The sequence below is a fragment of the Campylobacter felis genome (genome assembly GCF_030250085.1).
Taxonomy (GTDB): domain Bacteria; phylum Campylobacterota; class Campylobacteria; order Campylobacterales; family Campylobacteraceae; genus Campylobacter_D; species Campylobacter_D upsaliensis.
Window position 1 is genome coordinate 1 of the sequence record NZ_JANURX010000012.1, and the last position, 42720, is coordinate 42720.

The 42720-nt window shown below is 34.0% G+C and carries 43 protein-coding genes and 1 pseudogene; 12 read left to right on the forward strand and 32 right to left on the reverse strand.

Annotated elements, in window-relative coordinates; all coding sequences use genetic code 11:
• From NYG92_RS06920 to rpmH, 13 genes are all read right to left on the reverse strand, one after another.
• On the reverse strand, nt 1-3081 hold a 3081-nt coding region (locus NYG92_RS06920), incomplete at its 3' end, for a hypothetical protein (RefSeq protein ID WP_289233937.1).
• A 147-nt stretch (nt 3082-3228) separates the two neighbouring features.
• Nucleotides 3229-4941, reverse strand: coding sequence for an AAA family ATPase (locus tag NYG92_RS06925; RefSeq protein ID WP_289233938.1), 1713 nt, complete (start codon nt 4939-4941; stop codon nt 3229-3231).
• A gap of 8 nt (nt 4942-4949) precedes the next feature.
• Nucleotides 4950-5420: a hypothetical protein gene (locus NYG92_RS06930; protein ID WP_289233939.1), complete on the reverse strand. Its 471-nt coding sequence runs from the start codon at nt 5418-5420 to the stop codon at nt 4950-4952.
• Complete coding sequence (locus tag NYG92_RS06935; RefSeq protein ID WP_027303680.1) at nt 5417-5908, reverse strand: YajQ family cyclic di-GMP-binding protein; 492 nt, start codon at nt 5906-5908, stop codon at nt 5417-5419. Before NYG92_RS06935 ends, NYG92_RS06930 begins: the two co-directional genes overlap by 4 nt.
• Nucleotides 5898-6830: a D-2-hydroxyacid dehydrogenase gene (locus NYG92_RS06940; RefSeq protein ID WP_270977628.1), complete on the reverse strand. Its 933-nt coding sequence runs from the start codon at nt 6828-6830 to the stop codon at nt 5898-5900. The genes NYG92_RS06935 and NYG92_RS06940 overlap by 11 nt, the downstream gene beginning before the upstream one ends.
• Before the next feature lie 9 nt (nt 6831-6839).
• Entirely contained in the window at nt 6840-7610 is a 771-nt protein-coding gene (locus NYG92_RS06945) for a molecular chaperone DjiA (RefSeq protein ID WP_289233940.1), read from the reverse strand.
• Nucleotides 7607-9787, reverse strand: coding sequence for a phosphoribosylformylglycinamidine synthase subunit PurL (gene purL, locus NYG92_RS06950; RefSeq protein ID WP_289233941.1), 2181 nt, complete (start codon nt 9785-9787; stop codon nt 7607-7609). The genes NYG92_RS06945 and purL overlap by 4 nt, the downstream gene beginning before the upstream one ends.
• A 10-nt stretch (nt 9788-9797) precedes the next feature.
• Nucleotides 9798-11126, reverse strand: a complete 1329-nt coding sequence (gene mnmE, locus NYG92_RS06955; RefSeq protein ID WP_289233942.1) for a tRNA uridine-5-carboxymethylaminomethyl(34) synthesis GTPase MnmE — start codon at nt 11124-11126, stop codon at nt 9798-9800.
• Nucleotides 11119-12000, reverse strand: a complete 882-nt coding sequence (locus NYG92_RS06960) for a Jag N-terminal domain-containing protein (protein ID WP_289233943.1) — start codon at nt 11998-12000, stop codon at nt 11119-11121. The genes mnmE and NYG92_RS06960 overlap by 8 nt, the downstream gene beginning before the upstream one ends.
• Nucleotides 11997-13610: a membrane protein insertase YidC gene (yidC, locus tag NYG92_RS06965; protein ID WP_289233944.1), complete on the reverse strand. Its 1614-nt coding sequence runs from the start codon at nt 13608-13610 to the stop codon at nt 11997-11999. The genes NYG92_RS06960 and yidC overlap by 4 nt, the downstream gene beginning before the upstream one ends.
• Nucleotides 13611-13955 (reverse strand): membrane protein insertion efficiency factor YidD, encoded by a 345-nt coding sequence (gene yidD / locus NYG92_RS06970; RefSeq protein WP_270977638.1) that lies wholly within the window; start codon nt 13953-13955, stop codon nt 13611-13613. It lies immediately after the preceding gene.
• Nucleotides 13943-14266, reverse strand: a complete 324-nt coding sequence (rnpA, locus tag NYG92_RS06975; protein WP_257405502.1) for a ribonuclease P protein component — start codon at nt 14264-14266, stop codon at nt 13943-13945. The genes yidD and rnpA overlap by 13 nt, the downstream gene beginning before the upstream one ends.
• Complete coding sequence (gene rpmH / locus NYG92_RS06980) at nt 14263-14397, reverse strand: 50S ribosomal protein L34 (protein WP_004277342.1); 135 nt, start codon at nt 14395-14397, stop codon at nt 14263-14265. The genes rnpA and rpmH overlap by 4 nt, the downstream gene beginning before the upstream one ends.
• Before the next feature lie 132 nt (nt 14398-14529).
• Between rpmH and NYG92_RS06985 the strand changes: the two genes are divergently transcribed.
• The 3 genes from NYG92_RS06985 to NYG92_RS06995 are packed head-to-tail and all read left to right on the forward strand — an operon-like array spanning nt 14530 to nt 16807.
• Nucleotides 14530-15009: a GNAT family N-acetyltransferase gene (locus tag NYG92_RS06985; protein WP_289233945.1), complete on the forward strand. Its 480-nt coding sequence runs from the start codon at nt 14530-14532 to the stop codon at nt 15007-15009.
• Complete coding sequence (locus NYG92_RS06990; protein WP_004275161.1) at nt 15006-15614, forward strand: uracil-DNA glycosylase family protein; 609 nt, start codon at nt 15006-15008, stop codon at nt 15612-15614. The genes NYG92_RS06985 and NYG92_RS06990 overlap by 4 nt, the downstream gene beginning before the upstream one ends.
• On the forward strand, nt 15611-16807 hold the full coding sequence (locus tag NYG92_RS06995; protein ID WP_289233946.1) for a hypothetical protein: 1197 nt from the start codon (nt 15611-15613) through the stop codon (nt 16805-16807). Before NYG92_RS06990 ends, NYG92_RS06995 begins: the two co-directional genes overlap by 4 nt.
• Here NYG92_RS06995 and NYG92_RS07000 read toward each other — a convergent pair.
• On the reverse strand, nt 16799-17173 hold the full coding sequence (locus NYG92_RS07000; protein ID WP_270977646.1) for a YbgC/FadM family acyl-CoA thioesterase: 375 nt from the start codon (nt 17171-17173) through the stop codon (nt 16799-16801). The genes NYG92_RS06995 and NYG92_RS07000 overlap by 9 nt on opposite strands.
• 113 nt (nt 17174-17286) lie before the next feature.
• Between NYG92_RS07000 and NYG92_RS07005 the strand changes: the two genes are divergently transcribed.
• From NYG92_RS07005 to NYG92_RS07025, 5 genes and pseudogenes are all read left to right on the forward strand, one after another.
• Nucleotides 17287-17982: an alpha-2,3-sialyltransferase gene (locus NYG92_RS07005; protein WP_289233947.1), complete on the forward strand. Its 696-nt coding sequence runs from the start codon at nt 17287-17289 to the stop codon at nt 17980-17982.
• Nucleotides 17983-18011: 29 nt separating this feature from the next.
• Nucleotides 18012-18167 (forward strand): alpha-2,3-sialyltransferase, encoded by a 156-nt coding sequence (locus tag NYG92_RS07010; RefSeq protein ID WP_004277348.1) that lies wholly within the window; start codon nt 18012-18014, stop codon nt 18165-18167.
• Entirely contained in the window at nt 18167-19207 is a 1041-nt protein-coding gene (locus NYG92_RS07015) for an N-acetylneuraminate synthase family protein (RefSeq protein ID WP_289233948.1), read from the forward strand. Before NYG92_RS07010 ends, NYG92_RS07015 begins: the two co-directional genes overlap by 1 nt.
• Nucleotides 19204-20326 (forward strand): annotated as a pseudogene (gene neuC / locus NYG92_RS07020) (UDP-N-acetylglucosamine 2-epimerase). Before NYG92_RS07015 ends, neuC begins: the two are co-directional and overlap by 4 nt.
• Nucleotides 20323-20994 (forward strand): acylneuraminate cytidylyltransferase family protein, encoded by a 672-nt coding sequence (locus NYG92_RS07025; protein ID WP_289233949.1) that lies wholly within the window; start codon nt 20323-20325, stop codon nt 20992-20994. Before neuC ends, NYG92_RS07025 begins: the two are co-directional and overlap by 4 nt.
• 42 nt (nt 20995-21036) lie before the next feature.
• Here the strand turns inward: NYG92_RS07025 and NYG92_RS07030 are convergent, their stop codons facing one another.
• Genes NYG92_RS07030 through NYG92_RS07050 form a run of 5 tightly spaced genes read right to left on the reverse strand, consistent with a single transcriptional unit; the run spans nt 21037 to nt 26555 of the window.
• Entirely contained in the window at nt 21037-23232 is a 2196-nt protein-coding gene (locus NYG92_RS07030) for an endonuclease MutS2 (RefSeq protein WP_289233962.1), read from the reverse strand.
• A complete protein-coding gene (locus tag NYG92_RS07035; protein ID WP_027303695.1) occupies nt 23225-23569 on the reverse strand; it encodes a hypothetical protein in 345 nt (114 codons plus the stop codon). The genes NYG92_RS07030 and NYG92_RS07035 overlap by 8 nt, the downstream gene beginning before the upstream one ends.
• Before the next feature lie 9 nt (nt 23570-23578).
• Entirely contained in the window at nt 23579-25663 is a 2085-nt protein-coding gene (locus NYG92_RS07040) for an AAA family ATPase (RefSeq protein ID WP_289233950.1), read from the reverse strand.
• A complete protein-coding gene (locus NYG92_RS07045) occupies nt 25660-25950 on the reverse strand; it encodes an ATP-dependent Clp protease adaptor ClpS (protein ID WP_027303697.1) in 291 nt (96 codons plus the stop codon). Before NYG92_RS07045 ends, NYG92_RS07040 begins: the two co-directional genes overlap by 4 nt.
• On the reverse strand, nt 25950-26555 hold the full coding sequence (locus tag NYG92_RS07050; protein ID WP_289233951.1) for a thioredoxin domain-containing protein: 606 nt from the start codon (nt 26553-26555) through the stop codon (nt 25950-25952). The genes NYG92_RS07045 and NYG92_RS07050 overlap by 1 nt, the downstream gene beginning before the upstream one ends.
• Before the next feature lie 221 nt (nt 26556-26776).
• Between NYG92_RS07050 and NYG92_RS07055 the strand changes: the two genes are divergently transcribed.
• Genes NYG92_RS07055 through NYG92_RS07065 form a run of 3 tightly spaced genes read left to right on the forward strand, consistent with a single transcriptional unit; the run spans nt 26777 to nt 27803 of the window.
• Entirely contained in the window at nt 26777-26968 is a 192-nt protein-coding gene (locus NYG92_RS07055; RefSeq protein ID WP_270977660.1) for a hypothetical protein, read from the forward strand.
• 11 nt (nt 26969-26979) lie between these two features.
• On the forward strand, nt 26980-27102 hold the full coding sequence (locus NYG92_RS07060) for a hypothetical protein (RefSeq protein ID WP_270977661.1): 123 nt from the start codon (nt 26980-26982) through the stop codon (nt 27100-27102).
• A gap of 35 nt (nt 27103-27137) precedes the next feature.
• Nucleotides 27138-27803, forward strand: a complete 666-nt coding sequence (locus NYG92_RS07065) for a hypothetical protein (protein ID WP_289233952.1) — start codon at nt 27138-27140, stop codon at nt 27801-27803.
• A gap of 66 nt (nt 27804-27869) precedes the next feature.
• On the opposite strand, the gene NYG92_RS07070 is transcribed toward NYG92_RS07065, so the two are convergent.
• The 12 genes from NYG92_RS07070 to NYG92_RS07125 all read right to left on the reverse strand — a co-directional run bounded on the left by NYG92_RS07070 (nt 27870) and on the right by NYG92_RS07125 (nt 41830).
• Nucleotides 27870-28895, reverse strand: a complete 1026-nt coding sequence (locus tag NYG92_RS07070) for a putative sulfate exporter family transporter (RefSeq protein ID WP_289233953.1) — start codon at nt 28893-28895, stop codon at nt 27870-27872.
• Nucleotides 28896-28905: 10 nt separating this feature from the next.
• A complete protein-coding gene (smpB, locus tag NYG92_RS07075) occupies nt 28906-29358 on the reverse strand; it encodes an SsrA-binding protein SmpB (protein WP_027303700.1) in 453 nt (150 codons plus the stop codon).
• On the reverse strand, nt 29355-30116 hold the full coding sequence (locus NYG92_RS07080; protein WP_289233954.1) for a 4-(cytidine 5'-diphospho)-2-C-methyl-D-erythritol kinase: 762 nt from the start codon (nt 30114-30116) through the stop codon (nt 29355-29357). The genes smpB and NYG92_RS07080 overlap by 4 nt, the downstream gene beginning before the upstream one ends.
• Nucleotides 30113-30340: a carbon storage regulator gene (locus NYG92_RS07085; protein WP_004275052.1), complete on the reverse strand. Its 228-nt coding sequence runs from the start codon at nt 30338-30340 to the stop codon at nt 30113-30115. The genes NYG92_RS07080 and NYG92_RS07085 overlap by 4 nt, the downstream gene beginning before the upstream one ends.
• On the reverse strand, nt 30334-31152 hold the full coding sequence (gene truB / locus NYG92_RS07090; protein ID WP_289233955.1) for a tRNA pseudouridine(55) synthase TruB: 819 nt from the start codon (nt 31150-31152) through the stop codon (nt 30334-30336). Before truB ends, NYG92_RS07085 begins: the two co-directional genes overlap by 7 nt.
• Nucleotides 31149-33182: an ATP-dependent helicase gene (locus NYG92_RS07095; protein WP_289233956.1), complete on the reverse strand. Its 2034-nt coding sequence runs from the start codon at nt 33180-33182 to the stop codon at nt 31149-31151. Before NYG92_RS07095 ends, truB begins: the two co-directional genes overlap by 4 nt.
• Nucleotides 33179-33610, reverse strand: a complete 432-nt coding sequence (locus NYG92_RS07100) for a hypothetical protein (RefSeq protein WP_270977672.1) — start codon at nt 33608-33610, stop codon at nt 33179-33181. Before NYG92_RS07100 ends, NYG92_RS07095 begins: the two co-directional genes overlap by 4 nt.
• Nucleotides 33604-35328, reverse strand: coding sequence for a M3 family oligoendopeptidase (locus tag NYG92_RS07105; protein ID WP_289233957.1), 1725 nt, complete (start codon nt 35326-35328; stop codon nt 33604-33606). The genes NYG92_RS07100 and NYG92_RS07105 overlap by 7 nt, the downstream gene beginning before the upstream one ends.
• Nucleotide 35329: 1 nt before the next feature.
• A complete protein-coding gene (locus NYG92_RS07110; RefSeq protein ID WP_027303706.1) occupies nt 35330-36214 on the reverse strand; it encodes an aspartate carbamoyltransferase catalytic subunit in 885 nt (294 codons plus the stop codon).
• Nucleotides 36215-36225: 11 nt separating this feature from the next.
• Entirely contained in the window at nt 36226-37440 is a 1215-nt protein-coding gene (sstT, locus tag NYG92_RS07115) for a serine/threonine transporter SstT (RefSeq protein ID WP_289233958.1), read from the reverse strand.
• Nucleotides 37441-37653: 213 nt separating this feature from the next.
• Nucleotides 37654-39984 (reverse strand): GmrSD restriction endonuclease domain-containing protein, encoded by a 2331-nt coding sequence (locus tag NYG92_RS07120; RefSeq protein ID WP_289233959.1) that lies wholly within the window; start codon nt 39982-39984, stop codon nt 37654-37656.
• 13 nt (nt 39985-39997) lie between these two features.
• Nucleotides 39998-41830: a DUF262 domain-containing protein gene (locus NYG92_RS07125; RefSeq protein ID WP_289233960.1), complete on the reverse strand. Its 1833-nt coding sequence runs from the start codon at nt 41828-41830 to the stop codon at nt 39998-40000.
• Nucleotides 41831-41990: 160 nt separating this feature from the next.
• Here NYG92_RS07125 and NYG92_RS07130 point away from each other — a divergent pair, with 160 nt between their 5' ends.
• Nucleotides 41991-42425 carry a hypothetical protein gene (locus NYG92_RS07130; RefSeq protein ID WP_027303710.1) on the forward strand — a complete coding sequence of 145 codons (435 nt, stop codon included), beginning with the start codon at nt 41991-41993 and terminating at the stop codon, nt 42423-42425.
• A gap of 57 nt (nt 42426-42482) precedes the next feature.
• On the opposite strand, the gene NYG92_RS07135 is transcribed toward NYG92_RS07130, so the two are convergent.
• On the reverse strand, nt 42483-42620 hold the full coding sequence (locus tag NYG92_RS07135) for a globin family protein (protein WP_289233961.1): 138 nt from the start codon (nt 42618-42620) through the stop codon (nt 42483-42485).
• Nucleotides 42621-42720: the final 100 nt, after the last annotated feature.

Below are 42720 nucleotides of genomic sequence, written 5' to 3' on the forward strand. Positions count from 1 at the left end.
AGATCTTATAATATTAGCTGAAGAGAAAATTCCACTATATCCTAAAGAAATATCAGAATCCTTAGTCAAGTCATAAGAAATTCCCCCTTGCACTACTCCATAAAGTCTAGCAATGTCAAGTTCAGCATTTAAGACATTGCTATCAAGATGTAAGGTTCCTTTTGCATCTTTATAGACATTAATAATCGTTCCTAGTGCCACAGCTGTTTTAAAACGATTAATCCAAGGAGTTTCATATTTTACCGTTGCTACTGCATCGATGAAATTAAAATTTTGAGAAAGATAATGCTCCCTTGTGCCTCCTAAGTGATTAAGAGTAAAAGGCTTAGAGTGCATACCTAGATAATTAAAGCCTATTTGAGGAGAGATTTTTGCATCATTTTTAAGATAATGACTTAGTCCCACTCTAGCATTAGCCCCGTATCCAAATACCTTTGCAGTAGAACTAACAGAGCCTATATAACCACGGTAAGCCTTAGTTACATCTCTTTTTATATAGTCAATCTTAGTGGTAAGATTCATAAAATAAGTTGTTAAATCATCTTCATAAAAGCTATTTTTATAAGTTAAACCTGCATAATAAGAATTTCCATCTATTTCTAATCTTTGTGCATTAACCTTTTGATCAACATTTTCAAAGCCTGTATAAATTCCTAAGACTCCATAATCATTTGGAAGTTGTCTTTGTGTAGCGATAAGCATACCTGAGGAATTTGATTTTAATGTCCCTGTCTCACTTCCTAAGTTTGCGCTAAAGTTTTGATAATAAGGAATCACAAAGCTATGGTTGTGAGAGTTTTCATCTCTGTGATGGGTGTGGAGTCGCTCTAACTGGCTTAAGCTTTTGCCATTAGCATTTGTTTCACCTTTTTTACCTGAAACAAAGACTTGAGTGGTGGCTTCTCTTAGCATCCTTGAGAGATTGACATTTCTTACTCTTTGAGAATAAATAATAGATTGTGCTAGGGTTCTACCACTTAGCTCATCTCTATTAATGATAGCTCTATAGCGACCCTTATCCCCGTAATTTTCAAAGGTATAAATGCCTGAAACAGAATAGAGTTTATTGATATTTACACCTTGACCATTATTGATTTTATCTCCTATCTTATTGCCGTTTTTATCTGCGATGAGGCTATAAGCATCATAGGTTTCATCTACATCTAAATTATGTGTGCTAACAAAAGCATTTTCTAAGCTAATGTTTGCATAATCTCCATCTACAAGTAAGGCATTGTTTTTTCTCTCTTCTTGTGTGGTATATTCTTCTTTATTAAAATACCAAATAGGGATATTAAGCTTACCATTTTTGTTATTTTCTATATGGACACCATTTGCTGTTTTACCTATCTCTCCTATGGTTTGAAAATCTTTTATCCCTTCAGTCCTTCTAAAGTCATTAACAACAGTTAAAGTTCCGCCGTCATTGATGATACCCTTTGTGATTGTGCCTTGATTGTGGATAGTTGCGGTGCCTTTATTTTCAATTTCATTGTTAATAGTGCCTGTGTTGTGGATAGTGGCGGTTGCACCAGTTGCGGCGTTTGTAACCTTATCAATCGTTCCTCCACTATTTGTTAAAGTGAGTGTTACTGTGCCATTATTTGTAATGACTTTCATAGTGCCTGAATTTGTGATATTTTCTACTTTTCCTTGCTGTTGTATAGTGATGTTTTGCATAGTGCCTGAATTTGTGATACTACTTAAAGTTCCATTATTAGTGATGTTTTTCATAGTTCCCTCATTATTAATCGCTTCTACGCTTCCACCACTATTAATAGTAATGTCATTACTTATCGTTCCGCCTTGCTTATTTTCAATTGTTCCTACTTTATTGCTTAAAGTTAAAGTGCTATTAAAAGTTCCAGAATTGCTGATTGTTCCTACTTTATTGCTTAAAGTTAAAGTGCTATTAAAAGTTCCAGCATTGCTGATTGTTCCTACTTCGCCTTTTAAATCAAGCGTTCCGCCCATCGTAGAATTTGCATTATTTGAAATGCCTCCTAGTTTGGAGTTTTGTTCTAGGGTGATTTGATTATTAAAATTTGCGCCGTTTTGATTAACGATATTGCCACTTACATTACTTGTTCCTGTGATGTTGATAGAACCTGTGCTAGCGTTAGTGCCTGAATTAACGATATTGCCACTTACATTACTTGTTCCTGTGATGCTGATAGGACCTGTGCTAGCGTTAGCGCCTGAATTGACGATATTGCCGCCTATGGTGGAATTTGTGATGTTTATGCCGTTATTAATTTTACTATTATTATTATTATTAATCCCTCCATTTACCGTGCTATCACTCACGCTAATGCTTCCCATAGTGCGGTTATTAGTGATACCACCATTAATAGTCCCGTTATTGATAGTTAAGGTTTGTATAGTGCCATTGTTATTATTTCTAATGCCATTATGGATAGTACCTCCTTGAACAGTGATAGTATTTATTCTTCCGTTTCGATTATTATGAACGCCACCTTGCACTTGTCCTTGGTTGATAGTTAAGGTTTGTATAGTGCCGTTATTATTTCTAACGCCTTGTTCGATTTTACCTCCGTTACTGACAGTGATAGTATTTATTTTTCCTCCTTGATTATTAATACCGCCATACTGAGCCCAGCCTGCAATGGTGCCTTCGATGTTTAAAGTCTCGATAGTTACATTAGGATTACGTATATACATAGTGCGCATGCGTCCTCCTTGTTTGATATCTATAGTTGTTATCTTAGTGCCTCCTTTGAAATGAAACCCTGCAACATTTCCGCTATTAATATCCACTTGATTTATAGTTGCGTTTTGTGTATCAAGCCAAGATTCTATAGAAGCTTTTTCTTGTATATCAAGTTTTTTAATGGTTGTGAAATATAGTCCTAGAGAAGCTTTAATACCGCTATAAGTGCCCGTATTTAAGTGGGAATTTACTATTAGTGTTTTGCCGTAATGATTATGATTTATGAACCTATTATTGTTAGCAATGGTAATAGTTTGGGCATTTAAATCTACTGTAAGGAAAATTAAAGAACTACAAGAAAATAAAGTAAAGCCTTTTAAAGCTGGAGTTACCCCCCCCCCCCCCCGCAAGAATAAGATGTTTTTTCATAACTAAATCCTTATCTAAATAAGATAAAAATAATTGTAATTATAAGGAAAAATTAACAAAAAGTAAAGAGAAATTTGAAAAATCGTTTTTTTTTTTTTTGTAAAATATGGAAAAATGGGAGTTGAAAACTAAAATCCTACAATTTTACTTTTATCAAAACTTCCCTCAAGCTCTTTTTGTATGCTTTCTAAAAAAGCTCTCATCGTAAAAATGCCGTCCTTTGAAATGGCTGTTTTTAGGGCTGTGTTTTTCACGACCATAAGAATTTGTGCGCCACTTAGCTCGTATTTAGCTAGAGTTTCAAGCTCAAAAGCCTCTTCAAAATCCGCATTTTTAGGCAAAAATTTCTCCCACATCTTAAGCCTGTCCTTAAAATCAGGCTTTTTAAATTCAATCTTTAAATCAAAACGCCTAGAAAAGGCACTATCAAGGCTTTCTAAAAAATTGGTCGTGGCGATTAAAACTCCGCTAAAACGCTCGATTTGCTCTAAGAAAATATTTTGCATTTGATTGTGCATTTTATCACTTCCACTGCCTCCCTCTATGCGTGTGCTTAAAAACTGGTCTGCCTCATTAAGCAGTAAAATGGGACTTTGCTTACAAGAATTGGCGATATTTTTATAAGTGTCAAAAATTTTTCGCACATTTTGTTCGCTCTCGCCTACCCATTTGCTTAAAATTTTAGAGCAATCAAAGCTTAAAACCGCCTTTTTCATAGCCTTAGCTACGCCAAATGCTGACATTGTTTTACCTGTGCCCGGGGGTCCGTAGAAAATAATCTTTGCTTCGATATTTTTAGAGCTTTTAATCCCCCATAAACTAAGCCTTTCAAGGACTTTTTTATCTTTTTGTTTTAGGATATTGCTTAAAAGCTCTTTGGTGTTTTCTGGCATTATGATGTCATTAATGTCAATATTTGGCTCGATGAGTTCGAAAATTTCTTGCTCTTTGACAAGGCTTTCAAGTTTTAGCTTTTGGTTTTGTTTGGTAGGGGAATTAATCACCCTTTCTAACACTTCATCGCTGATAAAAAAACTCTTAGAAAGCTCTCCAAAAGCGTTTAAATACTCATCATACTCGATTAAATTTAAAAGCTTAGAATCGTCCTCTAAAAGCTTTTTATTTTGACGCAGTTCAAGCTCGTTTTCGCTAATTAAATTTAGCAAAGCGTTTTGCTCTCTGGCGGCTGAGTTTTCGTGGCTTAGGGTGTATTCCTCCTTTAAGAGTGCTAGGAAGAGAATTTGCTCTTTAGCGTTTAGGGCGTGTTCTTTGAAAATCGCATTTAAGACATTATGAAATTTACTAAGTTTCAAGCACTCTTTAATATACTTTTCAAATTCTTTAATGTGGCTTTTAAGCACGGCATAATACTCGCTATGCCTTGCGAAAGAAAGCCTTTCATAAAACTCCACTTTTAAAAACTCGTCCCTTAAATACTCCAAATAAGCCCCATAAGCTTTAATTTTAGGCACTTTAAAGGAGGTTTTGCTATCAATAAAGTCTAAAAAATACTGACTAAGGCTTAGTTCGCTTTGTAATAAAACTAACTTAGAATTGCTTAATTTATTAGAATCGATATTTTTAAAAAAGCCCGAACCACTCGTTACAAAACCGCGTTTAATCAAGCCTTTTAAATCCTCTAAATAATCTAAATAAGCATAATCTTTCTCCCCAAAAAGTCCCACAAGTAAGCTAAAAGCACTCACGGAGGCACTGGCACAAACATAGCTTTTACAAAGCTCTTTCAAAATCAAGGCTTCATTTTTAGAGCATTGAAGTCTTTGATAAAGCTTGGTTTTTTCAATTTTAGGTTCGTTTAAAAATTCTTTAAGTTCAAGCATTATTTCCCCTAAAAACGGCTAATCATTATCCTAAGCCCTGAAATTTCATCTTTAAAACGCAGTTTTTCATCGCAAATTTCATAAAATATCACGCTATCTTTGCGGCGTAATTTCTGGCTAAAACCGCACGGCGTTTTTTCTAAATTTTCGCCCTCAAAAAGAGGCTTTAACTCTAAAATGTCGCGTAAAAAGTCCTCATAATAGGCGTTTTTTAGATATTTTTGATTAAATTCTTTTTTCGCATAACAAACGCCATTAAGACAAATTTTTTCTTTAAGATTAAGCTTAAAAAAGGGCTTGGCGAATTTATAAAGCTCTAAAGAAAGGACGGAGTTTTCACGCTTTAAAAAACCCGCCTCGTTAATCTTAAAGCTAGAAGAAGAGATGAAAACCTGTATACTTTGAGCCTTTTTATTTTCACTCTTTGTCGCACACGCACACAAAAATAAGGCACAAATAAAGCTAAGAAAATATTTCATTTTAAATTTTTAAAGCTAAGATTAAGCTCTAAATCAAGCTCTTTGACAAGCTTTATTACCGCTTGTAAATCGTCAATTTGCTTCGCACTCACGCGCACTTCCTCGCCTCTTATTTGAGAGCTTACCTTGAGTTTGCTATCCTTAATCGCCTTATTGATTTTTTTAGCGTTTTCGCTGTCTATGGCGTTATTAACCTTTAAATTTAGCTTAAAAACAGCCCCACTCTCACGGGATAGCTCCTTAATACCCTTAGGATTAATCCCTCTTTTGATAAGCTTTGAAATCACAATATCCTTTAAAACCTCAAGCTTTGCTTCACTCGAGCATAAAAGCTTAAAAACGCTTTCTTTTTCGCTAAATTCTAGCTCACTTTTCACGCCTTTTAAATCGTATCTGCTCTCAAGCTCTTTTTTAGCTTGCTCTAGGGCGTTTTTAAGCTCCCCACAATCAACCGCTCCGCTAATGTCAAAACTATGCTCACTTGCCATTTTCTACCCACTCCTTTAAATTTTCATAAACTTTTTGGATTAAAGTTGCTAAACTTTCCTTACTCGCCCAAGCAATGTGCGGGGTGATTAAAAGCTTATTTTTATTTTTCACGCTTAAAAGGGGGTGATTTTTAAGCATAGGCTCATTTTCTAAAACATCAAGCCCCACTCTAAAATTCTTTTCATCTAAAGCTTTTGCTAAATCTGCTTCATTGATAATGCCTCCACGCCCTACATTAATCAAAATCGCCTCATTTTTAAGCAAAATAAGCTCTTTGTAAGAAAGTAAATTTTTCGTTTTATCATTAAGCGGTGCGTGGATACTAATAATATCGCAAGTTTTTAAAAGCTCGTTAAGCTCTATTTTCTCATACTCTGCGTTATGATTTGCTCCGCTTGTAGAATAATAGCACACCCTAGCCCCAAAGGCACTTGAAATTCTAGCCACTTCTTTACCTATGGTCCCAAGTCCTATAATACCGTGTTTTTTACCGCTTAAATCACTTAGCATTTGTGTAAAATCGGTAAAAATTTCACTCTCGCACCACTTGCCCTTTTTTACCCAGTCATTATAAAAAATCGTTTGATTTAAAAAAGCAAAGATTAAGGCAAAGCTATGTTGAACGACACTTTTTGTCGAGTATCCTGCGACATTTTTAACGGTAATGCCACGCTTTTTAGCATACTCAAGGTCTATATTATTAAGCCCGGTTGCTGTTTCTAAAATGAGTTTTAAATTTGTATTTTTAAGCACATTTTCATCTAAAATGACCTTATTAACCATCGCCACATCGGCATTTTTAAGCCTTTCGATAACCTTATCTTTGGGCGTTAGCTCATAGCTTACAAAGTCCCCAAATTCGCTAAATAAGCTTAAATCCGCTCCGCCTAAAGTCGCAGAATCTAAACATACAATTTTCATTTTTACTCCTTAACTTAACTTTTTCTTTAAAAATTCATAAGCTTCGTTGATTTTTTGAAATTGCTCTACGCCTCTTTTAAGCTCTTCTTCGCTGACATTATTTGCGTTTAAGATGTCGGGGTGGTATTTTTTCGCTAAAGCTCTATACTGCTTTTTGACCTCGCTTAAACTTGCTCCAGTCTTAAGCTCTAAAAGTGCGTAAGCTTCATTTTCGTTTAATTCTTTTTTAGGACTTTTAAGCCTAGAAAAGCTTTCTATAAAGGCTTCAAGCTCACTTTTTGCTATATTAAAAGCTCTTGCAATTTGCTCTAGGAGTTCTCTTTTTTTCGCATTAAATTCCCCGTCAATCAAAGCCATAAAAACAAGCACTCTAAGCACATTTAGCCTTTCATTTTTAGGGAGGGGGACCTCTTTTAAAAAATCCTTAGCCACTTCAAAAACATCATTTAAATTTTCTTTATGCTCGTTAAAAGCGGACTTTAAAAACGCCCTTTCTTTCTCATCTTTCGCATTTGCGTCTAGGAGTTCGCTTATCATTTCAGCTTCTTTTTCGCTAACCCTGCCATCACTTTTAGCAATCTTAGCCAAAAGGGCGATGACATAATAATTCATACGCCTTTTAAACTCCTCAACCCTCTCTTGCATTACCCCCCTAGCAAAGCCTCTTGCAAAGCCCTTAGCACCGCGACTAGCTGAATTTACAAATTCACTTTTGCCCCATTTTTTATAATATAAATAAAAAATGAAAGCGACTAAAATAAGAAGTAAAATTCCACTCATAATATCTGCTCTTTAAAACTTTCAAAATAGAGCTTTTTAAGCTCCTCACAGCTTAAACTAAGGCTATCAAAAATGAATTCTTGCTTTTTCGTGCTAAGTCCTAGTTTATAAGCTTTTATGCCAAATTTTTGCGTCAAATTTAAAAAGGCTTCTTCATTTTTTACTCCCACAACAGCCCTTGAAGCACTTTCCTCAAAAAGCCACGCTTCATTTTTAAATTCGCTTTTTAAATCGACCCCCACACAAGAAAGGGCGACCATTTTAGCCACGCTTAAAGCCACGCCTCCCACGCCCACGCTATTAGCACACTCTAAAAGCCCTTTTTCATTTGCACTTATGAGCAAATCCCAAAGTGTAAGTTCGGCTTTATAATCCACGCCTTTTATGCTACCTGCTGTCTTTTTATCTTGCACTTTCATCGCTAAAGAGGCACCAAATTCCCCAAAGCTCTCTCCTAAAAGATAAAGAGCGATATTTTCTTTTTCTATCCTCGCTTTAAGGGTCAAATTTGCGTTTTTTTGCACTCCCACGCCCACTATGGTAGGGCTTGGATAAATGCTAATGCCGTCTGTTTCATTATATAAAGAAACATTACCGCTTACAACAGGCGTATTTAAAGCCTTACAAGCCTCTTTTATGCCCTCGCAACCTTGTGCGAATTGCCACATTACTTCGGGATTTTGTGGGTTGCCATAATTTAGACAATCACTAATTGCCAAAGCCCTAGCCCCAGCACAAGCTATCTTTCTCCCCACAGCCGCCACAGCCATAGCTGCACCCTTTTTAGGGTCGATGAAATTAAGCGCTGAATTACACTCCATAGCCATAGCTAAAGCCGCACCATTTTCTTTAACTCTAAGCACACTCGCACCTAAAGCGCCGTCCGCTTTTATAGTATTTGTCCCCACGCTTGAGTCAAATTGCTCGTAAATAAAGCTTTTATCATTAACACTTTCATTACTTAACATTTGCTTAAAAAGCTCATTTATAGGGAGTTTTAGTTCGAATTTTTCTTTTTTAATTGTTTCTAAATAGCTAGGCTCTTTTATAGGTCTATCTAAAATCGGTGCTTTTTCACTTAAAGGCTCGATAGGGATAAGCCCTACCCTTTCATTATGCCAAAAAAGCTCCATTAAACCAGTATCTGTAACCTCGCCCATAACTACGGCATCAAGCTGCCATTTTTTAAAAATTTCTATGACCTCATTTTCAAAACCCTTTTTCGCACAAATAAGCATTCTTTCTTGACTCTCGCTAAGCATTAATTCATAAGGACTCATACCCTCTTCACGCATAGGAGTTTTATCTAAATAAAGCCTCATTCCACTTCTACTACGCCCAGCCATTTCAAAGCTACTTGAAGTAAGCCCTGCTGCACCCATATCCTGTATGCCTACAATATAATCTTTCTCAAAAAGCTCTAAACAAGCCTCCATTAAAAGTTTTTCACTGAAAGGGTCGCCTATTTGGACTGTGGGACGGAGTTTTTTACTCTCTTCGTTAAAACCTGAAGAACTCATCACCGCTCCACCAAGTCCATCGCGTCCCGTTTTAGAGCCCACATAAATGACAGGATTTCCCACGCCCTCAGCCTTAGCGTAAAAAATATCCTCTATTTTACAAATTCCAAGCGCAAAGGCATTGACTAAAATATTGCCATTAAAGCAAGGTTCAAAGGCACACTCTCCGCCAATTGTCGGCACTCCCATACAATTTCCATAATGTGAAATTCCACTCACCACGCCCTTGAGTAAATATTTTTGATGTTTAGCAACTTTTGCGTCTTTAATGTCGCCAAATTTTAAGGAGTTAAGCCCTGCAACGACCCTAGCTCCCATAGTAAAAACATCTCTTAATATCCCCCCTACTCCAGTAGCTGCCCCTGCAAAAGGCTCGATAAAACTTGGGTGATTATGACTTTCGACTTTAAAAACTGCTGCCATACCTCCGCCTATGTCAATCACGCCGGCATTTTCTCCCGGTCCTTGTATGACCCAAGGCGCTTTTGTGGGAAAGCCATTAAGGTATTTTTTGCTTGATTTATAAGAGCAATGCTCACTCCACATCGCAGAAATCACGCCAAGCTCGAGTAAATTTGGCTCTCTACCTAAGATGTTTAAAATTTCAGCATATTCCTCATCGCTAATTTTATGGGCTTTGATTGTTTCTTTATCCATTTTATATCCTTTATTTTCCTAAGCAAAAATTACTAAACATTTCATCTAAAATTTCTTCCCTCTTAAAATCTTTGGTAAATTTTGTAAGCTCTTCAATCGCCATATTAAACTCAAAAGCAAAAAGCTCCAAAACTCTCTCATCTAAAAGCGTTTTTGCCCTTTGTATGGCTTCACTAGCCTTTTTACAAGAGTGGATAAAATCAAGTGAGCTTACCAAAAAACCCTCGCTATCTAGGCTATTTAAATAAGTCTCTAAAGTCTTTTTTAAGGGCGTTATGTCCTCTTTGGCACTGATTTTTAAAAAATGAATTTCGCTAGGACCTTCAAATTTCTTTTTTAAATCGCACTTATTTAAAAGATAAAAAATCTTTTTTTCACTAGCTTTTAAAAGGCTTAAAATTTCTTTATCCTCATCGTCAAATTCCCTTGAGGAGTCAAAAAGTGCTAGGATAATGTCTGCTTCATCAATGCTTTTTTTACTTAGCTCAATGCCTATTTTTTCGATTGCTTCCTCGCCTTTTCTAATACCTGCGGTATCGATGATTTTGACTAAATGTGTGCCGATTTTAAGGCTTTCTTCTATAAAATCTCGTGTCGTTCCCGCCAAAGGCGATACTATGGCTCTTTCATAGGCTAAAAGAGCGTTTAAAAGTGAGGATTTGCCTGCATTTGGCTTACCTATGATGGCGATTTTAAAGCCCTCCAAAAGGGCTTTTTTACTTTGAGAAAGGGTATAAATCTCCTCTAAAATTCTCGCATTTTCTTCACACATCGTGCAAATTTGAGTCATTAAATCACTTGGTAAATCATCATCCGCATAATCAATGCTAGTCTCCACAAAGGCTAAACTTTTCACTAAATCAAGCCTGATTTTTTCTATCAAATTAGCTAAAGTTCCTTGCATATTTCTAGCGATAATTTTGGCTGATTTGGCTGATTTGGCATTGATAAGATCTTGGATATTTAAAGCTTTTAATGCGCTCATTTTGCCATTTAAACACGCTCTTTTGCTAAATTCCCCAGCCTTAGCCAAACGCACATCATTTTTTAATAATTCATCTAATAAAATTTCACTTACACTAAAGCCGCCGTGAATTTGAAACTCTACCACATCTTCACCCGTAAAGCTAAAGGGTGCTTTAAAATAAATCATAATCGCCTCATCAATGAAGACATTTTCATCATTAAAAAGCTTGACAAAATACGCATAACGAGGACTTAACTCATCTTTATGTGAAAGCTTTAAGCCAAGCTCTAAAGCCCTACTTCCACTTACTCTTATGATAGAAATAGAACCTGTGCCATAGGCTGTTGCAAGGGCGGCTATGGTATCATTCATCTTTTTTTACAAAATCATTAACCACGACAAAACGCTGTTCGCCATTTTGCTTAATGCCTACATATTTGTGGGGAAACATTGCTCTTAATTCTTCTAAGGCGATTTTAATCAAAACCCCATCAAGTGGCTTAGTCTGCCCTCTTCCACTTTGTTTAATTTTTTCCGCCACACCTTGCAAATAAAATTGCATTCCTTGAATTTGTTTTTCTAAAAATTCGGCAATTTCAAGACGAACTAAAAGATTATATTTTAAATTAATCCAATTATGCAAAAGATAAGAAAAGGCTTTATAGCGATGTGCCTCTTTACCTATTAAAAGTGCGGAGTCTTCACCATCTAAACGGATAAAAATGCAATTTTCATTATACATTTTAATCTCTTTTAAAGAAATTTGAAAACAAGAAATTTTTAAAAGTCTTTCTAATTGAATTTTAATCTCGTCCAAAAGGTCATCTTGATTACGACTAGTATGGTCTTCTTTATGAAAGCTATCAAAAATAGCATCGCTTTTAACGACATATTTTTCTTTTTTACTTGACTCCATTTTTACTTCAGTTTTAGGCTCATTTTCTTCCATTTTTTTAATTTTAGACTCATTTTTTTTAAACTCACTTTCTGTTTTTACGACTTTGTCTGTTTTTTGAAAATGATTTGATTTTTCTTCATTTCTAAAATGAGGCTTATTTTCTTTTTTAAAATGCTTTTTTTTGTATCTTTTTACTTCAACTTCTATAATAGCACTTTTACGCCCAAAACCTAAAAAGCCACTTTTATGCTGCTGTAAAATGGTATATTCTAAATCTACCACAGAGCATTCAAGCTTGATAGAAGCTTCCGTTAAGGCACTTTGGAGGTCTTTAGCTTCTATTTTCATTTCGCTTTCTCGCTTTCTCTTTTGTGATGTTCTTTTTCAAACATCTTATTAATTATCCATTGCTGAAGCAAAGAACAAAGATTATTGATAAACCAGTAAAGCGTCAGTCCAGCAGGGAAAGTGATGAAAAAGATTGTAAAAATTACAGGTAAAAATTTCATAATCTTAGCTTGTAAAGGATCTTGTATAGTCATAGGAGTGATGAGCTGCTGTAAAAACATCGTAGCACCCATTAAAATCGGCAAGATAAAATAAGGATCCATCGCTGATAAATCCTGTATCCAAAAAATCCACGGCGCATCTTTAAGCTCAATAGCATTAAATAAAACACGATAAATCGCAAAGAAAATAGGAATTTGTAAAAGTATAGGCAAACAGCCACTCATAGGATTTGCACCGTGTTTTTTATAAAGCTCCATCATATGCATATTCATCTTTTGAGGGTCGCCCTTATAACGCTCCCTAATCTCTTTCATTTTAGGGGCTAAATCTTTAAGCTTATTCATAGAAATCATAGATTTATAAGTAAGTGGGAATAAAATCACACGCACAATCAAGGTTAAAACAACAATAGCCCAACCCCAGTTTCCTATATGCTTAAATAAAAAGTCAAGTCCTACATACATAGGTTTAGCGATGAAGGTAAACCAGCCAAATTCCACAACATCTTCAAGCCTTTTATCAATAGCCCTTAAAGCTTCGTGTTCTTTAGCACCTATATAGCCACCTGCCTTAAATTCTCTATCTGCATAGGCAAATAAAATAGGATTATCATTTGTATCTTTAGAAATGGTAAGGTTTAAAGGCTTGTCAAAATTATAAAAAAAGCTCGCATAATATCTATCAAAAGCTGAAGCGATGAAAGCTTTATCGATACGCTCCTCCATATCCATATCTCCATCTTCAAAGGTATGGGTAGTATTCTCACTATCTAAAACTAAAGCTCCATGCACGGTATAAGAATCAACCGCTATACTAGGTCTAAAGCCCGGAGTGATGAAAAAAGGTGCATTTTGATTTAATCGAACCTCAATTTCATAATTTCCTCTTGGGTTAAAAGTGATGATTTTTTCTACTTTTAAATTTGATAAATTCTGCGTTAAAACAAGTTTTTTACTCTCATTTGTGTCTAAAAAAAGCTCATTTGTGCTAGTTTTGTAATCCGTTTTAAAAGCTTCTTCATTAATAGAGCTATTTGAAAAACGCAATTCTAAGGGGCGAGGATTTTGCTCTTTAGCGATGAGATTGATTTGACTTTTATCTTCATTAAGATATTTTTTATCTTTGAGATAAAAACTTGAAATGCGTCCAAGTGTGTCAATTTCCGCTTTAAAATGCGGACTTTCCACACTTGCCAAAACTCCACTTTTAACGCTACTTAAAGCTCCATTTGTCTCTACACTTTTGGCTAGGTCTTCTTGTAGCTTAGGAGCAACATTAGCCTCTAAATTTTGAGTTTTTGTTGTGTTATTTTGCGTAATGTTTTGTTCATTTAAATTTGGCTTAGGCAAGAAAAAATAATCATAAGCCACAAAAAAGATAAAAGAAAGCACAACGGCTAATAAAATGCGTTTTTGCTGAAAGATATTGTTATTATTTGAATGATTCACTTAATTTCCTTTAAAGATTATTTTTACGAGATAAAAGCCTTTATCTTCGCAAGGTATATATAAAAAATGCAATTTTTTTTGTGCTAAAAATTTAGGTTTAAAACATAAAGTATCACTTTTGAAAATCTTAAAAACTTTAGGATAATCAAAGCCACCACGAAAAAGAGGATTGCATCTTATAATTCTAAAACAAGTTAAAAAGAAAGCAAAAAGAGCATTATTTTTTTCAAACTGCCAAAAAGCATACTCTGAACAACTTGGATAATACCTACAAACAGGAGGTTTTAAAGGGCTTAAAAATCTTTGATAAAAACGCAAGGAAGTCAAAAATGCTATCTTAAACATTGTATTCTTTTTAAACCCCATTTTAGACTTTTTTCTAACTTCAAAAAGGAAAACTCATTTAAATCCGCTTTTGCAACAAGAACATATTTGCCATTTTTTAGGTCATTTTCAACCTTTGCAAATAAAGCTCTTAAAACACGCTTTGCACGATTTCTCACCACAGCTTTCCCAACTTTTTTACTCGCAACGACCGCTCTTTTTCTTTCGTTTGTAGGAAGATAAAAAAGAATAAGTCCATCGCAAAACCATTTTTTGCCAGATTTATAAACAGCAACAAATTCTCCAGCATTATCAAATCTAGAAAATTTCACACAGCAAGTCTTTTTCTTCCCTTAGCGCGTCTAGCATTAATCACTTTGCGACCATTTTTAGTTTTCATACGCACACGAAAGCCGTGAGTGCGTTTTTTAGGAGTTTTATGCGGTTGATAAGTTCTTTTCATTATTTTTCCTTAAAATAAAATTTAAGCAGAGATTATAATCTAAATTTACTTATAAAATCTTTTAATTAAGAGTAATTTTTAAGTTATTTTGCTAAATTTCAATTTTTGAAATGATGAATTAAGGAAATTATAATGAAAAATTTTAGTATCAAACCCTTAGAAAAAGAAAATTTAAACGAACTTTTAACTATGCTTAAAGAATTTGCGGCATATGAAAATAAACTAGACTATCTCAAATGTGATGAAGCAAAACTTGCAAATTTATTTTTAAAAAACGAACACGCAAAAGCCTTTATATTAAGAGAAAACGAACAAATTGTAGGCTATGTTATCTTTTTTTACACCATTTCCTCTTTTTTAGGCGAAAGAGGAATTTATATAGAGGACATTTATATTAGAAAAAATTTTCGCAAAAAAGGCTATGGGCGTAAGGTTTTTGAATTTATCGGTGAGCTTTGTCAAAAAGAAAATATCACTATGCTTTCTTGGGTTTGCCTCAATGATAACGCTCAAGGCGTTAATTTTTACGAAAAACTTAATGCAACACATCTCAAAGACATTCGCACTTATCGCTTAGATGGACAAAATTTAGCTAAACTTAACAATTTATGATACGCTCTTTACATTATCTTAAGGCTATGGGCTATGATTTTAGCCCTCAAAATTTTTCTAAACTAGACAGGTTAGATGATTTTAAAACCTTACGCGATAAAATTGCGACCTGCACTCTTTGCAATTTTTCAAAAACGCGTAAAAAAATTTTAATGGAGGAGAGATTAAAGCCTTGCAAACTCTTTATTTTAGATACTCACGCCTCACAAAATGAAAATGAAAGCGGAATTTTACTTCAATCTAAAAAGGGTAAATTTCTTTTCAATTCTTTAGAAAAAATTCTCAATTTAAGCAGAGATGAATTTTATTTTTCTTATATTTTCAAATGTTTTAGTGCAAATAAAAATGATGATTTTGCCTTGCATTCTTGTTTGCCTTTTTTGCTTAATGAAATCAAACTCATTAAACCAAAAATCCTTCTTTGTCTAGGAGAATACGCCCTAAAAGCTTTAGGTTTTTCAAATTTTAAAGCTCTCAAAGGTGAGCTTTTTGCCTATGAAGATTTTTTCATTTTAGCAAGTTTTGATGGAGAATTTTTAGAAAGAAATCCCAGTTTCAAAGAAGAATTTTTTAACGATTTAAAAAAACTCAAAGGATTTTTATGAAAAAAATATTTTTGTGTCTTATTTTGCTTTTTACTTTCGCGCAAGCAAAAAAGCAAGAGCTTTTAAATTTTATCCCACCTGAAGAAAGCTATGTTAATCTAGAAAATAAAAAATGCAATGAAGGCTGCTTATTGGAGCTTTTAGAAGAAAAAATGTATCTTAGTTTTTTGAGTGAATTTGTTGAAAATCAAAACCAAATTTTATCCAACATTTACGCAAAGCTCCTAAATTCCATCACGGATTTTGAAAAAAATTTACAAAAAATTGATAATAAAAATACTATTTCCGTAAAGCTTGCGCTCATCATACCTGAAAAAACTATCAAAAATTACTCCAATATCATTATCAATTCAAGCATTGCTTATCTTTTAAAACAAAGAGCTGAAATTAAGGTTGAAGTTTTTTTAATCGGCACCGAAGAGGAGCAAAAGATCAAAGAAACCTTACGCAAAATCAGCTCTCAAGGCTATAAATTTGCCATTGCTGGATTTACCAATAAAGGCGTAAAAGCCTTAGAAAACTACCAAGGAGATGTAAAAATTTTCATTCCAACCACTCACAAAAGCACTACGCAAATTCATAATGAAAATATTTATTTTGGTAGTATAGATTATGATGCGCAAATTAAAAAATTACTCGATAAATCTAACGGCTTTAACGCCATATTAAGTGATGAAAGTGCTCTTTTAAACGAGCTAAATTCTAAAATAAAAGCCCAAGATCCTAACGCAATAATCTACAAAATAGGCGATGAAAAGATTGACTTTGCAAGGGTTTTAAGGGGACTAAGAGGTGCTTCTGTATTTTTTAACACTCCTTTAATTAAAACCGCTCTTTTAAGCTCTCAAATTCGTGTGCATAATATCCGCACTAATGTTTTATTTTCTACCCAACTTAATTACAATCCAGCCTTTTTAAGCCTCACACAAGAAGGTGATAGGCGTCAATTTATCATTGCAAATTCTATCGATAAAAACGATGAAGAATTAAATTATCTCAACGAAATGTTTGCACAAAATTTAGATTATAACTGGGTCGCTTATGCGACTAGTGTGGGGCTTGATTATTTTTACACAAATTTTTTAAATCCCAAAAGTGAAAGAATTTTCGAAGAGGAATTAAACAATTCTCAATTTATTTACAAAGTTCGCTTAATGCAAGGTAAGGCTGGAAATTTTGAAGAGTTAGAATAGCTCTTCAAAAAGTCTTTTAAGAGCATCGTCTATCCTTGTGGGCTTTGAGTCTTTCACAAAAGCTAGGGTAAATTCGCCCTTAAACAAAAGCTCCTTTTCTCTAAAAATCTCCTGTTCTATCACAAGTGAAGCTTTTTTGAAATTTAAAATTTTTGTCTTAACCTCCACAATATCTCCAAGCCTAGCAGATTTTAAAAAGGCACAATTAGCACGAGTTAATAAAAAATGCCCACTTTTTGCATCGAAAATATCAACATTTTTTTTAAAAAAAAGTTCACTTCTAGCGCGTTCGCAAAATTTTAAATAATTGCTATGATACACCACTCCCCCAGCATCTGTATCTTCATAATAAATTCGCATTTTCATTTTAAAATCCTTAATTATATATTATTATCGTATCTATTTTTTAATTTTTTACTTTATCCTATTTTTGTATAATAAGCAAATAAGAATTACAACATTATTTAAGAGGTTTTGATATGAACATAAAAAAAGCTATCATCGCTGGTAATGCTCCTAGTTTAAAAAACATAGATTACACTCTTTTGCCGCAAGATTATGATGTTTTTCGTTGTAATCAATTTTATCTTGAAGATAAATACTATTTAGGAAAAGAGCTTAAAGCTGTATTTTTTAATTCTTGCGTCTTTTTTGAAAATTACTATACTCTTAAAGAATTAATTAAAAATGAAGAATATACCACCTCTTTGATTTTTTGCTCCTCACATAAACATCTCGAGGAGAAAGATTTTTTAGAAAATTTTAAGGATTTTTACCCAGATAGCACTATGGGGCATGAAATTTTAAGTCGATTGGAAAAGTTTTATGCCTGGACTATTTTTAATGATATTTATGAAAATCGCCGTTTTACAAGTGCGATTTATATGTGTGCAATTGCCGTAGCTATGGGTTATAAAGAGCTTTATTTGGCTGGGATTGATTTTTATAACACCGGCTCAACTTATGCTTATACGCAAGGAGAAAATCTTACGCGTATTTTTGGCGATTTTAAAAAATATAATGGACACACTCAAGATATAGAATTAGAAGCCTTAGAATTATTAAAAGAACTTTACGATGTAAAAATTTATTGCCTTTGTCCTACTAGTCCTTTAGCCAAATTTATAACCCCCCCCCCCCCCCCTCAACTTCTCATCTTAATCATTTTACATTAGAAAATAAACCTCAAAACCACATTAATGATATGCTCTTACCTTCAAAAAGAGCTTATAAAAATGCACGGAAACTTAGAAATTACGATAACTCAAAATTAACGGATAATCTTTATTATCGCCTCATTAAAGATCTTATTAAACTTCCTAGCAATATCAAACATCATCTTAAAACAAGGAGATTTTAATGCAAGAAATAAAAATAGGAAAATTAATCGTCTCACAAAATACTTCTCCTTTAGTTGTGCCTGAAATAGGGATTAATCATAATGGTAGCCTAGAATTAGCCAAGCTTATGGTCGATTCTGCTGCAAGAGCTGGAGCTAAAATCATCAAGCATCAAACGCACATTATAGAAGATGAAATGAGCAAGGAGGCTAAAAAAGTCATACCTGGGAATGCTAAAATTAGCATTTATGAGATTATGAAAAAATGTGCGCTTAATGAGAAAGATGAAAGAGAGCTTAAAGAATATGTAGAAAAACAAGGACTTGTCTATCTTAGCACTCCTTTTAGTAGAGCTGGAGCTAATCGCTTAGAAGATATGGGAGTAAGTGCCTATAAAATAGGCTCTGGAGAATGTAATAACACTCCACTCATTAAACATATCGCCTCCTTTAAAAAACCCATAATATTAAGCACCGGTATGAACGACATTAAAAGCATTACACAAAGTGTAAAAATTTTAAAAGATTTTGAAGTGCCTTTCGTGCTTTTACACACGACAAATCTTTACCCAACTCCCCCTCATCTTGTAAGACTTCACGCTATACTAACCTTACAAAAAGAATTTAATGCTCTTGTGGGACTTAGCGATCACACGACTAATAATCTTGCTTGTTTAGGAGCTGTGGCACTTGGTGCTTGTATGATAGAAAGACATTTTAGCGATACAATGGATAGACAAGGACCTGATATCATCTGCTCTATGGACGAAAATGCCCTAAAAGAACTCATCATACAAAGTGAGCAAATGGCATTAATGAGAGGCTTAAATGCCAAAAAAGAAGCTGCAAAAGAAGAACAAGTTACTATCGATTTTGCTTTTGCAAGTGTGGTAAGCATTAAGCCTATTAAAAGGGGTGAAATTTTAAGCGAGGAAAATATTTGGGTAAAAAGACCCTCATTAGGCGGTATTCCTGCTCGTGAGTTTGAAAATATTTTAGGCAAAAAAGCTTTGAGGGATATAGAGTGTGATAGTCAGCTTAGTAAAGAGGATTTTCAATGAAAAAAATTGTTTTCATCACAGGCACGAGAGCAGATTTTTCTAAAATCAAATCTTTAATGCTAAAAGTTGAAAAAGCAAATGATTTTGAACTTTTTATCTTTGCAATAGGTATGCATATGAGTAAAAATTTTGGACTAACTGTGAAAGAGATAGAAAAATGCGGCTTTAAAAATATTTTTAAGTTTATCAATCACGACAAATATTTTCAAATGGATAAGGCTTTAAGTGCGACCATAGACGGCTTTTCGCGTTTTATCCACGAGTTAGAACCTGATTTAATAGTCGTTCACGGCGATAGAATTGAGCCTTTGGCTGCTTGTATGGTGGGAAGTCTTAATAATATCTTGGTAGCACATATTGAAGGGGGTGAAATTTCAGGCACAATTGATGATAGTATAAGACACGCCATCTCTAAACTTGCACATATTCATTTAGTTAATGATCAAATGGCTAAAAAACGCCTGATTCAAATGGGAGAAGCCGAAGATTCCATTTTTATCATAGGATCTCCTGATTTAGAAATTTTAGCACACAATAAAATTTCACTTGAATTAGCAAAAAACTACTATGATATTCCTTATGAAAATTATGCTTTAGTGATGTTTCATCCTGTCACTACGGAATTTCACACTTTAAAAGAGCAAAGCGATTGTTTGGTTGAAGCTCTTAAAAAAGTCAAAAAAAAAATTACATTGTTATTTATCCCAACAATGACTTGGGATTTGAACAAATTCTTCAAAGCTATGAAGATTTAAAGAAATTTAAAAATTTTAAATTTTTCCCTCTTTGCGTTTTGAGTATTTTATAACTTTACTGAAAAATGCCGATTTCATCATAGGAAATTCTAGCTGTATCTTAAAGGAAGCAGTGTATTTAAATATCCCAGGCATACTTGTAGGCTCAAGGCAAAATGGAAGAAAGGGGCAAGAGAGCGTTAAGTGCGTAGAAACAAAAACGGAAGTAATTTTACAAGCCATACATACACTTCAAAAGCCAAATAATATAAATAAAAATAAGAAATTAAAAATTTTAGACAGTTCGAAATTATTTTTTAAACACTTGCAAAATGGCGATTTTTTCAAAATCAAACAGCAAAAAATTTTCAAGGACTTAAAATGACCTTAGCACTTATCCCAGCTCGTGGTGGCTCAAAAGGTATCAAAAAGAAAAATCTCACCCTACTTCAAGGCAAACCACTACTCTACTACACTATAAACGCTGCTAAAAATTCTAAGTATATTGACAAAATTGTATTAAGTAGTGATTGTGATGAAATTTTAAACTATGGTAAAAGTCAAGATATAGAAATTCTAAAGCGTCCTAGAGAATTTGCTCTAGATGATACTACTAGCGATAAAGTTATATTGCATAGTTTGCAATTTTATAAAGGATATGATAATATCATTTTACTGCAACCCACTTCACCTCTTAGAACAACATCGCATATCGATGAAGCCTTTGAGTTTTTTGAAAAAGAAAAAACTGACTCTATCATCAGTGTATGCGAGTGTGATAATAAAATTTTAAAAGCTTTCATCAATGATGAAAAAGGTTATTTAAAAGGAATTTGCAATAATGATTATCCTTTTATGTCTCGTCAAAAATTACCAAAAACATATATAAGCAATGGTGCGATTTATATTTTAAAAATTAAAACATTTTTAACAAATCCCCATTTTTTACAAGAAAAAACAAAATGCTATCTTATGGACGAAAAATCGAGTATAGATATAGATACTTTAGAGGATTTAAAAAAAGCGGCAACGCTTCTTAAAAACACACAATAGATATAATTATAAACTAGGCTCAAAACTCTCCGTTTTTTGCGTTTATAATCTTATAAGTTTTGCGCCAAAACCACCCTGATTAATCGGTGCATCGCTAAAATTCTTAACGCTTTTGTGTGATTTTAAAAATTCTTTGACCGCAAAAGCTAATTTGCCCGTGCCTATGCCGTGATAAACTAAAACTTCATCAAGCCCAGCTATAAGGGCGTCTGAAATGAATTTATCTAGCCTTTCTAAAGCCTCATCGCTTCTAAGTCCGTGTAAATTAAGGCTAAGAGCTAAATTTGTGGGCTTTGTTAAGCTAATTTGCGTTTTTGTTTTAGGTTTGGGGGTGGGGGTGCTTTTTCGCAGTAAATTTAAGCCTATGCGAAGTTTTAAACCCTCACTTTCTATCAAGGCATCGTTTTTAGAAATGCCTATAATCACGCCTTTTATTTTTTCATATTTGACCACATCGCCCACGCGAAATTCCTCTTTTTGTGCGCAAGTGGGTGGAGTGATGGCTCTTTTAAGCTCGTTTGCCCTATTAAGACCTCTTTGCTTTTCTTTAGTGTCGTGGAGTTTGATTGTTTTTTTTGCCTCTTCTATGGCTTTGTGAAATTCTAAACCAAGTGCGTTATATCTAGCTCTAAACTCATTTTCATTTTTTTCTTTTTGTTCTTTTAAATTCTGTAAAATGGAGTCCGCTTTTTGCTCTTTTTCACTGACTTTAGCTAATTTTTCTCTAAGCTCAAGCTCTAAATTGATATTTTTACCGACTAAATCCTCCAAGCCTTGCTTCTCCTCGCCATAATTCTGCCTTGCCTTAGCAACTAAATTTGGCGGAATTTGGTAGCGAAGTGCCGTTTCAAAGGCGTAGGATTTGCCTATCGTGCCTTTTAAAAACTCAAATTTAGGACGCGCTAAAGCCTCATCATATAAAGCAGCTAAAAGCTCAACCTCACTATTTTTAGATAAAAGCATAGCAAGGCGTTTGTGGTGCGTTGTGATGATGATTTTAAGCTTATTTTCTATGAGTTTTTCTATCAAAGCACTATAAAGACAAGCCGCCTCTTCAAAATCAGTGCCGAGCTCTATTTCATCGACTGCTAAAAGCAAATTTTTCTTATTAAAAAGCTTAGAAAAGGCTAGCATTCTACCCGCAAAAGTGGAGATGTCATTTTTGGCATTTTGTGGGTCTTCAATGATGGCTTCAAAGTCCTTAAAAGAGCCAATTTTGCTTTCATCTGCTTTAATGTGCATAGGGAGTAAATATTTAGCTAAAAAAGCCGCACTTAAAATGCTTTTAAGTAGCATAGATTTCCCACCTGCATTAACGCCTGTGATGATTAAAACCTGTTTGTTAAATTCCACGCTTATGCTTTTTGGGTTTTTAAGGGCTGGGTGGGCGAAGTTTTTAAGCCTTATCATAGAACTATTTTCACACAATATAAACTCATAATCTTTCTTTTTTGCAAGTAACACCCTCGCACTATAATGGTCAAATAAATCAAAGGCTTGATTGATAAATTTCAAAAATAAAAGATTTTTATGCAGTAATGCGGAAAAATTTTTAGCATATTCATAATAAATCGCTTCCTTTTTCTCCTCCAAATCATCAAGCTCACTTTGCAATTTTTCCACGCCAAAAGGCACGACATAAAAGCCTCCGCCACTGCTTCTGCCTATAATTTTAGCCTTTAAGGCGTGATTAAATCCTCCTCTTACAAGTAAAGCTTCAAAACCGCTAATCAAGTGAATTTGGGTATCGATAAGATAAGGGCTTAAAGCCTTTGTGTGGGCGAGTTTTTTGAATTCAAGGCTGATATTTTCTTTTTTGATTTTAATCGCTTCATTTAAATTTATAAGCCTTTCATCAAGGCTTTCTTTTAAAACGCCCTTTTCATCAAAAGCGTGTATAAAATCTAAAAGCTGGGGCAAAATTTCGATTTTATCTAGCCAAGCTTTTAGTGAGCCTTCAAATTTTAAGCTTTTAAGATAAGAAAAATAACGCAAGATTTTCACAAATTCAAAAAGCTCGTCAAGATGCAAAATGCCTTGTTTGCTAAGATGTATGAGAGCAAAATCCAAATTTTTCACGCTTAAGGGTGGCTTAAAGTCAAGCTCACTAAGCTCACGCAAACGCTTAAAATGCAAATGCGTATCGCCTTCTAAAAAAATCTCCTTTTCTCTTGCAAAAAGTGCCTTAAATTCGTCGATATAATCTTTTAAATCAAGCTTAGTTAAAAGCTTATTCATTACTAAGCTCACATTTTCTAATGTCAAGCACCACGCCTTTAAATTCTTTACTCTTAGCTACAAAGCTTGAAGTGCCAAATTCGTAGTTAAAATGCTCTTTGGAAACATTAAAATCTTTGCATTTTAGGGCTTTTCCCTGATTAAAAGCGTAAAGTAAATCTTGCTTTTTGTCGCTTAGTTTGAGATTTTTACTTTCAAAAAGCACAGCAAAAATGATGAAAATTGCAAGTAAAGCGATAAAAAATGGCTTCGTTTTTTTACCTAGTTTTTTTCTCAAAGAAAAAGCGATGAGAGCTAAAATTAAAATGATTAAAATGAAAATAAAAATTTTTGCCATTTTTATCCTTTATCTTAAAATAATCTTATTATTTTGATCTAAATCTATCTTGATTTTCGCACCTTCTTTAAGCTCTTTGCGTAAAATTTTTTCACTCAATTTTGCTCCGATTTCATCTGCTATAATGCGTTTTAAAAGCCTTACGCCAAATTCCTTTTGATACGCCTTTTTTGCTAAATATACTTTAGCCGCTTTTGTCGCATTTAGGCTGATGTTTTTAAGATTTTTAGAAAGCTCACTTAGCTCTTTTTGGACGATTTTTTCTAAAATTTCATCATTAAGTTCATTAAAATGCAAAATTTTATCAATTCTATTAATGAATTCTGGTGCGAAAAAATCCTTAATAGCACGATTTGTTTTTTCTTCATTTTTGCTTAAAAAGCCAAGCTCATTACTCTCTTTAAGTCCCAAATTTGAAGTCATTACAATGATAGTGTTTTTAAAATCGACCTTCAAGCCGCTATTATCCGTAAGCATAGCATTATCAAAAATTTGCAAAAAAGTATTAGTTAAATCAGGATGTGCCTTTTCTATCTCATCAAAAAGCACGAGAGAGAAAGGATTTTTACGCACAGCATTGCTTAAAAGCCCCCCATCTTCATAGCCCACATAGCCAGCTGGGGAGCCGATGAGTTTGCTTAGGGCGTGTTTTTCGGCATATTCGCTCATATCAAAGCGTTCTAAATGAAGTCCCAAAAATTCAGCGATTTTTTTACAAAGTTCAGTTTTGCCCACTCCACTTGAACCTGTAAAAAGGAAAACTCCTCTAGGGCTATTTTCACCCTTAAAACCCACATAACCTTGCTTTAAGGTTTCACAAAGATTATCAATCACGCTATCTTGTCCAAAAATTTGCGTTTTTAAATTTGCATTAAGACTTAAAAGAGCTTTATTTTGATTAAATTCAAAAATTTTATGCGTGTGAGTCATTTTAGCTACGATTTCATTTAAATCTTTTAAATTTGGCTTTTTCTTTGTTTTTAACGCAAAGGAAGCTCCAAGCTCGTCAATAAGATCAATGGCACTATCAGGTAAGAATTTATCCGCAAAAAATTTCTTTCCAAGCTCTATACTTTCTTTTAAAAGCTCATCGCTTAATTTAATATGATGAAAATTTTCATATTTTTCTTTAAGTCCCTTTAGTATGAGAAAGCACTCCTGCTTACTTGGCTCATCAACGCTAATTTTAGCAAAGCGGCGGGAAAGGGCTTTATTTTTCTCAAAGCTGTTTTTATACTCCATAAAGGTAGTCGCACCTATACATTTTAAATTGCCATTGCTAAGGGCTGGTTTTAGCAAATTAGAAAAGTCAGTATGTCCCTCACCTGTAGCCCCAGCTCCTACTATAGTATGAATTTCATCGATAAATAAAATCGCCCCCTCAATCTGCATTAAACCTTCGATAATCTCCTTAATCCTACGCTCAAAATCGCCGCGGTATTTCGTGCCTGAAAGAAGTCCTGTAAGATCAAGGCTAAAAATCTTAGCATTTTTTAATTTATCAGGCACTAAGCCTTGTGAAATTTTTAGAGCTAAACCCTCAACAATAGCAGTTTTACCGACACCTGCTTCACCAATTAAGATAGGATTATTTTTTTTACGGCGTAATAAAATTTGCATCATTCTCTCAAGCTCAAAATCACGCCCAATTAAAGGGTCGATTTTACCCTCACTTGCCAAAGCATTAAGATTGATAGTATAATTTAAAAGAGGATTTTGACTCTTAGGATTATCTACTTTTAAGCCGTGCTTTTTTAATAAATACGCACTAAAAGAACGCCCATCTTTCAAAAGCTCCTCAATAAACTCCATCACATCAACTTGTGAATTTTTCGCCAAAAGCTCTTCTAAAACAACGGAAAATTCAGGCTTAACTTCTGTCCCTAAATTTTCATTTTTGGAGGCTAAATGATTTTTAAGCTCCCTTTCTAAAAGCAAAAAATCACCATCTCCACATTTCTTAAATAAATCTTTAAAATCGTGGCTTAATTTAAGCAAAATAAAAAGCAAATGCTCACAAGTAACAAATTCGTGGTGATTGATAAAGCTTAGATGTTTAGCATTGTCTAAAAATTCGTTTATTTTTTCGTTCATTCTTCCTCCACTCTACTTTGCAAAGGAAATTGTGCCTCTTTTGCCATATTTTGCACTTTTTTTTGCTTAGAAAGGGCTATTTCTTGCGTGTAAATTCCACACACTCCACTTCCCTCACAATGAATTTTTAGCATAATTTCATTTGCCTTTGTAAAACTATGAAAAAACACATGCATTAAAACCTCAATCACAAAATCCATAGTTGTAACATCGTCATTTAAAAGCACGACCTTATACATTTTTGGTTCTTGCAAATGCTCTTTTTGCAGACTTTCAAGCTTTTCCATTATAAAATTCCTTTTAAAATCGTATTAATATCCTCTTGTATTAGCTCACTTGGCACTTTACCGAGATAAAACTGAACCTTTTTGCCTTTATTCCAAAAGTCGCTTACATTTTGATACACTCCATCTTTTAAAACGACTTTAAAAGGCAATAATTCCATATTTTGATAAGATATATCCTTTAAAATTTGTGCAATTAGTCTGTCTTTTTCTTTAGAATTGCTTAAAAAATAAAAAGCATTATAATCTTTAGCAAATTTCAAAACCTCTTCATCACTGACCTCTTCAAAATGGCTTAAGCCTATAATGACAAAATGCTTAGAATTATTTTGCCACAATTTACTAAGCTCCAATGCTTCTTCCTTGCAAGGCTGACAAAAAGTGCCAAAAAAATCAAACATTAAAATTTTATCCTCTTCCCCCTCGATAACAAAGCCTTTTTCCTTACGCACAAAGGTTTTTTCCCCTCCATTAACACTTCTTAAAAGCACCTTTTCCCCAAGTGCAAATTCTTTAAAATCCAATTCATTTTTAACATCTTCACTCGCACAAGCCATAAAGAGAAATGCGATTAAAAAAGCTGAAAAAATAATTCGTATTTTTTGCATTTTAATTCCTCATAATAAAATGAAGCCCATTATATCGTAAAAAGCTTATTTTAAAATGCGAAAAACTTTATTTGCAAATCAATTTTCAAATTAACTCACATTAACGACAAATATTGATGGATGTAACTTAAAGTTACACCAATGCCTACTATTTATTGACATTTGCTTTTAATTATCTAAAAAAGAGTGATAATTAAAAAATTCAACACAAAGGAGTAGCAATGAAAAATTTTGATCCTTATGATGAAAAAATCATCTTTTCTCAACTTAGCATCCTTATCAATGGGCTTGATTGCTCTAAGCAGAGTTTAGAGCAGCACAAAGAGCAAGAAGGCATAGTCTATGCTAAGGATAAAGAGAGTATCCAATCATCTAGCACGGATAAAAAATCTCCTTTGCAGGGAAGATTCTAAATGGTGGAATCTTGCAGCAAGATGGAAGTTATTTAAGTGATGATAGGGAGTTTATATATAGCCTTGATACAAGCAGCGGAGCGGGGCTTTTGCGTATCACTTCTGTGTGTAAAAAACAAGCTTTACGCTTATAAATTTTTCGCAAAAAAATTGTGATTTTGGAATCTATTTGCGTGAGAAGCCTTACAAAGAGCTTGGCTTTGTGTATTGTAATACTTTTAGTGTGCATTCCTACATTAAGGCTTTTAAAGAAATCGCTCCTTATATCACAAAGAGGATCTATAAGGCAGGGCATTTAACAAAAGCGGTTGTTAATGATTATAAGAGTGAAAAAATCAATGTTTTAGGTCCTTTTTATGATGATAGGAGTTTTACAAAAAGTGTTCAAAACATCCCTATGAATTTAGAAAATCTTTATTTGCTAAATGATGCGATGATTGAGAGTATGCGGTATTTCACAAAGGATAATGGGCTAGCAAAAGAGCTTTATATCTTTGGCGGAAATCCCACTCCTTTGGATAAATTTCGTGCGGATTTGGTGGTCAAAACGATGAAAAATCTCAATCACAATATCACACAAGGTAAGCAAGAGCAAGCTATCAACCAAGTTGTGTTTCATAGCTTTGCTTTGGGTGAAGAAGTGGCGTTTTTACAAGAATTAAGTAAAGATAGTGGTGGGAAGTATTATCGAGTAAATTCTACGCTAGAATTTAAAAGAGCATTATTAACTCATCTTGATAATGGCAAAATGCCTAGCCCCAAAGAGCTGGGCGATGATGCAAGGATTTTACCCATCACACCAGAGAAAATCCACGATGATAATCCACCATGCTAAAATAAAGCACTAGAATTCTAGTGCTTTTATGGGAGGGGAAATTAAAATTAATTTTTGTTTTAATATCTATACAAAATAATACACAAGCAAAAAGCCGCCCAAAATTAAAATTAAAAACAAAATAAAAGCGAGTAAAAATGCCTTTGTGCCACTTTCTAAAAAGCTTTTAAAATCCACTTGAAGTCCTAAAGCACTCATAGCCATTACCAAAAAAAAGCTAGATAAAAATTTAAAAAACTCCACAAGCTCCGCAGGCAAAGTTATAAAAGAGTGCAATGCCACAACGCCTAAAAACCAAAAGGCAAACCAAGGTATATGAAGCTTCCTACGCTCTCCCTCTTTGCTCTGTGCGAAAAAATAAGGCACGATAAGTAAAACAGCTACAAGTAAAATAACGCGTATCATTTTGACGATTAAAGCGACTTCTTGCGTGTGAGGAGAAATAGCTCCTGCCGCACCCACGACATTTGCTAATTCGTGCAGGGTAAGTCCTATAAAATAGCCTTCTTGAGTGTGAGTAAAGGAGGGCAAATCAAAAGAGTAAAATAAAGGATATAAAAACATACCCAAAAGTCCAAAAAGCACCACAGTTCCAACGGCTATGACGCCTTTGTAAGGCTTAGATTTAATTGAAGATTCCAAAGCTAAAACCGCTGCTGCTCCGCAAATAGCACTCCCTGCACTAACCAAAATAGCGATTTCTCTATCAAGCTTTAAAATTTTTACACCAATAAGATAACCAAGCCATAAAATTCCAACAACCACGATAAGACTAAGTAAAATTCCACTCAAGCCCACAGAAGCAATACTACCAAGTGTAACATTAAAGCCAAAAAGTATAATCCCAAGCCTTAAAAGCTTTTTAGCACTAAAAATGACTGCTTTTTCACAACTTTTCTTAGAAGCTCTAAATAAAGGTGCCGCAACTATACCAAGCAAAACGCTTAAAATTAAAGGCGATAAATGAAGACTTTTTACCCACGGTAAAAAGCTCACATAATAACTCGCAAAACTCACCAAAAGCACCAATACAAAGCCGTTCATATAGACTTCGCTCTGCTTTAAAATGATATTTTTTAAATTTTTCACCATATAAACTTTCTCATTTATAATTTTTCATCGCCATTTTAGCATCTAAATCGGCTTGCTTTTTCTTCAAAACCTCTCTTTTATCGTGTAAGGTTTTGCCTTTGGCAAGAGCTAGAGTTAATTTTGCTTTATTTTTAGCATTAAAATACAAATCCAAAGCTACCAAAGTATAGCCCTCAACGCTTACTTTGCCGAGCAATTTATCAATTTGCTTTCTATGCATCAAAAGCTTTCTAGCGCCTCTTTCTTCGTGTCTATAAAAGCTATGAGTTGTGCTAAGTAAGGAAATATGAGCATTTAGCAAAAAAAGCTCTCCTCTAATAATACGCACAAAAGAATCTTTTAAATTCGCTCTACCCGCTCTTAAAGCCACTACTTCACTACCCTTTAGCACAATACCCGCTTCAAAACGCTCGATAATATGATAATCAAACAAAGCCTTTTTATTTCTAGCGATTATTTTCATACTTTAGCCTTAAAAACACTACTTCCACTTCCGCTTAAAAAATAGCCTTTTTCTAAAAATTCACTCATCTTAGGATAGAGTCTCACACAGGGTGCAAAAAGATCATTAAGCCTTAAATTTTCATATTCTAAAAGCTCTTTTGTGCTTAATTTTTCATAAATTTTAGCCTCTTTTAAGGCTTGATTAAAATCACTTTTTTGCTTGTCAAATTCCTTATAAACCTTAGCCGTTTCACAAGCGATATTTGGAAAGTGAAGTTCAAATGGGGCTAATTCATCTTCAAATTCTTCAATCACTTCACCACAGCCCTTTACATTAGCGCTTTTTGCTTCGCTTAAGAAAAACGCCACATCAGCACCTAATCGAACGCTAAGTTGTATCAATCTTTCTTTAGAAATTTTTAAATTTAGCTCTTCGTTCATCATCTTTAAAAACCCTGCCGCATCGCTACTTCCACCCCCAAGTCCAGCACAAGTTGGGATATTTTTAATCAGCTTTAAACTTTTTTTACTAAAAAATTCTTTAAGCTCATTTTCAAAGCCTTCCTTACAAAGCAAATGATAAGCTTTATTGATAATATTATCCTCGCACTTAAAATCGCTAATAAGCTCAAAGCCTTCCTTTTGCTTTTCATCAATTAAAATAAGTTCATCATAAAGCGTATCTAAAAGCACAAAACGCGAATTTAAAAGATGATAGCCCCTATTATCAAGCCCTATAATTTTTAAAAAAATATTGACCTTAGCTTTGGCTTTCATTGCTTAAGCTTTTTGCTTAAATCGTCAAGTTTAATTTCATTTTGAGCGACAGAGTGTAAATTTTCGTCTTTGATTTGCATAATTAATTCTTTTCTTAAAATCAATAAAGACCTAGGGGCTTCAATGCCTATTTTAGCGTAGCCTTTGCCTGTTTGAACGATTTTGATTTCTATATCCTCGCCTATTTGTAAGCTTTGCCCTTCTTTTCTCGATAAAATCAACATTTTTCAACCTTATTTAAGATATATTCTACTTTTTTATGATTTATTTTTATAATGGAAAAAAATTTTTCATCTTCTAAAAAATACTCTCCATCCTCTCCAATTTCAAGTTCATCTAAAGCAATTTTCGTGCCATTTTCAAGCTTACTTAAATCTTTTAGAGAATTTTTTTTAAGATTTAAATATTCTAACACATTTAAACTTTTTTCATCATTATAAAAAAATTTTCCCTCACTCAAACGCTCCAAAGAGCTTAAAGTCGCATTGATTTTAAGCTTTTGTGCTAAAAGCTCACACCAAGATCTCACATAAGCTCCTTCGCTTAATTTTAATTCCACGCTTAAAAAGGGGTGAGTGTAGTGCAAGATTTCATAAGAAAAAACCTGCATTTTACACTTTTTAAGTGGGATTATTTCTCCTTTTTTTGCAAATTCATAAGCTCTTTTTCCCTCTATTCTTTTGGCACTAAATTGCGGTGGGAAAAAAGAAATTTCCCCCAAAAGCTCCTCACAAGCCTCTTGAATTTGCTTATAATCAAAGGGCTTTAAAAGACGGACTTCTTTGATATTTTGCGTATCAAGACTTAAGGATTTGACCCCCAGCCAAAGCGTAGCACGGTAGCTTTTTGGGCTTTTATCTAAAAAGCGGAAAAGCTTAGTGTATTGATTAAAAGCTACGATTAAAACACCCTTTGCAAAAGGATCTAAAGTGCCAGAATAGCCCGCCTTTTTGACTTTATATTTTTTTTTAATTTGACTTAAAAAAGCATTTGAGCTAATTTGGGCGGGTTTATAAGCAACAAAGAGCCTATTCATACCGCTCTTTCGACATAAGAATCAAGTATAATTCTTTCAATACCACCAAAATTAATGCTTAATCTATCTTTATTAATCCCCACAATTCTCCCCACTCCAAAAATTTTATGTCGCACTAAATCGCCCTTTTTAAATCCCTCTTCCATTTTCATTTCTTCATTAAGCACTCCACTTTCTTCCAAAAAACAGCTTTTTTGTAAATACGCTCTACTTCCTTGATGAAAACGCGAATTGACATAACTTAAACATAATCTTTTTTTTGCTCTAGTAAAAGCCACATAAGCCAAACGCCTCTCCTCTTCTATATTATCATAGCCCACAGGGAAAAAGCCCATTTCTAAGCCTATAACAAAAACATAGTCAAATTCCAAGCCCTTGCTTGTATGCACACTCATAATGCAAATGCCATTATTTGCTTTATCTTGCTCACTTAAAAGTGAAATTTCACTTAAAATCGTTTCTAAATTTTCAATATTTTCATTATTAATTCTATCTTTTAAACTTGCGCAAAATTCGTTAATATTTGCTATTTTATCCTCACCATCGTTTTGTTTTTCGTAATAATCCTTAAATTTAAATTTTTCATCAAGCCCATCAATTAAATCTTTTAAATTTGAAAGCTCTCTCAAGCTTTTAATATTTTCTACAAAATCACACAATTCATTTTGCAATTTTTGACTAAAAGCACCACTCCCTTCCAAATTACACAAGGCTTCAAAAAGTGAAATTCGATGCTTTAAGGCGTGATTTTCTAGCTTTTGAAGTGCCACCTCTCCAAAACCTCGTTTAGGTCTATTAATAATGCGTTTGAAGGAAAAATCGTCTTCTAAATTATTAATAAGTCTAAGATAGGCGATTAAATCTTTTATCTCCGCTCTTTCATAAAAACGCATTCCGCTTAATAAAAGATAAGGAATTTGCTCTTTCATTAATGCTTCCTCCAAAGCACGAGAAAGAGCATTAACGCGAAATAAAACGGCAATTTCGTCCGCTTTAACGCCCTGCTTTAAGAGAGATTTGATTTTCTTTACGACCATAGCACTTTCTTCTCTCTCATCTTCACAGGCACAAATTTCAATCTCCTCCCCCTCATCTTTAGTGCAAATTAAAGTCTTGCCTAGTCTTTTTTGATTATGTGAGATTAACTCATTTGCCGCTTTTAAAATCGTGCCGACAGAGCGGTAATTTTGCTCTAATTTCACTAACTTAACATTTTCAAATTCATTTTGAAAATTAAGGATATTTTCGACCTTAGCTCCCCTCCAGCTATAAATACTTTGATCATCATCACCTACTACGCAAAGATTTTCGTGGCTTTTACAAAGACTTTTTAAAATTTGATGTTGCAAAAAATTCGTATCTTGATACTCATCAACCATAATGTAGCGATAAATTAAGCTCTGTTTTTTTGCAAATTCCTCATCTTCAAGTAAAAAACAAGTCAGCAAAAGCAAATCGTCAAAATCGACAAAATTATATTTTAAAAGATAAGCTTGATAATTTTTATAATAAGTCGCAAGCTTAAAGACTTTCTCATATTCTTGCCCTTCTTTTTTCAGCTTTTTCGCTTCTTCAAAAACATCTTCTACGCCAAAAGCCATATTTTTAAAGCGTGAAATTTCACTCATAATAAAACTTATACTATCCTTTTCCGCTCCTATGATTTCTTTAAGAATTTTTTTAACATCATCGCTGTCAATCACTACAAAATCATTTTTTCGACCAAGCCTTGCAATGTGAAGTCTTAAAAACATCAATCCAAATTTATGAAAAGTGCAAAGTAAAGGCATAGCTTCTTTATCTCTAATCAGCTCCAAAGCTCTAGTTTTCATCACCATAGCAGCCTTATTAGTAAAAGTAAGCGTTAGGGTGCTTTGTGCTGGAATTCCCACCTCATCGATAAGATAAGCAAGACGCGTTGTGATAGTCTTAGTCTTACCACTTCCAGCCCCTGCTAAAATAAGCATAGCTCCGTCTATATGCCTCACTGCTTCTTTTTGGCTTTCATTGAGACTTTGTAAAATTTTCATTGAAATAAGTCTTTATTGTTTTTCAAAAAGATATTTTTGGAATTTTTAATATTTTCTTCGTCTGTTTTACCCTTATAGATACTAAAATTGACAAAAATAATGGTATTTTCAATTTGAATTTGCGTAATGGCTCCCAAATCCACACTTACATAAGTCGCAAAATCATCAGCCCCAAAACCCGCGTGAAAATACAAACGATCCTTATTAAGCTCCATTGACTCAAAGGTATAACCCGCTAAAGCAAACATTACGAAAGGATTATTTTTAAGGCTTAATTCTTCGGGTAATTCAGGCTCAAATTTAACAAATTGCATATTTGCCACTATGGAAAATTCTATCTTTTCTTCCTGCAAAAATTGAAGCACCTCAAAACAATGCTCTCTCATTAAACTAACAAATTTTTGATTTTTTAAAATTGTCTCTAGCATTTTAAAGCCTTTATTTTAAATTCCTTTAATAATTTTTCAATCTCACAAATGCCAAATTGCCAAAAATTTTCATCTTCTACATCAAAGCCGAAAACGCTTATCAATTCCTTAGGACTAACACTTCCGCCACGAGAAAGCATTTTGATGTAAAGCTCTTTAAAATTCTCACATTTACCACTTTTATAAAGTCCATAAAGTGCCAAAACCAAAAGCTGGGCGTAAGAATAAGCATAGCAATAAAAAGGAGAGTGGATAAAATGCGGGATATAGCTCCACCAAGAAGCATAATTTTTAGTGAGTTTGACGCTTTTGCCAAACATTTTAGCCGATTCTTCCATCCAAATGGCATCAATTTGCTCTTTTTTTAGCTCATTTTCTTCTTTATGAACGCGTCTTTCAAAACAAGTAAAGCTAATCTGCCTATAAAGTGTCGCAAAAATATCTTCAATTTTAGCTGCATAAAGGGCGATTAATTCTTCATTTTTAAGCTTATTTTTTACATAATCAAACACAAGCATTTCGGCAAAAACGGACGCCGTTTCAGCTGTGGTTAAAGGCGTGTTTTGATTTAAAAAGCTTACCTTATAAGAAAGCTTTTGGTGTATGGTATGTCCTAATTCGTGTGCTAGAGTGAAAAGGTCGCGACGTTGATTAGTGAAATTTAATAGCACAAAAGGATGTGCTGTGGAGGTCGCAGAGTGTGAAAAAGCACCTCCTTGCTTATTTTTTTGAGGATATACATCAATCCAGCCTCCCTCAAAAGCCTCTTTTGCTATATTTTCAAACCTAGAATCAAAGCTCTTAAACGCCTTTAAAACAATTTCTTTACTTTCCTCAAAGCTAAAATTTGCCTCCTTACCCAAAGGAGCATACCTATCATAATCTTTAAGCTCCTTAAAGCCTAAAATTTGCTTTTTAAGCAAATAAAAATCTTCGACCAAATGATAGCTTTTCTCCGCACTCAAAATAAGTGCATCAACGCTTTTTTGTGAAATTTGATTACTTAAATGTCTTGGCGTTTCAGCACTTTCATAGCCTCTTAGATGACAAATGTTTTTAAGTTCTGTTTTTATCATATTAAAAATAAAATTCAACAAAGAAGCATTTTTCTTTAAAGCTTTTGTAAAGCTTTTTGCTGCCTTTTTGCGCACCTTACGCTCACTATGATAAAGCTTACTTAAAATTTCTTCTTCGCTTAGTTTTTGACCTTCAAAATTAATCCTCAAAGCACTCATGCTCTCATCAAAAAGCCTAGAAAAAGCATTTGCACCCGTATTTGAGAGATAAAGTAAAATGCGTTCTTCTTTTTGACTAAGATTAAATTCTTTATTCTTCAAAAGGGTTTCTAAATAAAAACGATAATCCTCGCAAAAAGCCACAAATTCACTACTTTTTAAGGTTTCCAACTCACAAAATTCTAATTCAAAAAAGAGTAAATTCTCCTCTATTTTTTTACACTTTTCCTCATATCTTGCATAAAAATCGCCATTTGAAGTATTTTTAGCAAAACATAAATAAGCATAAGTCATTATTTTTGTGGCATTTTCATTTAAATTTTCATATTGTTTTAAGCTGATTAAAAATTCTTCCTTACTTAAATGAGCTATTTTTTTTTCATATTTTTGCTTAAATTCCTCTGCTTGTCTTATATTTTCACAAGTAAAAGCCTCAAGTTCCTCTTCATTTTTAAATAAAGCACTTAAATCCCACTCCAACATCTCATTTCTCCAAAATTAATTTTTTTAAAATCGCCATCCTTATCGCTACACCATTTTTAACTTGCTTTAAAACAAGACTTTGTGAGCTAGCCATCACTTCATCACTTAAATCAATATTTCTATGCACGGGTCCAGGATGTAAAATGATAAGCTTAGGATTTTTAGCTAATAAATTTGAACGAATACAAAAATCATTAGCATAATCTTTCAAGGAAGCATAAATCGCCTTTTGGTGTCTTTCTGTTTGCGTTCTCAAACTCATAATGATATCCGCTTCTTTGACTAATTTTTCGCTTAATTCATAAGAGCTTTTAAGTGAAGTTTTAGGCATAAAATGTGGCGGTGCAACTAAAGTGATGTCAAGTCCAAAACGCCCTAAAAGTTCTATATTTGAAGCAGCAACACGCGAATTTTTTACATCACCCACGATGAGAATTTTTCTTCCCACAATATCGTCTTTAAAATGCTCTTTAATGGTAAATAAATCAAGCAAAGCCTGACTAGGATGAGCGTGCTTTCCGTCTCCTGCGTTTAAAACGGGACAATGTAAGTGTTTAGCTAAAAGATAAGGCACACCTGAGTGCTGATGCCTTACTATAATAGCGTGAGGTCCCATAGCGTCCAAATTTGCTGCCGTATCATAAAGCGTTTCGCCCTTGCTTGAGCTTGACCTTGAAACATCTAGTCTTAAAACCCTAGCTCCAAGCCTTCTAGCCGCACTTTCAAAGCTTGATAGCGTTCTAGTGGAATTTTCAAAAAATATAGTCGTTACACTTTTTCCTTCAAGCAAAACTCTAGGCTTTTCATCTAAAAATTCACGCGCATCTTCAAAAAGCGCTTCAATCTCGCCCCTATCAAAATCCCTAGTCGTAATCAAATGCTTCATACTATCCCACTTTATAAACGCAAATCATCTTTTGAACAAATCGCCGTAAAAAGCACATCGGTAGAGCTATTAAGTGCGGTTTCAACACTATCTTGTATCACACCTATGATAAAGCCTATCGCCACGATCTTCATTGCCACATCATAATTGATATTAAACAAAGAACAAGCAAGAGGGATTAAAAGCAGTGAGCCACCCGCCACTCCACTAGCTCCGCACGCTGCAAAAGTTGCGATAATGCTCAGTAAAAAAGCTTGAAAAAAATTAACCTCAATCCCAACGGTATAAGCTGCCGCAAGGCTCAAAACTGCTATGGTAACAGCCGCACCGCCCATATTAATAGTCGCTCCAAGCGGGATAGAAATGCTATAAAGCTCTTTGTCAATGCCAAGTTTAGCACAAAGTGCCATATTTACAGGGATATTTGCCGCTGAACTACGCGTGAAAAAAGCAAAAAACGCACTTTCTCTAAGGCAAATAAAAATGAGTGGGAAAGGGTTTTTACGCGTATAAATGAAGACAATTAAGGCATTAATTACAAAAACTACAAAAAGCATAGTCCCCACCAAAACAAGCAAAAGTTTTGCATAGCTGATAAGCCCCGCCGCACCCGTGCTAGCAACGGAATTTGCCACCAAGCCAAAAATTCCAAAAGGAGCCAATTTGACAATAAATTGCACGATTTTTAAAACACCCTCATTAATATCCACAAAAACTTGTTTTGCCTCTTTTGAGCAGTGTCTAAGTGCCACTCCCCCAGCAATAGCCCAAGCTAAAATTCCCAAATAATTCCCACTTGAAAGAGCGTTTATAGGATTATCTACGATTTTTAAAATCAAATCTTTAAAAATTTCACTCATAAAAGCAGGAGAGCTTTGTGAAGCTTTTTCCACACCTTCTAAAACAAGCTCTGTTGGCGCCAAAAAGCTTATCCCAACAGCACAAGCAGAAGCTAAAAATGTTCCTACAATGTATAAAAAAGCGATATTTTTCATTTTTGCACTTTTTTGTGTGAAATCTTTCGTGCAAATGGAAGTTAAAATAAGAATGAACACAAGCATAGGTGCGATAGCCTTAAGCGCACTAGTAAATAAAATTCCTAAAAAATTTGCCACCACAGCTACATCTTTAGACAACAAACCCACAAAAATTCCAAGCACTATACCAACGCAAATTTGCAAGATTAAATTTCCCTTAGAATAGCTCTGCATAAGTTTAGCAAACATTTCATCTTCCTTAACAAATCGAAATTATAGCACAAAAGTGCTTAACTATGTTAAAGGATTAAAGCAAGGAAGGTTTTAAAGATATTTTATAAAGACAAAAGCTTTATAAAAAACCTACCAACTACTGCTTACAAGCTCGTATCGTTTTGATTTAAACTTATTTAAAAATTTACAAGAAAGCCCAAGCTAGTAAGTAAGGGCTAGGACTTTGTTTTAGTTAGGATTGTTAGAGCTTTTAAATAAGTCAATAAGTGTTTCTATAATGTCTTTGTGGTCTGTGAGTGAGATTGTAAAGTTTTTGTTACTAGGTTTCAGTGATGATTTCTCTAAAGCCTTTTTATACTCATCACTAAGGGGCGTTAGCACAAAGCTATTATTTTCGCATCGTATTTCGTATTGGTCTTTGATTGCTACAAAATGCCCTTTACTTTGGATATTTTCCCCTGTCTCATAATATGCTTCAAAGCCCTTTTCCTTCAGTTTGATTTCTACAACTTCTAAAAATGGATTATGCGTGCCTTTTTGCGGATTCTCGCCACTTGCCTTACCCTCCGCGGATTTGTAATTAACAAGTCTATATATTTCTAGCGTATCTGCTTTTTCACATCGCCAAGTAAAGACATTATGATTCTCTTTAAAAAAGATCTTGCTGTATTTGATGAAATAATACTGCCATTGATATGGTGCAAATTTTTTACACAGCTCATCGCTACTTTTTATTCCATTTTTAAACATAGCCTGAAAAGCATTTTTTACACTATCGTTATTTTTACAATTTTGTGTCAGCATAATATGCCAAGCCTCTGTGTCGCCAAAGAGAAATTTACCCTTATCATAAGTCCGACCTAACCAAAAATTACAATTAAATCTGTGATAAATAAGATTAGCGATAATGCGATGTGTGGGCGTTGTGTTTAAGATAGTTTTAGCATTTTCTAGCATTGCTTTATCAATTTCATCTAAAGGCTCTTTCCCATTTGCTTTATTTTCACCAAGCAAAAGTCGCATATCCCCTTTGAAATATCGATGATTTTCAAATTTTCGCATAATCTCATCTTTAGTTGTTATATCATTATCACAAATCTTCACACATTCTACGATATGCTTTCCCATATCATCTTGTATTGTGCTTTTATAGAATAATGCACCACTAGATAAGTCCCTTTGCTTCTCGCAATAGTTTCTTATCTCACGCAGTTTGTCAATCTTATTTTTGTCCTGCTTTTTCATAAGAGAGATAAGAGCAAAAAGATAGAGAGCGTCTTTTTTACTCAAATATTCATCTTGCACCATTGCAGCAAAAAGCTCTTTTCCGCTTGTAATTTCATTGGAATTTTTTGTATCTTTTTTATCAAAAATACAAACTTTATCCCCTACGCTTTCGCCTATTGTTGTAGTAAAGTTTATAAAAATCTTTTCTGCTTCATCTTTTATCTTGTCAAAGTTATCAAAAACATAGATAAGAATCTCTAGTTCTTCTTGTGTTTCAAAAATTTTATACATACTATGAATGTTTTGTGTTTGGGTAGAATCTTTGATTTTGCCTTGACTAGATTTTGCTTCATCATTATTTGATTCAGTTTGACTAAAATGCACCTTATCCCAATCAAATGAGCTTTTTTCATTTTCATTTGCTTTGTAATAAAGCATTTCGCATAGATATTTGATAATGTTTAGCATATAGCTTTGTGCTGTCTCTATACGCTCCATTTGCTTCTCTTCGCCCTGATATTTCACATAGTTAAACAAAGTCTCTAGCCATTCATTATCAAGCTTTTGTGAAATCTCTTTACAATATTCGCCAAACTTCTCACCCAAAAAGCCTTCAAATGCTGCCTTAAAATTTTCCCATTCACTAAGTGGCGCACCTCTAGCATTCATTTTGATATATAGCTCATCATCTAGCCCAAAATCTTTAATCTCAATCAAAGAAAAAGTAAGCTTATCTAAATTGTTATATAAACGCTCTAGCGTGAGAGTATCTAGGCTAGATTTGCTCGCTTGTGTATGGATAGAATCCAGCATTGTAAGCATAGATTGTATAGTGGGGTCTTGCTCCCAAAAGGGTAGAAACCACGCTTGATCTTTGATAGTTGTAGATAGGATTGTTTCATTACTCTTACTTTTCTTTTTCTCCTGTATTTGTGCTAATGCTTCTTGCATTGCTTGGTAAAACTTCTGCGTATTCTCACTCAAAGCCTTGCAAAATTCCCTTGAGCTAGAACGAGTCTCATAAGTGAAGTTTGCTAGATAGGATTCTGTCGTATTATTTTGCATTGCGATATACCAATGCAAAAGATAGAGAGTTGTGAGCCTTTGCTGCCCATCAAGGGGGATAAAATCATTACCATTTTTTACGCTTCCATAGACAAACTGCAAATGTAGCGTTTTATCATTTTTTAAGGACTCAAATAAATCTTTCACAAATTTTTCTCTTATCTTTTGTGCGTTTTTTCTGCCTTGTGCGTAGTCGCGTTGGATTCTAGGGATTTTGATCGTGTATTTTTGTGTTAGGGCTTTAAACGATATTGCTTGTGTATCCATTTGCTATCCTTATTTAAGATTTTTTAGGGAATAGATACTCTTGTATCTTATCAATGATTGCTTTTTGATAGTCTTTGCTATCTTGCTCACTCCAAAAGAGTGCTTGAGAGATATTCTGCTCTTTTGTATAGTATTTTAAAAATACATTGCGTGTGCAAAGGGGGATAAACTTGCCCTTTTGCTCTAGCTCTTTTATCCTTTGTTGCTTCATTGCAAAGACAGCATTGCTAAGAGAGATATTCTCGCTCTTGCCAAGCAAGGTTAGATTGCCTATTGTGTGTAGTTCCTCGCCTTTAAATATCTCAAAGACATCATTGACACATTTCTTAAAATCTTTAGCTTCACTATCGTCTAGCTTCTCATTTTTTTCTTTTTTATTTTCCACTTTGTTTAGCAAATTTAGCACTTTTTCTAAGGTTTGTGGTATTGCTTTAATCTTAGGCGATGATTCCTTATCGCTTTGCTCCGCATTTTGTATGTTTGCAATATCTTTGGCGTTGTTAAGAATCTGCTTGGCGATTTGTAGCCATTCTTTTGCTTTATTTGTGGATTTTATATTTTTTGCTTCATCTTGCTGGGCGTGGATATGCTCAAGCTCCCATTTTTTGTCTTTGTATATATCAAAGCTAAAGCGGAGCTGTGAGTCTATGTAAGAAAGCATATTAAAGAGTAGTAAAATGGATTTTAGCTTGCTGCTATCATCGCCATATTGTAAAGATGACACTGCTTTTTGAAACTCATCGCCGCTTTTTTTATCTGTAATTTTACCTGTAATTTTTTCTTTTATCGTTTTTTCTATAAACTCACTTTTTGTTTGTTTTTTCGCTAAATTATATAGACCTGCTAGGCTTTCATTTTGAGTAAGTAAAAAGCCGATGAGATGATAGTGTTTTGAGTCTTTATACCACGATGTAAGGGTAAGAAAGATTTTTTTAATCTCCTGCCAAAAGCACTCTTTGGGATTTTCTTTAGAATCCACTTTTGAATCTGTAAGCTTATCTTGTATAAACTCAAACACGGCGTGGGATTTATCTTTTTTATCACACACTTCATCACCACAATATATCTCAAATAGCAGTAAAATCCTTGTGTCATAACTCTTTTTATCCTTGACTAAAAAGCTAAAAAACTCATCATCTTGCAGGGCATATTCCATAGAATCCCACTCTTTTGTAATCTCTATCTGCCGCAATTCTTGTGTGTCTTTTGCTTCATCTTTTAATAAAAGTTGTGCTTTGATAAGCTCGGCATCATTTAGCGGGATTTTTCCGCTATTGACATTTGCAAAAAGATCTGTTTCATCCTCTTTACTTTCATACCAAATCACGCCGACATATTTTTCTTTTTCGCTCGTTTTGTCTGCTAGGAGCAGCCTTTTTATCGCTTCTTTTTTGCTATTATTATCAAACCACTTTTCAATCGTGTTGTAAGCATTTTGCATAAAGTAATAATCCATACCTTTAAATGTGGCATTATCGCTAGAACCTTCGTTTTCACGCCCTAAAGTTTTTAAAAACTCCGTGCTATCCCCTCTTGTTTCATACTCTATCGTGCATTTTACGCTTAAGTCTAGCACCTTAGCGATAAGATAGAGAGTCGTAAGCCTTTGTTGCCCATCAATGACATTGTATTTGTCATCAACTTTTTGCACCATAATGGGTTGTAGGCAATAAAACTTCGCTTGTTCTTGTGAGTCTAAAAACTCTTTCAAATCATCAAGCAGGGCATTTACCTGCTGCGTTTTCCACTTATAGCCCCGTTGATAGCTTGGGATATGGTAGTTTATCTTATCATTACTGCCTATCAAAAGCAATTCTTTAATTGTTTTTATATTATTACTCATCATAGCTCCACTCAACTATATACAAACCTATAGCTCATTGTATATCATAAAAATAAACATATCTTTAAACTCAAAAAATATTAAGATTATCCATGTTACAATTCCCATCTAAATTCTAAGAAAGTTATCTTCATCAATAACATTAAAAACTTAAAGGATTAAAATGCCTATTGCTTGTGAAACTATCCAAGAATATACCCTTTCAATCAATAAAAAGTCTTTTTGGCTTTGCTTCAATGAGGTCTATAACCGTGCTTATATCTATAAAGAATACAAGGAAGGAAAAAACCCATTTGATAAAAAACATACTGATAATAAGGCACGGGAAGAATTTTTACAATTTATGAAAACGCACTTTCCCAAAACAAGCTTAACGATGGTTTTTGACACTGCACCTGTTGGATATTTACTATACCCTTACCTTGGAAGTATAGCTGTAGATTGTGATGAAAATGATGCAGTCTATAAAGCTTTGAGTGAAAAATATGAGTTAGAAAATAGCGTACCTAAATCCTTAAATGCAGTTTTTTACGAAATGAGCGTTGATGTTGCTAAAAAAATTTGTGATGATAGACGCGATGAATTTGAAAATTTTTAAATCTTACTTAAATATCACAAAAGTATGCAAGGCTATCATTTAATTTCTCTCATTACATTAGCGGACACATTTACTCTCATACAGCACATATTGAAATCTTTGTGCTATCATTTCAGCTCTTTGAAAAATCAGTCTTTGATGCTCTGGCTCTTTATAAACGCATTCTAAACTTTCTTTAAAAAGCTTAAGCCACACAGCAAAAAGCTCTCTAGGAAAAGGTGCTAAACAATATGCGTTCGCATAGGATTTCCTTTAAAATTTCCACTTCCTAGCAATAAACCCTCCCAAAAATTTG

Bases quoted from the DNA above. Each gene is read 5' to 3' on its own strand.
- NYG92_RS06925 (WP_289233938.1), bottom strand. From the start codon at position 4,941: ATGCTTGAACTTAAAGAATTTTTAAACGAACCTAAAATTGAAAAAACC.
- NYG92_RS06930 (WP_289233939.1), bottom strand. From the start codon at position 5,420: ATGAAATATTTTCTTAGCTTTATTTGTGCCTTATTTTTGTGTGCGTGT.
- NYG92_RS06935 (WP_027303680.1), bottom strand. From the start codon at position 5,908: ATGGCAAGTGAGCATAGTTTTGACATTAGCGGAGCGGTTGATTGTGGG.
- NYG92_RS06940 (WP_270977628.1), bottom strand. From the start codon at position 6,830: ATGAAAATTGTATGTTTAGATTCTGCGACTTTAGGCGGAGCGGATTTA.
- NYG92_RS06945 (WP_289233940.1), bottom strand. From the start codon at position 7,610: ATGAGTGGAATTTTACTTCTTATTTTAGTCGCTTTCATTTTTTATTTA.
- purL (WP_289233941.1), bottom strand. From the start codon at position 9,787: ATGGATAAAGAAACAATCAAAGCCCATAAAATTAGCGATGAGGAATAT.
- mnmE (WP_289233942.1), bottom strand. From the start codon at position 11,126: ATGAATGATACCATAGCCGCCCTTGCAACAGCCTATGGCACAGGTTCT.
- NYG92_RS06960 (WP_289233943.1), bottom strand. From the start codon at position 12,000: ATGAAAATAGAAGCTAAAGACCTCCAAAGTGCCTTAACGGAAGCTTCT.
- yidD (WP_270977638.1), bottom strand. From the start codon at position 13,955: ATGTTTAAGATAGCATTTTTGACTTCCTTGCGTTTTTATCAAAGATTT.
- rpmH (WP_004277342.1), bottom strand. From the start codon at position 14,397: ATGAAAAGAACTTATCAACCGCATAAAACTCCTAAAAAACGCACTCAC.
- NYG92_RS06985 (WP_289233945.1), top strand. From the start codon at position 14,530: ATGAAAAATTTTAGTATCAAACCCTTAGAAAAAGAAAATTTAAACGAA.
- NYG92_RS06990 (WP_004275161.1), top strand. From the start codon at position 15,006: ATGATACGCTCTTTACATTATCTTAAGGCTATGGGCTATGATTTTAGC.
- NYG92_RS06995 (WP_289233946.1), top strand. From the start codon at position 15,611: ATGAAAAAAATATTTTTGTGTCTTATTTTGCTTTTTACTTTCGCGCAA.
- NYG92_RS07000 (WP_270977646.1), bottom strand. From the start codon at position 17,173: ATGAAAATGCGAATTTATTATGAAGATACAGATGCTGGGGGAGTGGTG.
- NYG92_RS07005 (WP_289233947.1), top strand. From the start codon at position 17,287: ATGAACATAAAAAAAGCTATCATCGCTGGTAATGCTCCTAGTTTAAAA.
- NYG92_RS07010 (WP_004277348.1), top strand. From the start codon at position 18,012: ATGCTCTTACCTTCAAAAAGAGCTTATAAAAATGCACGGAAACTTAGA.
- NYG92_RS07015 (WP_289233948.1), top strand. From the start codon at position 18,167: ATGCAAGAAATAAAAATAGGAAAATTAATCGTCTCACAAAATACTTCT.
- NYG92_RS07025 (WP_289233949.1), top strand. From the start codon at position 20,323: ATGACCTTAGCACTTATCCCAGCTCGTGGTGGCTCAAAAGGTATCAAA.
- NYG92_RS07030 (WP_289233962.1), bottom strand. From the start codon at position 23,232: ATGAATAAGCTTTTAACTAAGCTTGATTTAAAAGATTATATCGACGAA.
- NYG92_RS07035 (WP_027303695.1), bottom strand. From the start codon at position 23,569: ATGGCAAAAATTTTTATTTTCATTTTAATCATTTTAATTTTAGCTCTC.
- NYG92_RS07040 (WP_289233950.1), bottom strand. From the start codon at position 25,663: ATGAACGAAAAAATAAACGAATTTTTAGACAATGCTAAACATCTAAGC.
- NYG92_RS07045 (WP_027303697.1), bottom strand. From the start codon at position 25,950: ATGGAAAAGCTTGAAAGTCTGCAAAAAGAGCATTTGCAAGAACCAAAA.
- NYG92_RS07050 (WP_289233951.1), bottom strand. From the start codon at position 26,555: ATGCAAAAAATACGAATTATTTTTTCAGCTTTTTTAATCGCATTTCTC.
- NYG92_RS07055 (WP_270977660.1), top strand. From the start codon at position 26,777: ATGAAAAATTTTGATCCTTATGATGAAAAAATCATCTTTTCTCAACTT.
- NYG92_RS07070 (WP_289233953.1), bottom strand. From the start codon at position 28,895: ATGGTGAAAAATTTAAAAAATATCATTTTAAAGCAGAGCGAAGTCTAT.
- smpB (WP_027303700.1), bottom strand. From the start codon at position 29,358: ATGAAAATAATCGCTAGAAATAAAAAGGCTTTGTTTGATTATCATATT.
- NYG92_RS07080 (WP_289233954.1), bottom strand. From the start codon at position 30,116: ATGAAAGCCAAAGCTAAGGTCAATATTTTTTTAAAAATTATAGGGCTT.
- NYG92_RS07085 (WP_004275052.1), bottom strand. From the start codon at position 30,340: ATGTTGATTTTATCGAGAAAAGAAGGGCAAAGCTTACAAATAGGCGAG.
- truB (WP_289233955.1), bottom strand. From the start codon at position 31,152: ATGAATAGGCTCTTTGTTGCTTATAAACCCGCCCAAATTAGCTCAAAT.
- NYG92_RS07095 (WP_289233956.1), bottom strand. From the start codon at position 33,182: ATGAAAATTTTACAAAGTCTCAATGAAAGCCAAAAAGAAGCAGTGAGG.
- NYG92_RS07100 (WP_270977672.1), bottom strand. From the start codon at position 33,610: ATGCTAGAGACAATTTTAAAAAATCAAAAATTTGTTAGTTTAATGAGA.
- NYG92_RS07105 (WP_289233957.1), bottom strand. From the start codon at position 35,328: ATGTTGGAGTGGGATTTAAGTGCTTTATTTAAAAATGAAGAGGAACTT.
- NYG92_RS07110 (WP_027303706.1), bottom strand. From the start codon at position 36,214: ATGAAGCATTTGATTACGACTAGGGATTTTGATAGGGGCGAGATTGAA.
- sstT (WP_289233958.1), bottom strand. From the start codon at position 37,440: ATGTTTGCTAAACTTATGCAGAGCTATTCTAAGGGAAATTTAATCTTG.
- NYG92_RS07120 (WP_289233959.1), bottom strand. From the start codon at position 39,984: ATGGATACACAAGCAATATCGTTTAAAGCCCTAACACAAAAATACACG.
- NYG92_RS07125 (WP_289233960.1), bottom strand. From the start codon at position 41,830: ATGATGAGTAATAATATAAAAACAATTAAAGAATTGCTTTTGATAGGC.
- NYG92_RS07130 (WP_027303710.1), top strand. From the start codon at position 41,991: ATGCCTATTGCTTGTGAAACTATCCAAGAATATACCCTTTCAATCAAT.